The organism is Aeromonas sp. 603404, assembly GCF_049171775.1.
In the GTDB taxonomy this organism is placed as follows: Bacteria; Pseudomonadota; Gammaproteobacteria; order Enterobacterales; family Aeromonadaceae; genus Aeromonas; species Aeromonas veronii_A.
The window spans coordinates 1-55969 of the sequence record NZ_JAAKPE010000012.1 but is presented as its reverse complement, the minus strand read 5'-3'; the positions used below and the strand labels follow the sequence as shown (position 1 = coordinate 55969).

Here is a 55969-nt window from a genome sequence, read left to right as displayed (position 1 = left end):
GCTGGGTAAAGAGCGGGGCTTGTTCGACTTTGCCGATATCGTCGATACGGTGAGCGAAAAGCTTATTCGCCGTCACCCCCACGTTTTTTCCGATGCAGCTCTCTCCAACGAGCAGGCGGTAAAAGCGAACTGGGAGGCGGAAAAAGCCAAAGAGCGGGCGGCCCTCGACAAAGAGAGCGTGCTGGACGATATCCCGCAGGCGCTGCCGGCCCTGACCCGTGCCGCCAAGATCCAGAAACGCTGTGCCACCATCGGATTCGACTGGAAGACGTTGGGGCCTGTGGTGGACAAGATCCACGAAGAGATCGACGAGGTGATGGAAGAGGCATTGATGGCCGATGTGGACGAGGCGCGGGTGAGCGACGAGCTCGGCGACCTGTTGTTTGCCACCGTCAATCTGGTGCGTCATCTGGGCAAGGATCCGGAGCAGGTGCTGCGCGGTGCCAACGCCAAGTTCGAACGTCGTTTTCGTCAGGTTGAGCAGATAATCGCCGCAGAAGGCTTGAAAATGACCGATTGCACCCTCGAAAAGCTCGATGCCGCCTGGGATAAGGCGAAGGAAACCGAGCAAAGTTGATTTGGCGCAAGATGGGGGGGCGGTGAGCCTGATAGATTTTTGCTCATTGTTTGGGAGAGGGGTTTTTGGTATACTGTTTCCCCGTCCTGCTTCATCCCCGAAGCACCCCTTAAAATTCCCTAAACTTCTTTCAGGTTCAGCATGACGACCAAATATATTTTTGTTACTGGTGGCGTTGTTTCATCCCTCGGCAAAGGCATTGCCGCAGCTTCTCTGGCAGCCATTCTGGAAGCCCGTGGTCTGGATGTGACCATCATGAAACTGGACCCGTACATCAACGTGGATCCGGGCACCATGAGCCCGACCCAGCATGGTGAAGTGTTCGTAACCGAGGACGGGGCCGAAACCGATCTGGATTTGGGCCACTACGAGCGTTTCATCCGCACCAAGATGACCCGTCGCAACAACTTTACCACCGGCCGTATCTACGCCGACGTACTGCGTAAAGAGCGTCGTGGTGACTATCTGGGCGCCACCATTCAGGTTATCCCGCACATCACCAACGCCATCAAAGAGCGGGTGATTGCCGGTGCCGAAGGCCATCAGGTTGCCATCGTCGAAGTGGGCGGTACTGTGGGTGACATCGAGTCCCTGCCGTTCCTCGAAGCCATTCGTCAGCTGGCTGCCGAAGTGGGCCGCAACAATGCCATGTTCATGCACCTGACGCTGGTTCCTTACCTGGCTGCTGCCGGTGAAGTGAAGACCAAGCCGACCCAGCACTCCGTCAAAGAGCTGCTCTCCATCGGTATCCAGCCGGATGTGCTGATCTGCCGCTCCGACCGTGCCATTCCGGCCAACGAGCGCGCCAAAATTGCCCTGTTCTGCAACGTGCCCGAGCGCGCCGTCATCTCCATGAAAGACGTCGACTCCATCTACAAGATCCCGGCACTGCTCAAGTCCCAGAATCTGGACTCCTACTTCACCGAGCGTTTCGGTCTGGAGTGCAAAGAGGCTGATTTGTCCGAGTGGGAACAGGTTATCTACGAAGAGGCCAACCCGACTGGTGAAGTGACCATCGGTATGGTCGGCAAGTACGTCTCCCTGCCGGACGCTTACAAGTCCGTCAACGAGGCGCTCAAGCACGGTGGTCTCAAGACCCGTCACTCCGTCAACATCAAGTACATCGACTCTCAGGACATCGAGACCCGTGGCGCCGAGCTGCTGGAAGGTCTGGACGCGATCCTGGTGCCGGGTGGCTTCGGTGAGCGCGGTGTGGAAGGCAAAATTCTGGCTGCCCAGTATGCCCGCGAGAACAAGATCCCCTACCTGGGTATCTGCCTCGGCATGCAGGTTGCCATGATCGAATTCGCTCGCAACGTAGCGGGTATGGAAGGGGCTCACTCTTCCGAGTTCAAGAAAGATTGCGCGTACCCGGTCGTCGGCCTCATCACCGAGTGGGTGGATGAAGAGGGCAACGTCGAGACCCGTACCGAGAAGTCCGATTTGGGCGGTACCATGCGTCTGGGTTCCCAGCTCTGCCACCTGGTCGAAGATTCCAAGGTGCGTCAGATGTACGGCAGCCCGACCATTTACGAGCGTCACCGTCACCGTTACGAAGTAAACAACAAGCTGCTGCCGCAGATTGAAGCGGCAGGTCTGAAAGTGACCGGTCTCTCCGCCGACAAGAAGTTGGTGGAAATCATCGAGATCCCGGATCACCCCTGGTTCGTGGCTGCGCAGTTCCACCCGGAGTTCACCTCTACTCCTCGTGATGGCCACGCTCTGTTCGCCGGTTTTGTGAAGGCGGCAGGCGAGTATCAGAAGCGTAATTTGAAGTAATTGAAAATAAATGCGGTTGGGGCACTGTGCCACAGCCGCTTTTTTTGGCATATTTTTGTTGTTTTTTTACGAAACCTGAGGAAATACACATGTCCAAGATCGTTAAAGTGATCGGTCGTGAAATCATCGACTCCCGTGGTAACCCGACCGTTGAGGCCGAAGTTCACCTGGAAGGTGGTTTTGTTGGTATGGCAGCCGCTCCGTCTGGCGCGTCCACCGGTTCCCGCGAAGCGCTGGAACTGCGTGACGGCGACAAGAGCCGTTTCCTGGGTAAAGGCGTGCTGAAAGCCATCGAAGCCGTAAACGGCCCGATCGCTCAAGCTCTGCTGGGTAAAGATGCCAAGGACCAGGCCACCGTTGACCAGATCATGATCGACCTCGACGGTACCGAGAACAAATCCAAGTTCGGCGCCAACGCCATCCTGGCTGTTTCCCTGGCTAACGCCAAAGCTGCCGCTGCTGCCAAAGGCATGCCGCTGTACGCCCACATCGCCGAGCTGAACGGCACCCCGGGTGTTTACTCCATGCCACTGCCGATGATGAACATCATCAACGGTGGTGAGCACGCCGACAACAACGTCGACATCCAGGAGTTCATGATCCAGCCGGTTGGCGCCAAGACCCTGAAAGAAGCCGTTCGCATGGGCGCAGAAGTGTTCCACAACCTGGCCAAAGTGCTGAAGTCCAAGGGCTACAACACTGCAGTTGGTGACGAAGGTGGTTTCGCTCCGAACCTGAAATCCAACGCCGAAGCGCTGGAAGTTATCGCTGAAGCCGTTGCCGCTGCCGGTTACAAACTGGGCACCGACATCACCCTGGCTATGGACTGCGCTGCTTCCGAGTTCTACGACGCAGAGAAGAAAGAGTACAACCTGAAAGGCGAAGGCCGTGTCTTCACCTCCAACGGTTTCTCCGACTTCCTGGCTGACCTGACCACCAAGTTCCCGATCGTCTCCATCGAAGATGGCCTGGACGAATCTGACTGGGAAGGCTTTGCCTACCAGACTGCTGAACTGGGCAAGAAAATCCAGATCGTTGGTGACGACCTGTTCGTAACCAACACCAAGATCCTGAAGCGCGGTATCGACAACGGCATCGCCAACTCCATCCTGATCAAGTTCAACCAGATCGGTTCCCTGACCGAAACTCTGGCTGCCATCAAGATGGCCAAAGACGCTGGCTACACTGCCGTCATCTCCCACCGCTCTGGTGAGACCGAAGACGCGACCATCGCCGACCTGGCTGTTGGTACCGCTGCTGGCCAGATCAAGACCGGTTCCATGAGCCGTTCTGACCGTGTTGCCAAGTACAACCAGCTGATCCGTATCGAAGAAGCTCTGGGTGCCAAAGCTCCTTTCCGCGGTCTGAAAGAAGTTAAAAACCAGGCTTAATTTGCTGGTTTGCCAGCCTCGGCTGGAATGAAAAAAACCGGAACCCTTGGGTTCCGGTTTTTTTATGCCTGAGCCTTGCCACAATGGCCTGAGAGGCGAGGGCGTTGTGGCTCTGGTCTCGGGTCAGACAAAGGGGAGCGTGCGCTGATAGCGCCCTGCATGCGCCTTGAAGCCCAGCTTTTCAAACAGGGCGATAGAGCGGACGTTATCTGCATCGATATCTGCGGTGAGGCAGGTGACTCCCAGTTTGCTGGCATGGGCGAACAGCAATCCCAGCGCTTCCGACATAAACCCTCTGCGCCAATAGGCCACATTAAGCAGACAGCCCACTTCGCAGCAGCGGCCCGCCTCACTGAAACTGTGCAGGCCGCAGGTGCCGATCACCTTATTGCTCTTCCGCTCGACAATCGCCCACTCCAGCGACTCCCCCATTTGCTCCAGCCGAACTACGCTCGCCATCATCTGCGCCACCATGACGGGAGAGGTAAAGCAGGGATCAGAGGCAAACTCCATGGTCAGTGGATTGCCATAAATCTCGAACAGATCGGCAGCATCCTGCGGGCCAATGGTGCGCAGTACAATCCGAGTGCCGGTTAAGTCTGGCTTCATAAATCTCCTTGGGATGTGTTACGCCAGCAAAGATACAGGTAAAAAATGAGACAGCGTGAAAGTCGGTCTCTAAAGGCAATTGGTGCTATCACGACATATTGTGACCGCGAACGTCCGATTATGCTTCGCTAATCGAACCTACGGGATACGGACTATTTTGATGTCCCATGTCAGGTAATGACAATATCTGTGTAGATTATTACTAATCTGTTTTTACACCAAATTTTCTCACTCGCATTCTGTTAATTTTACTCTCTGATGCAATTTTTCGTAGTGCCTCGGAGGCTCTTCTAGAGATCTCTTTTTGTTGTTCACTCGCATTACCAAATTGGCCAAATCTCAAACAAGTTGTTACAAAGGATGATAAATTACGACCAGTCTCAGATTTAAATATATCGTAATATTCATCAGTCGATGTATTGGCTAATATAATTTCATCTTTTTGGCCCCAGCCATTTTTGTCTGCTATGTCATTTAATACTTCTCTTGCGGTTTTAGTAATGGTTTTTTGATTGTAAACGAAGTTGAATTTACTTATTAACTCCTGATCTTTAATATCGCCAAAGGTATTAATTTCCTCCATGTTGAATATTTCAAGGTCATCTCGTCTATTCTCTATATATAGATCAATTATTTCAGATGCCTTATCATTTTCACCTAATTCTCTAAATAGTGAGACAGTGCCGTGCAAGTTAACTGGAGTTATGTATTTACAGTTTTTCTTGAAACTTTCATATAAGCGATGAATTACTTTATCAGCATTGTCGTTAAATGAGTCATGATAGAGTCGCCAAGCATCAGAAAATGAGCTCTCAGCTTTGGATGCTATTAGTTGTTGGTTTTTATTTGATGCTTCCAATATAAATTCATCTTCAGTGAAATAACCTGTCTTGACGGCTTTGGCAACTAATAAATCAAGTTCATCAGTAAGTTGATAATTATATGATTGAAGTATGGTTTGCCATTTTTTTTGTTGTTCATTGACATCTTCATCACCTATGCCGAGTAATGCATAGCTTTTGCTAGTAATAAACTCTAAAGTTGGTATTTCCTGATTTGATTTTGAACAGAAATAGCACCATGAAAATAACACTAACGAGTGCATAACTTGATCGGCTATTTCTGGTTCGAAGTCTTCAGTAAGAGGAATTGATAGGGTAACTAATCGCTCAATTTTTTTCAGAATGCGAATGTTTTTAATGCCTAAACTAGCAGTTAATTCTCTTAATCTAGAATAGTTTGGCGTTTTTTCAGAAAAAGCAATAGATGCACATTCTTCTGGAATAGGATTAAATGAAAGCTCAATGTCTATTACCTTTTCTCGATATTTTTCATAATCTTCTAGACCTGTTTCTCCATCATTTAGAAGCAATACTATTTTGCATTTTTTTTGCTCTTTTAGTAGTGACATCAATCCTAAAACATCCTTTATATCCAAACCTTTTCCTTTTCTTTCTAGATCATCAATGCAAATTATAATGTTACTCAATGATAAGAAAGAAATAGCTTCAATCGCCGGAGTGAAAGACTTAATGATTGGTGCGCCTTTAAAGAAACTAAAAGAATTTCTACCTATCGATTCGATTAGGCTTGTCGTATTATTCTTAAATGTTTCAATGCTAGCATCAGTGCCGATAATCTCTCGTTTTATAACATTCTCAAAAATTGTATATTTAAAGGCATCCAATGAATTGATACCAAAGAGCGAAACATAGGAGTAGCGATCCAGCTTTATTATTCCTCCAGAATTGGCCTCTTCAAGGAATTTTTTCCAGCTAAAAGTTTTCCCAACCCCCCACTCGCCTTTGATAGCCATAACTTCGGGTTGTTCTGTGGATAAAAAGTGAAATATTTGTTCTTTAATTACTTCAATAGACATAAATGTTCCTTCAAAAATACATACACCTCGTTAAATGCATTTAGGGGATGCCCACAATCTTAAACAAGGCTTAGCGCTGCTGCAGCGCTATGAGAAGAGCATAAATTCACCTTCATTCTAAAACCAAATTTCCACCGATCCAGCACTACGCTTTGCCTCACCGTGATAAACCGCTTCGATATTATTTCCGTCCGGGTCGAGGACAAAAGCTGCGTAGTAGCCGGGGTGATAATTACGCTCACCGGGGGCGCCGTTATCTTTGCCGCCATTGGCCAGTGCTGCCTGATAAAAGCGATCCACCATGGCGCTGTCTTGCGCCTGAAAGGCGAGATGGTGGCGACCGGTCAACACTCCCAGTGCGGCGGGGCTGTCGACAGAGGTGACAAACAGTTCGTCTGCCCAGAAGTAGCCCTCACCTGTGCCGCCCAGCGGAATATCGAGGGTGGTGAGAATGGCCGTATAAAAGCGCTGGCTGGCGACCAAATCTTTGACCACCAGCTGGATATGGTCGATCAAGCGACCACGATGCAGGGTTTGTGTTTCCATACACCACCTTGATTGGCATGTTGTGGATGAGTCAGTGGCTTGCCGGTCAGTTTGTTTGGATCAAAAAGGGACCGAGCGAGATATGGCATGGCTACCGCCCCTGAATTTCAGCCTCCAGTCTGCTGCGTTTCACCAACGGGATGGGGTTGGCATGGCTCATGGGAGACTCCGACGAGGCAAGTGTTGCCAAATGGCAATATTAACCATGGCGCTGTGGAGAGAAAGCTCAATATTGAGAATTTCTGTGCAAGATCAACAAATTAATCAAATGTCACCCGCGATTGATGACGCGCCGAGATAGCGTGAACAACCATTCTTGAACTATCCCCATAGAATATTCATGGTCATATCTGGCTTGAAGCAGCATAAAACTCTTTGTTATTGTCCGCATCCCCCGCTGAAATAGCTTATTTATCTATAAATCAACAAGATAGCATTATGCGGTGGCGTTGCGGGGGGGCATCTGCTATCGGGAAGGAGAGTTATGAAGTCGCAGTTCAAAGTGGCGCTGGCCATGTTGGCCCTGTTCGTCGTCCAAGGCTGCACAGCCCCGGATTCATCCACCAAGCACAATGCTCCCGGCCCTGTGCTGACAGTGCATTACGAAAGTGCGCCCCTGATCCCCGTCACCATCGCTGGTGAGCAGTACCAGTTTTTGCTCGATACCGGGGCCAGTATCACCTTTATCGATCGTCGTTTGGCCAGCCGCTTCAAGGCGCTGACCTTAAGCGAATTGCCCAGGGCCTATCAGGCTGATTTTGCCACTGTGAGCAGCGTGTCGAGCCAACTGGGCAGCGAGCAGCTTGGCTTTGTTGAGCCGCAACCCTTCTCGGTGGGGTCGGTCACCATTGATGACAGCGATCTGTGGGCAACCGTTGATTTCGATCTTTTCTCCCAGTCTCTTGGCAGCCGTATCGATGGCATCCTCGGGATCGACACCATCCGCCGTTTCAACTGGGTGTTTGATCGTGACAGGCATCAGCTCACGGCTTCGCTGACGGCACCGTCGGCAGCCACGTTCGAGCGTTGCATCGGCTATGAAGACAGCTACAACCGCTCCCCGGCCGTGTATCTGACCCACGGTGAGAGCAGCGTGCGCATGTATCTGGATACCGGGGCCGATCAGAGCTATGCCGACCATGTCTTTATCGACTTTATGGTGAGTCAGAAGGCGATCTCTGGCGAAGATGCGATGCCACGCAAAGGGGTGGACGCCAGCGGTATGGTGGAGGGGCGTGAACATATCCTCACCGGCCTGCACTTTGATGAGCGCCAGCTCGGTGAGCTGCGCGTGTCGGAAAACAGCAATGAGCAGTATGGTCTGGGGCTGGATTTTGTTAACCGCTTCAATCGCTTTGCGATCATGCCCGGGCGGATGATGTTCTGCTACGACGCTGACAGCCTGGCGCGCAAAGTGCCCCCAATCCTGCGCAATATAGGGGTGCGTTTTGATGGCGAGCATCTGCAGGTCTACTACAGCGACGAACGGGATCTTGCCCCCTATGGTCTGGCCAACGGCGACATTCTGGAACAGATCAACGGGGTGGCTTATCGTCCCCTCGAGATCGACAAGGTGCGTGAGCTGCTCAGCACCGGCAAGCCGGGGTCGCTCAAGTTGCGGATTGTGCGGGAAGGAAAACCGCTGGATATCGCTATCTAGTCAAGGTGGGGGGCGGCAAGACGAGCCGCCCCTATGAGCCTCAGCCCTTGGTTGGATTTTCCATGCAGGTGAGGGTTGGCTGGCCGTAACGCTCCAGCGTGGCGTCGTCCCCCTTGGTGAAGAAGGTGAGATTTTGCCCTTCATAACGGGCGCCGCTGGCGCTGGGGGCTTCATAGGCGAGCACTTGTTGCTGCTTGTCGCCCTCGCTCAGGTTGATCACCGCGGCGGGCAGCTTGGCATCGTTATAGAAGTAGGTGGAGAGAGTGACGCTCTTGCCGCACTGGTAGTTGACCGGTGCCGGCACCATCAGCTGGCCGCCGCTGATCTGCAGTTCGGTGATCCGCAGCAGGTAGTTATCCTCCACACACTGGCGCAGATCCTGTCCCTTCCAGCAGTCGTTGCGACCCTTGATCCAGCCGCGCTGCATGGCGCGCTCGGTCTTGAGCTGTTCGGGAGAGAGTGCAGCAATCGCCTTGGGGTAGAGGGCCGCCAGTTCGTTATCAAGGGCGGCCAGTCCGGCATCCTTGCAGATCAGGGTTTCGACCGACCCGGAGGCTTTGGTGCAGTCAAAGGAAGGGGTTGCGGCACTGGCCAGCAGAGGGGCAAACAGCAGGGTGGCAAGCAAGGTCTTGTTCATCGATAGATTCCAGCAATGAGGAGGGTATATCTGCCTACTACAGCACACTCTACAGGGCAATGCAGCAGGGGAGCTGAGCCCACTTGCACAGCTGAATAGCTGCCAAGCGGAAAAACCCGACACTCCTCGCCGGAATGTCGGGTTTTTTGTGGCCGCGATAAAGGGGAGGCGGGTTGCCCAGTCGATCAGGCCAGCGCCAGTTGCTGACTGCGGGCGCGCCACAGCCGCTCGTGGAAGAAGAACACCACGGTGTTGATGGCCGGTTCGATCATCGCCATCACGCCGCCGGTGAGCAGCTCGCCGCTCAGCAGGAAGGCAACCCCGAAGGCCACCGAGAAATGGACCACCGCGAAGCTGCTGGTCTTGGCCTGCAGGCTGTGATTTGGCTTGAGCTTGTGCCAGCCAAGGTCATGAAAGTAGAAGGCGACCGTGTTGACGGCAGGCTCGATCAGGGCGATCAGGCTGGCGGTCAGCAGCTCACCGGTCAGCAGGTAGGCCACGGTAAAGGCGACACCGAAGTGCAGGATGGCAAAGCTGATGGTCTTTTTCATGATGGCGGCTCCCTCTGTTGGTGATGAGAGTATCCGCCGAAATGAGATTAAATGAAAACTATTCTCATCTATTGCCAGGATAGAAAGAACCTATCAACGGGCGAGTGGCCGGTGTGGTTCAGCGGTTGCCAATCGCAACCAAGGCGATAAAGTACAGGTTCTTCACACTTGCCCATGAAAAAGGATCTTTCATGAATATCAATGCCACCCTGCTTGGCCAGTTCATTGCGTTGCTGATGGTCATCGTCGGCGTCATCGCCTGGAGACTGGCGCGCCGCAAGAGCGAGCATCCGGCGCTGATCACCCTTATCTGCTCCCTGCTCTGTCTGTTTCCGCCTTTTGGCCTGCTGGCCTTGTTGCTGGTTGCGCTGAAACAGGATCTGCCCGCCCGCTCATAGGGCGCGCTGCGGTTGACGCACAGGTTCAGGCTGCCGCACACACCGGCCGCCCCAAAAGCAAAAGCCCCGTGATGGGACTTTTGCTTTTGAACTCGGTGAGCGCCGTAGGGGCGGGGGATTAATCCTCGGCCTTGTTCAGCCACTCGACCTTGTATTGGGCGCCGGCGCCCTGTACCAGCTTGGCACAGAGCGGTTTGAGGAAGGCTTCGATCTGCTCTTCCAGCATCCAGGGCGGGCTGATGATCAGCATGCCTGAGCCGTTCATGCCCCAGTCGGCTGTTTGACCGGCCACTTCCAGCTCGGCCACCAGGACGTTGCCGAAGTTCTCGCGCTTGATGGCGCGCAGCATGTCGCGGGATTTGTCCGCTTCCTGCCCGAGGATGGGATACCAGAGGGCGTAGATGCCGGTCGCCCAGCGTTTCTGCGCCTTTTTCAGGGTGTCGACCACGGCGAAGTAATCTTCTTTGAGCTCATAGGGCGGATCGATCAGCACCAGCCCGCGGCGCGGGGTCGGTGGCAGCAGGGCGATCAGCCCCTCGAAGCCGTCGCGGTGGTGCACGGCGACGCGGGGGTCATAGCCCATGTTGGCGCGCAGGTCTTCGACCTCGTTGTTGTGCAGCTCCATCAGCGCCAGCTTGTCCTGCTCGCGGGTGAGGCGACGCGACAGCTCCGGCGAGCCGGGGTAGTAGTGCAGCTCGCCGTTCTGGTTCATCTCTTCGATGACGCCGAGATAGGGGGCCATGGCAGACCACTGGGCCCGCTCGTCCCACAGGCGGCCGATGCCGTCGGCATACTCGGCCTTCTTCTGGGACCAGTCGCCGCGCAGGTCGTAGAGACCGCCACCGGCATGGGTGTCCAGCACGATGAAGGGTTTCTCCTTCTTCTTGAGGGACTCGATGATCAGGGCCTGAACGGCGTGTTTCAGCACGTCGGCATGGTTGCCGGCGTGAAAGGCGTGGCGGTAGCTCAGCATATTAGATCTCTGAGGGGGCCCTGCTGGGCACCCAGTAACGATAGATAGTTCAACAAATTGCGGCTGTTGCCGCGAAACAGGGAGAGGCTGCGCAGGGTCTGCAACAGGACGCCCTGTTGCAGCCGCTCCAGCTCCAGTTCGTGGGCCAGCATCGACTGATACTGCTGCTCGTCGAGCCGCGTCTTGGCGCTCTGGCGCAGGGCGCGCCACGGGGTCAGCACCGCCTCGGTCTGCACCAGCGCCGGTTGCAGATCGGTGAGATCGACCACGATGCCGAGTTGATCGAGCCGGTGCAGCAGCAGCGCCAGATTGACGTTGCCCCCCTGCTCCTGCACGGTGAGCCAATCCTGGCTGCGCTCACCATAGACCTTGCCGCTCCAGTGCCAGAAGCCGATCGGAGTCGGCAATTCGTGGACCGCGACCCGCTCGCTGGCCATCAGCTGTTCGTCACGCAAAGAAGGCTTGCTCCATGGTTTCCAGCTCTTCGGAGAGGCTCATCCACTCCAGCTCCACCTCTTCCAGCTGCTCCTTGAGGGGGCCCTGGGATTTGAGCAGTTCGGAGAGCTTGTTCTTGGCGCTCTCTTCGTAGATGGCGGGGTCGGCCAGTTGGCTCTCGATGTCGCCAAGCTTGCCTTGCAGCTTCTCCATGCTCGTTTCGAGCTTTTCCAGCTTCTGGCGCAGGGGACGGGTTTGCTGGCGGAACTCCGCCTCGCGCCGCTTCTGATCCTTGCGCGCCACTGCCGAGTTGGCAGAGACGGGGCCATCGGCCGGTTTGGCGTTGGCCTCTTTCTCCTGCTCGCCGAGCCACTTGTGGTAGTCGTCCAGATCGCCGTCGAACGGCTCGACCCGGCCACCGTGCACCAGATAGAAGTCATCTGTGGTGGTGCGCAGCAGGTGACGGTCGTGGGAGACCACTACCATGGCCCCTTCGAAGCCTTGCAGCGCCATGGTGAGGGCGTGGCGCATCTCCAGATCAAGGTGGTTGGTCGGTTCATCCAGCAGCAGCAGGTTGGGCTTTTGCCAAGTGATCAGCGCCAGCACCAGCCGCGCTTTTTCACCACCGGAGAAGGGGGCTACCTTGTCGAGCGCCTTGTCACCGTGGAAGCCGAAGCTGCCCAGATAGTTGCGCAGCTCCTGCTCGGTCTTGTCCGGCGCGAGGCGGGCCAGATGATCGAGCGGGGAATCGTCGAGACGCAGGGTCTCCAGCTGATGCTGGGCGAAGTAGCCGATGCTCACCCCGGCACTCACTTCGAGCTTGCCGGAGAGCGGCGGGTTGGAGCCCGACAGCATCTTGATAAAGGTGGACTTGCCGGCGCCGTTGCGGCCGAGCAGACCGATGCGCGAACCCGGTACCAGATTGAGTTTGATCTTCTCCAGGATCACCTTGTCGCCGTAACCGGCACTGAGGTTCTCCATGGCGATGAGCGGGGTCGGCAGGGCTGAGGGCTCGCGAAACTCGAAGCTGAATTCCGAGTCGGCGTGGGCGGGCAGGATCTTCTCCATCCGCTCCATCGCTTTCAGGCGGCTCTGGGCCTGACGGGCTTTGGAGGCCTTGTAGCGGAAGCGATCCACATACGCCTGCATGTGGGACATCTCCCGCTGCTGTTTCTCGTACATCGACTGCTGCTGGGCCAGCTGTTCGGCGCGCTGCAGTTCGAAGTCGGAGTAGCCGCCGGTGTATTCGTTGAGCTTGCCGTTCTCGATATGGATGATGCGGCTGATGACCGAATCAAGGAAATCGCGGTCGTGAGAGATCAGCACCAGCGTGCCCTGATAGCCCTTGAGCCACTTCTCCAGCCAGATCACCGCATCGAGATCCAGGTGGTTGGTCGGTTCATCGAGCAGCAGCAGATCGGAGCGGCAGAGCAGCGCCTGGGCGAGGTTCAGGCGCATGCGCCAGCCACCGGAGAAGCTGCGCACCGGCGAGCCGAGTTGCTCATCGCTGAAACCGAGGCCGTGCAGCAGTTCGGCGGCGCGGGCGCGAATGCTGTAGGCGCCTATGGTATCGAGGCGACCGTGCAGCTCAGCCACCAGCAGACCATTGTCATCCTGCTCGGCCTGTACCAGCTGTGCTTCCAGCGAGCGGAACTCCTTGTCGCCGTCGATCACATACTCGAGCGCGGAGCAGTCGAGCGCCGGGGTCTCCTGCGCCACGCCGGCAATCTGCCAGCCAGCGGGCAGGCTGAAGGTGCCGCTGTCGATGGCCAGCTCGCCCCGTACCAGTGCAAAAAAGGTGGACTTGCCACAGCCGTTTTTGCCCACCAGACCCACCTTGTGGCCGGGGTGAATGGTGGCGGAGGCGTTGTCCAGCAGCTTGCGGCCGCCGCGGATCAGTTCGATTTGACTGGCAACTATCATGGGTGGGATCTGCTTGCTCAAAATGGAGGAGAAAAACTGGCGCGGATCTTACGTGAAATGACGCTGATTTGCACTGTAGCGAAGGGCTGGCCACTGGCTGGCGCTGCAAAAACATGCCATAACAGAGAAACCAGTTTGGTTACGGGAGGTTAGCATGCATATCAGGGATATTATGACGACCCGGGTCGCCACCGTTTCAATGGATGATCGACTCCGAGTCATCAGGGATATCTTCGAGCAGGCACACTTTCGCCACCTGCTGGTGCTGGAAGAGGAGGAGCTGGTAGGGGTCATCTCGGATCGGGATCTGTTCCGCGCCATCAGCCCCTATCTCGACTCCGAAGCCGAGATGAGCCGCGATACCGAAACCCTCAACAAGCGGGCGCACCAGATCATGAGTCGTCAGCTCGTCACCATCGCTCCCCATCTCACCGTGCGCGACGGCGTCAAGCTGATGTTGGAGAAGGGGGTCTCCTGCCTGCCGGTACTGGAGAATGGCGCCCTGGTCGGCATTATCAGCTGGAAAGATTTTCTCAAGGCGGCGCTGGAGAGTGATGCACTGGGCTGAGCCCGGGTACATAACAGTCATCTGTCACCGTAGCTGCTTGTGCCCGTCCTTGAGGCCCATAAGGGTACACGAAATGAATAGAGGGGAGCCAAGGCTCCCCTCTCTCTATGTGGTGGCTGGTGGCGCAGGTAAGTGCACCCCCTGCTGCTTCATCATGACTCCGGGGGCCCCTTGGCCAGGCTGGATGGGCCACTGCCGGAGAGGTGCGGCTGCAAGTGGGTGCGGATCTCCTGCAGAGTACGCTGGTACTGCTGGGCATGTTGATCCAGAAACGCAGGGCTGTGCTTGAGGCGCCGCTCCAGGGTATCGACCAGCAGCGCTACCTTAGGGGCAGCCATGCCCGTCGGCCAGCTGTGTTGCAGCAGTTCCAGCAATTGCCAGGCATCGCCGGGCAGGGCAGGGAACTCCTCCAGCAACTGCAAGCCGGCCTGCAGAGCCAGTTGATAATCACCTTTTTGTATCCCCTGATGGCGGGTCTGGCGCAAGCTGGTCAGGCGCTGCTCCCGCGTCGTCAACCGTTGGCCCAGTTCCGTTAGCAGATGGTGAAACAGTTTACGGGTCAGTGGGTGGGGCGCGACACGGTCACGGTAGTGTGCCAGTTGGGCGAGATAACGCTGGGCATGATGGGGCAGGCCACAAAACTGACAGACGGCAAAGCCCAACAACAGGGTGAGATGGTTCTCGCTCGCCTGGTTGGGTTGATGGTGGGCGATCAGGATCAACGCCTCGTCGAAGCAGTAATCCAGTCCCTGCATCAGTGCTTGCAGCAGCTCGTACTCCTGGGGAGGCAGGTTCACTGTTCGCTGCAGGTGGGTCCACTCCTGTTTCAGGGAGCGGATCCGGTTGCTGGACGGTGCATGCCACAGTACCGCCAGCATGGCATTGATCATGAAGTGGTCGATGGCCAACCGGACGCGCAGCTCACTGAAATAGTGAAGATTCAGGGTGCTGGCTTGTTCCAGTACCTTCCTCTCGTCTTGCTGTAACAGTCCCAGAATCATGGCCAGCTGATGCCAGCGTGGTTGATGAGGGCGGACTTGCTGCAGCTGCACCATGGTCTCCCAGGCTGCCTGCCACTGATGTTGGTGCAGCTGGCTGGCGAGTTGCAGCTCCAGTCGGGTGGCGGTCGGCAATATGGCCTGATGACGCTGCAAGTCAGTTTCGGCACTCTGCAGTTTGCCCAATCCCAACATGGCGTAAAACAGTCCGACCCTTGGCCAGCTTGCCCGATACTCGTTGGCGCAGAGGGCATAATGCTGAGCGGCAGTGAGCTGTTCGCTGGATTGCAGCAGCAGGTAGCCCTTGAACCGATCCAGCCAGGGGGCAAGGGGGCGGTTGTCCCGTTGATAGAGCAGGTCTTCACAGAGTGCGGTCGCCAGTTTCCACTCCCGCAGCAGGGCCGGAGGGGCGAGGGTGTGGGTCATTTTGCTCAGTTGTGCCAACTGCTTGAGCACAGTCGTGAGCTCTCCTGCCATGAAGGGGAGTGGCAGATGGAGGGAGAAGTAGAGGTCCGAGGGGAGAAAATCCTGCTCGTTCTGGTCCGCATCCAGCAACAACAGGACGCAGGCGGGTTGCAGCAGGCCGAGGTAGTGTGCCTCATGCAGCAGGCGGGCGCCGTCATGGCCCAGTTTTCTATTTTGCTGGCAGACAATGGCATCGAATGGCTGTTGTTGCAGCAGGGTGAGCAGACCGCTGCGTTCCTGACCCGGGTGGCTGTGGTGGTGGATCCGTTCAGCAGGGATACCCTGTTCGGTCAGTTCCCGGGTGATGGCGCTACGGAGCAGTGGATCCTCTTCGAGCAGCAGTATCGTCATGCACGCGTCCTTTCAATACTCCACGAGTAGATCAGATTAGACCCAAGAGGAACATGGCGACAACTCTGCGGGGGAGGAAAAGTGACAGTAGTCGGCGCGAGACGAGGAAGGGCATTATAGGCGGTTACCGGGATTTATGTGCTTCGGTGAGAAAGACACACTCTGTTTGACGGATCTGGTGTGAGCCACTCCCCTGTTCCCCCTGCCAGCTTAATTCCAGCTTGCCGAGGCGGCCTAGATGGCGCAGTTCAAATTCGTAGCGCTGGCAGAGGTTGTCCTGAGGTAGGCTCGCCATCCCCGCTGGCAGTCGGTATTGATAGCGCAGGAGTGGCCCATCTTCCAGCTTGCTGGCCACCGGCACCAGCCCCTCTGGGGTGGGCTGCGGCGCCCCGAGTGCGCGGCGCAAACTGAGCGGCGCATCGATCGCCTTTTGATAGTGCAGGCCGTTCATCGCCGCCAGCTCCTCTTCCAGCTGTTGCAACTCCCCTTCCAGTCCATTGAGCGCGGCCCCCAGCTGCTGGTGGGTCGTTGACGAGGCACAGCCACCCAGCAACAGGGTGGCAAGCAGCAGGGCGGCTCTGATGGGGGGCACGGCATCTCCTTGGCTATGACGATGAAGCGTGAAGGTCAGGTCGGTTGGCCCTGACTATAGCAGGGGATTGCTGGGGGGCGTCCCCTGCAGCAGTTGGGCCAGACGGGCCAGCCCCTCGCCGACCCGGGCGTCGGTGGCGGGTTGGCTCAGGCTCAGGCGCACCCCCTGCGGAGCGGCAAACTGACCGGCGGCGAAGTGTTCCCCGCTCGCCACGCCAACGTCAAGGGCATCGGCGGCAGCGGCAAACTGCTGGCTGCGCCAGGGCTCCGGCAGCGGCAGCCAGGCGTGCATGCTGCCCGGCTGCCAGCGGGCGGCAGGCAGCAGGTGGCGCAGCAGTTCGCCGCGGCGTTTGAGGATCTCCCGCTGCTGCTCGACCAGCGGCATGATCTGGCGCTGACTGACCATTTTGCAGGCGAGCTCGATCAGCAGCGGGCTCACCATCCAGCTCGACAGCCGCATGGTCTGGGCGAAGGCGCTGCGCAGGGCAGGGGGCGTCAGCACGAAGCCGACCCGCAGGCCGCCGCAGGCGATCTTGGCCAGACTGCCCAGATAGATGACCCGCTCCGGCGCCAGATTGACCAGAGGGATCACAGGTTGCTGGGGCAGCAGGCCGTTGACGTCATCCTCGATGATCAGCAGATCGTGGCGACGGGCGATGGCGACGATGGCCTCCCGCCGCGCCAGACTCATAATGGCGGTGGTGGGGTTTTGCAGGGTTGGCGTGAGGTAGAGCAGCTTGGCCCGGCGGGTGCGGCAGGCGGCGTCCAGCGCTTCGGGCAGCAGCCCCTCCTCGTCCATCGCGAGCCCCACCACCTGATTCTTCAGCTGGCGGGCGTTGCCCAGCATACCGGGGTAGCTCAGCCCCTCGCACAGGATGGTCTCCCCCACGCACTGGGTAGCCAGCAGCGCCAGCATGATGCCGTGCTGGGCGCCGTGGCTGAACAGCAGGCGATCCTCACTGCAGGCTACCCCTTGCTCCGCCAGCCAGTTGACGAACTGCTGGCGCTGATCCGGTCGTCCCGCCTCCTTGTCGTAGCCGAGCAGGGCGTTGAGATCCCCGTCCGCCACTTCCCCCAGCATGGGGCGAATGATGGCCGCCCGATCCAGCTGCACCGGCAGGTTCTGCCACAGCTCGATGCGGTGCCCCTCCTCCTGGCGGATCACCCACTCATTGGCGGGATCTGTGTTCGCTCCCTTGACCCAGGTGCCGTGGCCCACCCGGGCGGCCAGCAGGCCGCGCCGCTCCGCCTCGCTGTAGGCGCGGGTGACGGTGCCGACGGTGACGCCTAGGCGATCCGCCAGGGATCTGTGGGTAGGCAATCGGGTCTGCGGTGGCAGCTCGCCATTCGCGATCCCCTGTTCGATCGCTTTGACCAGCTTGAGGTAGAGGGGGCCATCGAAGGCCGCAAGGTCGGGTGTCCAGATTGTCATGGTGACAATAAATCCATTGATCAAAATTTGTTGTCAATATAGCGTGAATTTCAACCTGATAACAACCAAATAGCACACATTGTATCGATACAATGTGGCAAGTAAGGAGTCACAATATGACGATGGAGTGGTATGTCACCCTGTTCGGTTTTGCCGTACTCACCTGCGGTACGCCGGGGCCCAACAACCTGATGCTGACGGCCTCCGGCGCCAACTTCGGGGTGCGCCGCACCCTGCCACATCTGCTCGGGGTGGGGTTGGGGCAGCCGGTGCTGCAACTGGTGCTGGCGCTGGGGCTCTATCCGCTGTTCGAGCGCTGGCCCTTGTTGCGCCTCGGTTTGCAGATCTTCGGCAGCCTCTATCTGCTCTGGCTGGCGTGGCGTATCGCGGTGGCCGGGGCGCCGGGGGATCCGGCCCGGTGCGCCCGTCCGCTAACCATGCTGGAGGGGCTGGGCTTTCAGTTCCTCAATCCCAAGGCGTGGATGATGGGGATCTCCGCCATCAGTCTGTTCAGCCTGCCCGGCGCCAGTTACTGGTCGAGTCAGCTGGCAGTGATGGTTATGTTTGTGCTGGTGGCCCTGCCGGTCTGCTTTGTCTGGGTACTGTTCGGCCATCAGCTGAGCAACTGGATCAGCTCGGATCGGGGCTGGCGGCGACTCAACGGTTCTCTCGGTCTGCTGACGGCGCTCTGCGTGGTGATGCTCTGGTATTGAGTCGTGTTGCGCTGATGGGGGAGGTGGCCGAGAAAGAGGCATTTCTGACTTGTCGCCAAGGGGTTGGCTCTGCATATTAGAAGGCTTTCCCCATAACGGGGGCGTTGCATCGACAAGAGGTTGAGATGGATCTGAACTGGTTACTGCCCCTGGCGGGGTTTGCCCTGGTTACCTGCGGCACGCCTGGGCCCAACAATATGTTGCTCACCAGCGCCGGGGCGGCGCAGGGTTTTCGTCGCACGATTCCCCTGCTGGTGGGGGTGGTGGGGGGGATCAATCTGATGATCCTCGCTACCGCGCTGGGGCTTGGCGTGGTGTTCGAGAAGGTGCCGCTGCTGCACGATGGCCTCAAGATTATCGGCTCGGCGTATCTGCTCTGGCTGGCGTGGAAGGTGGCGACCGCCAGCGGCCCGGCCGAGGGCAACCGGCCGCTCATTCCCGCCCATCAGGGGGCCATGCTGCAACTGCTCAACCCCAAGGCATGGATGATGGCGCTCTCCGCCATCAGCGGTTTCACTCTGGCGGGGGAGGCTTACTGGCCCTCCGCGCTCTGGGTGTTGGTGATCTTCTTTATTACCGGCCTCTACACCGGGGCGTTCTGGGTGTTGTTTGGTGCCCAGGTGCGGCAAATCATTCGCACTGCCCGGGGTTGGCGGCGTTTCAATCTCGGCATGGGGCTGGCGACGGCCGCCTGTGTCGGGATGATCTGGATTTAGCCCGGGGTTGACCCGGGCCTTTACCGGCTGTCTTGTTGGCCCTGCGGGGCCTTTTTTATCTCGCCTGCGTGACCTTGCCTGCAAGGTGGCGTGGTTCTGCCCTCCCTTGGAATGAAGGAGTTCCTATGAAATGTATCGGTCTGTTGGGTGGCATGAGCTGGGAGTCCACCGTCAGTTACTATCAGGCGCTCAACCGTGGGGTGCGGGCACAGCTAGGCGGTTTGCACTCGGCGCGGGTGCTGCTCAACAGCGTCGATTTTGCCGGTATCGAGCGGTTGCAGCATGCCGGTGACTGGCCCGCTACCGCTCGTTTGCTGGCGGCGGAGGCGCGCAAGTTGCAGGATGGCGGCGCCGATTTCTTGCTGATCGGCACCAACACCATGCACAAGGTCGCCCCCGAGATTGAGGCCGCCATCGATATCCCGTTGCTCCATATCGCCGATGCCACCGCGGCCAAATTGCGGGCTGACGGGATCACCCGAGTCGGCCTGCTCGGCACCCGCTTCACCATGGAGCAGGATTTTTACAAAGGGCGCTTGCAGGATCGCTTCGGGTTGGCGGTGCTGGTGCCTGCCGAAGCTGAGCGGGAGCGGGTACACAGGATCATCTATGACGAGCTCTGTCTGGGGGAGATCCGCGAATCGTCGCGGGCCGAGTATCTGGCCATTATCGAGGCGCTGGTGGATGCTGGTGCCGAGGCGGTGATCCTCGGTTGCACCGAGATTGCCCTGCTGGTGGGCGATGCCCGGGCGGCGGTGCCGCTCTACGACACCACTGCCATCCATGCCGAAGCGGCGGTCGCGCTGGCACTGGCAGCTGATTAATAAACTGGTCAGATCTCACTATTCATGCTTGTCTCATACCCCTTGCCATAAAAGCGTGTAAAATTGCGCCCTGAATTTTCCCCGGCCAACGCGGGTTGGCTGCGGTTTCCTAGCATGCAAGGCTGACATTGTGACTGAAGTAGATAGATTCGCGGATATTCGCCCCTACCGCGATGAAGAAGTGCCGGCAGCCATCGAACGGCTGATCCAGGATGATGAATTTATCGGCGCCATCGCCAAGTATCGTTTCGGTTCCCTGATGAGCTGGCTGGGTTGGGCCATCCGCCCGATGATCCGCCTGTTCCTGCGCCGCAAATGGTCAAAAGTGACCACAGTGCATCAGGTCCAGATGGGGGTTACCCGGTATATGTCCCGCATGATCGCCACCTCCACCAAGGGGGTGACCTTCTCCGGGATCGAGCATCTTAAGAAAGAGCAGGGCTATCTGTTTGTCTCCAACCACAGAGACATCGCCATGGACCCGGCGTTCGTCAACTGGGGGCTACACACCCACGGTTTCGATACCGTGCGCATCGCCATCGGTGACAACCTGCTGCGCAAACCCTGCGCTACCGAGCTGATGAAGCTCAACAAGAGCTTTATCGTCAAACGCTCCGCCAAGGGGCCGCGGGAGATGATGAAGGCGCTCGGCGAGCTGTCTGCCTATATTGGCAACTCGGTTCACGAAGGTCACTCCATCTGGATTGCCCAAAAGGAAGGGCGCGCCAAGAATGGCGATGACAAGACAGATCCGGCCATCCTCAAGATGTTCTACGTCGACGGCAAGAAGCAGAAGATCGACTTCGTCGACTACATGCGCAGCCTCAATATCGTGCCGGTCAGCATCAGCTACGAGCTGGATCCGACCGACAAGGCGAAGGCGCGCGAGCTCTACGAGAAGTCGGTCAACGGCAGCTATGAGAAGGGCGAGTTCGAGGATATCGAGAGTATCGTCGCCGGTATCGTCGGCATGAAGGGGCGGGTACACGTCTCCTTCGGCGCGCCGATTACCGAGGGCTTCAGCGATCCGGACGAACTGGCCGCGCTGATCGACAAGGCGATCTGGAGCAGTTACCACCTCTTCCCCAGCAACTATCTGGCGGCAGATGTCTCCGGCAAGGCCAATACCATCGAGCAGGCGGCCTTCCTGACCCGTCAGTCAGAGGTGCCGGAAGAGCACAAGGCGATCTGGCGTGCCATGTACGCCAAACCGGTGGAAAATGCCCAAAAGGCTTGAATGAAACCGGTTGTTAAACGGTTTTGCGAAAAAAACGGGCGCTGATGCGCCCGTTTTTGCGTCTGGTCAAAGTCGAGGGGGAAAGGGTGGTGAATAATATGGTTTCAGCTGGTACGATCACTATGAAAATGGGATTATGTCTCTTGGCAAGGTGCTGACGAGTGTGTAACAGTGCCCATATAGCTGAACATGAGCAAAAGCTCTAAACCGGTTTGCACGGATTGCAGACGGCATTATTGAAGGACCTGTCACAGGTCCTTTTTCATTGGCTGGCAAAGATGCCGCCCAGATATACCTAACAGGAAACAGACGCCATGATCACCGGTAGCCTGAACACCCTGCAGCGGACGCCGCTGCCCGCCCCGCTGGCCCGCATCATGGCCGAGGTGGTGAAGAGCGTGGCTCACTGGGGTGACGCTCCGCTCGGCAAGAGCGAGATCGATGGCCTCAACCTGTTCTGTCTGGTGAGCGAAGATCTGACCGAGCCAGCCGCGGATCGCCGTGGCGAATTCCATCAGCAGTATCTCGATATCCAGTTGCTGCTGCGCGGTGAAGAGTGGATAGGTGTGGGCCCCCACGACTATGTGAGCGACGGCGCCGACCATCCCCATCCTGACCTCTGGTTTGTCGAGGACGAGCAGACCAGCTATCTGGCGCTGCAACCGGGCGATTTTGCCATCTTCTGGCCGGGCGAGCTGCACCGCCCGCTCTGTACCTTCAACCAGCCCGCCAAGGTGAAGAAGCTGGTGGTCAAGGTACACAAGGATCTGCTGGCTATCGCCTGAGCATTCCCATTGAGGCGAGCCCTGCGCAGCTGATGCGTTGAGACTCGCAAGCATTGAAACCAGTGATACGCACCACAAGTTGCGATCACTCTTTCAAGAGCAAGAATTGAAACCAGTGATACGCACCACAGGTTGCGATGACTCTTTCAAGAGCAAGAATTGAAAAATTGGACGCACCCTCCTGCGACCATAAGCCCCCGGCAGGGGAATCCCATCCTCTTTTGGATGACACGACACTGTCGGCATAAAGCCGAAGCACAGGAAGATGTAGAAAATGAGCAAGTTGGTATTGATCCTTAACTGCGGTAGCTCTTCCCTGAAATTTGCCGTAATGGACGCCGAAACAGGTGAGGACATGCTGTCCGGCCTGGCCGAATGCTTCAATCTGGATGATGCACGTATCAAATGGAAACTCCACGGGGTCAAGGGCGAAGCCATGCTGGGAGCGGGTGCCGCTCACCAGGAGGCCCTCGACCATATCGTGGGTCACATCCTGCCGCAGGATCCGACTCTTGCCGAGCAACTGGTGGCCATCGGTCACCGAATCGTACACGGTGGCGAGCAGTTCTCCCGCTCCGTGCGCATTGATGACGGCGTGATCGCCGGTATCGAAGCCGCCATTCCGTTCGCCCCGCTGCACAACCCGGCCCACCTCATCGGTATTCGCGCCGCGCTGAAAGTGTTCCCGCAGCTGTCCGAGAAGAACGTGGCCGTGTTCGACACCGCTTTCCACCAGACTCTGCCGCAAGAGGCCTACCTCTATGCGCTGCCGCACAAGCTCTACCGCGAACACGGTATTCGTCGTTACGGTGCCCACGGTACTTCTCACCGCTACATTGCGGAAGAAGCCGCAAAAGAGCTGGGCAAGCCGTTGAATGAACTGAACATCATCAACTGCCACCTGGGTAACGGTGCCTCTGTCTGCGCCATCAAGAACGGCGAATCCGTAGACACCTCCATGGGTCTGACTCCGCTGGAAGGTCTGGCGATGGGTACCCGCTCCGGTGATATCGATCCGGCCGTGGTCTTCTTCATGCACGACCAGCTCGGTTACAGCGTGGAGCAGATCAACCACACCCTGACCCGTGAGTCCGGTCTGCTGGGGATGACCGAAGCGAGCAGCGACTGCCGTTACGTCACCACCAACTACGCCACCGACGCCGGTGCCAAGCGCGCGCTGGATGTCTTCACCTACCGTGTGGCCAAGTATGTCGGTGCCTATGCCGCTGCGATGGACGGTCGTCTGGACGCCGTGGTCTTTACCGGTGGTATCGGTGAGAACGCCGCCATGGTGCGCGAGATGGTGCTGAACCGTCTGGCCCTGTTCGGCTTCAAGGTGGACAAAGAGGCCAACAACGCCGCGGTACTGGGTGGCGAAGGTCGCATCACCACCGCCGACAGCCGTTGCGCTATGGTGATCCCGACCAACGAAGAGCTGGTCATCGCCCGCGATGCCCTGAGCCTGGTCTGCTAAGTCAGCCTCGCTTTGAAACAACGCCCGGCCTGTGCCGGGCGTTGTCATTTATGGCGTACGCCGATTTGACATGGGGGAGGGGAGCGGTACCCTGACCACCACTGTTTTTGCAGCCAGCGGGCTGCCCGGTTCGGGAGAGAGCAATGAAAGAGGCGTTTTTTAACTGGTTGTCGGGCCTTGGGGTGGAAGTGACCAGCATGATGGCGCTGGTGATCGCGCTGGGCTTTATCGTCATCACCTCGTTGCTGCTGCACATGGCGCTGCACCGGGTGCTGCTGGTCCGGCTGGTGGGGATCCTCGGCAAGGCCAAGCAGGTGTGGCTGCCGCCCCAGCTGCAACAGCGCCTCTTCAACCGGCTCGCTTTCGTGTTGCAGGGGGCCGTGCTGCTCGGTCAGGCGGAGATCTGGCTGCCCCGCCAATCGGATAGCCTCAAGCTTATCGAGATGGTGGCCCAGCTCTGGATTTTGCTGTTCCTGCTGCTGGCCTTCTTCGCCCTGCTCGACTGCCTGTTGTCGGTGAGCCGTTACACCCGCCTTGGTCGGGATTTGCCCCTGCGCGGCATCTTCCAGGGGGCCAAGCTGGTAGGCAGCATTCTGGTGGGCATCCTGATGATCGCCCTGCTGCTCGGCAAGTCGCCGCTGTTCCTGTTCAGCGGTCTGGGTGCCATGACCGCAGTGCTGATGCTGGTGTTCAAGGACCCCATCCTCGGGCTGGTGGCGGGGATCCAGCTCTCCGCCAACCGGATGCTGAGCGTCGGTGACTGGCTGCAGATGGACAAGTACGGCGCCGATGGCGAGGTGACCGACATCGGCCTCACCACGGTCAAGGTGTCGAACTGGGACAAGACCATCACCACCATTCCCACCTATGCCCTGATCTCCGACTCTTTCAAGAACTGGCAGGGGATGACCGAGTCGGGCGGCCGTCGCATCAAGCGCAGCGTCAATATCGACATGACCAGCGTACGCTTTCTGACAGCCGAGGAGCAGTTGCAGCTCAAGCAGGCGCAGCTGCTGGCACCCTATCTGAGTCGCAAGGAGCAGGAGCTGAGTGTCTACAACCAGCAGCTGAGCGATGCCCTGAGCTGCCCCATCAACGGCCGTCACCTCACCAACCTCGGCACCCTGCGCGCCTATCTGGATGCCTACCTGCGTGCCCACCCCGGCATTCGCAAAGACATGACCCTGATGGTGCGTCAGCTGGCGCCCACGTCAGACGGTTTGCCGCTGGAAATTTACTGCTTTACCGCGACTACCGCATGGGCCGATTACGAAGGGATCCAGGCCGATATTTTCGACCATATCTTCGCCATCATTGAGCAATTTCATCTGCGGTTGCATCAATCTCCCACAGGTTACGATATGCGTGCCTGGCAACGGGGATAAACAGGGAAACCGGGCGGGTCGGGGACGCGGAAAAAACCGCATATTAATCATCGACCCGTCGCCACTTGTCAGTTGAAATTTGCCGTGCAGAGGAGAAAAATGGCGGCCTTCTCTTCGCGCCCCTGATCCCCTCTTGATCAGCTGCCAGCCCAGAGACGTCACTTCAAGTCATCATCATGGGAAAGTTATGAAGCTCCTTCGCAATAGTGTGGCAACACTCTGCTACAGCCTGCTGCTGACCGCTGCGCCGGTTTTCGCTGTTGAATATGCTCTGCCTGCGGCCAACAGCCGTCTGGTAGGGGAGAATCTGGAATATGTGGTTCCGGCCGAAGAGAACGGCCAGCCGCTGGAGGCCATTGCGGCCAAGTTCCAGCTGGGGCTCACCAACATGACCGAAGCCAACCCCGATGCGGATCCCCTGCTGGTACAGACCGGCGAGAAGCTGGTGATCCCCCAGCAACTGATCCTGCCGGATGCACCCCGTGAAGGGATCGTGCTGAACGTGGCCGAGATGCGCCTCTACTACTACCCCAAGGGTAAAAAAGTGGTGGAAGTGCTGCCCATCGGTATCGGCCAGCTCGGCACCGACACCCCGGAAAACTGGGTGACCAGCGTGCAGCGCAAGAAAGCGGGCCCGACCTGGACCCCGACCGCCAAGATGCATGCCGAATATGCCGCCCGTGGCGAGAGCCTGCCTGCGGTATGGCCGGCCGGTCCGGACAACCCCATGGGTCTGTTTGCCCTCTACATCGGCAAGATGTACGCCATCCACGGTACCAACGCCAACTTCGGCATCGGCCTGCGGGTGAGCCATGGCTGTGTGCGTCTGCGCAACGACGACATCGCCTATCTGTTCAAGCAGGTACCGGTCGGTACTCGCGTCCAGTTCGTCAACCAGCCGATCAAGGCATCTCTCGAGCCCAACGGTGTCCGCTATCTGGAAGTGCATCAGCCGCTGTCGCGCAGCGAAGAGGAGTTCAACTCCAAGCTGCCGGCACCGCTGCCGATGACTCCGGCGGTGACCCGCTTCATTGCCCACGCCGACAGCGACTCCCAGCTGGTGAAGCAGGCGCTGGAGCAGCGCAACGGCATGCCGATGGCGATCAACCGCTAAGGGCAAATCCCCGTCATGACAAAGGGCGAACAGCATGCTGTTCGCCCTTTTTGTTTCTGCTGCACTGACTCAGCTTCGCAGCAGATTTGTCTGCAGCTCGCTGCCGAGCTGATCGAGCAGCTGATAACGCGCCTTGTAGCTGGCCCGCTTGCGGGAGGGGATCTCCTCCAGCGTCTTGCGGGGCACCTCCAGCGGCAGGCTCATCCAGAGTTCATCCTGCACGCAGCCCTGATGCTCCTGCCATAAGCCATCGAGGTCGAACTTGACCCGATCGGCAGTGCGCTTGCTGCTCTGATAGACGTGGCTTTGGGTGCGGATCCCGAGCAGGCTCTTGCACGCCAGCCCCCGGGCCAGCTCGGCGGCCATATAGACCAGCAGGGACATGGGGCGCAGCCCGCCGCACGCCTTGGTGACCAGCTTGATCTCCTCGCTCTGCCCCTTGCCGCCCTGCAGCGAACAGATCTCGAGGGTCGGGTTTGGCGCGGGACGCAGATTGAGGGCCATGTAATAGAGCGCAGCGTCACCCAGCTTGAGGGTCAGGCTCATCTCCCCCTCTTTGCCCATGTGGGTTTGGTAATCCAGTTTCAGGGTGAGGGGGGCCGTCAGCTTGTCGCTCTGCCACTGGGCCAGCAGCAGGCCGCGACCGCTGTAGATTGCCAGTTGTTGCGCCTTGGGCAGCTGACGTGCCAATTGCTGGTAGTGGCCGCTGATAAGCCCGGCTCGCAGGCGCTTGCGGAGCCCCTTGTGGCGATAGGGGTGGATCGGCTTTTCCAGAATATCGGGGAAGCGGCTGATCGCCTGCGCCAGCAGCGGTTGCTCCTGCTGCTGGCGATAGAGGGCGCGGGCGCCGGGATTGAGCCAGAGACGCCCCACATACTTGGCCCGTCGGATGAGATGACCCGACTCCTCCACCGGATGAAGGCGGCGGGCGAGGGTTCGCAGGTGTGACAGATGAGATGACATGGTGCCGACCTCTGACTGGTGTGATGAGACAGGGCGGGGAGTGTAGGAGCGGGGCGCTGGCTTGTAAAAAAATGGATAGTAACAAAATGTGAAAACATAACGCTCAGTAGCGGCTGGCGCTGCGAGATGACCATCACGGCAACGGCAGGAAATCTGGCGCCATCCTCTTGATGCGGCAGATGATTTGATGCGCAAAGGTTTTTATTGTGTTTTGTGTTTGTTAAAAGTGGTTGAGCTGGCGCGAACGGCTGATTAAGCTAGGCCGGTTTTTTAGGGATGAGCCCGTCACCAGAGCGGGCAGAAAATGACACAAAACGGAGTTTTGCATGACAGCTAGCACACCCATGTTAATCACCTTCCTGGTGTATATCCTCGGAATGGTGTTGATCGGCTTCGTCGCCTATCGCGCCACCCGCAACTTTGATGACTACATTCTGGGCGGTCGCCGAATGGGAAGCTGGGTTACCGCTCTCTCTGCCGGCGCCTCCGACATGAGCGGCTGGCTGCTGATGGGCCTGCCCGGCGCCGTCTTCGTCAGCGGCATCTCCGAGAGCTGGATCGCCATTGGTCTGGTGATCGGTGCCTACCTCAACTGGCGCTGGGTAGCGGGTCGCCTGCGGGTACATACCGAGAAGAACCGCAACGCCCTGACCCTGCCGGACTACTTCACCTATCGCTTTGAAGATCACAGCAAGGTGCTGCGCATCCTCTCGGCGCTGGTGATCCTGCTCTTCTTCACCATCTATTGCGCCTCGGGCGTGGTGGCCGGTGCCCGCCTGTTCGAGAGCACCTTCGGCATGGATTACAACACCGCCCTCTGGGTCGGTGCCGCTGCCACCATCACCTACACCTTCTTCGGCGGCTTCCTCGCGGTGAGCTGGACCGATACGGTACAGGCGACCCTGATGATCTTCGCCCTGATCCTGACCCCGGTGTTCGTCATCATCGCCGTGGGCGGGGTGGATAGCGCCATGATCGAAGTGGCCGCCAAGAGCGCCACCAACCTCGATATGTTCAAGAATCTGGATGTGATCGCCATTGTCTCGCTGATGGCCTGGGGCCTTGGCTACTTCGGTCAGCCCCATATTCTGGCCCGCTTCATGGCGGCAGACTCCCACCACTCCATGGCCAATGCCCGTCGCATCAGCATGACCTGGATGGTGTTCTGCCTCGCTGGCGCGGTGGCCATCGGCTTCTTCGGGCTGGCCTATTTTGCCCGCTTCCCGGAAGTGGCGGCTGGGGTGACCGGCAACCCGGAACGGGTCTTTATTGAGCTCTCCAAGATCCTGTTCAACCCCTGGATCGCCGGTGTGCTGCTCTCGGCTATTCTGGCGGCGGTAATGAGCACTCTAAGTTGTCAATTACTGGTCTGCTCCAGCGCCATCACAGAGGATCTCTACAAGCCCTTCCTGCGCAAGAACGCCTCCCAGCGTGAGCTGGTGTGGGTGGGTCGCCTGATGGTGCTGCTGATCGCCGTGATCGCCATCGCCGTTGCCATGAATCCGGAGAACCGGGTGCTGGGGCTGGTGAGCTACGCCTGGGCCGGTTTCGGTGCCGCCTTCGGCCCCGTAGTGCTGCTCTCGGTGCTGTGGCCGCGAATGACCCGCAACGGCGCGCTGGCGGGTATGCTGGTCGGTGCCATCACCGTCATCGTCTGGAAGCAGTTCGGCTGGCTGGGGCTGTATGAGATCATCCCGGGCTTCCTGTTCGCACTGCTGGCTATCGTGGTGGGCAGTCTGCTGGGTGAAGCGCCCTCAAAAGCGATGCTGGAGCGTTTCCGCGATGCCGAGGAGGAGTACAACACTCCGGCCGAGAGCGCGGGAGAGCCGCTCGTGGTGAACTGATCCCCCTTACCGCTTTCTGCTTGAGAGCCCCGCCCCCGGACAAGGAGCGCCCTGGTTGGCCATCCTTGCACCGGTTTGGCGGGGCTTTGTGCTATCTGATTCACTCTTGGGCACTTTTTTATGTTCGGCCGGTGGCTCCCGGGTGCTCGCTTTCTTTTGTCTTGGCACCGAATATGGGACACTAGGCCGCCTGAAGGAGACCTAGTGCATGCGGCTATTCACCCTGATCCTGATCCTCCTGCTGGGGGGACTGCAATATGACCTCTGGCTGGGGAAGAACGGGCTATCCGATTATCAGAACCTGTCGGAGGCCATCTCGCAGCAACAGCGGGACAACCAGACTCTCAAGGATCGTAACGACCTCATTTACCGCGAGATAGATGATCTCACCTCTGGCCTCGAGGCCATCGAGGAGTTGTCGCGCAACGATCTGGGTTACATCAAGCAGGGGGAGACCTTCTACCGGATCATCCCCAAAGAGAAAGACAAAGAGACAGCGCCGGACGATGAGCCCTACGATGACTGATGCCAGCCGGGTATCCGGCCTGACGGCGATCGTCCCTGCCGCCGGTATCGGCAGCCGGATGGGGGCCGATTGCCCCAAGCAGTACCTGCAACTGGCGGGTAAAACCATTCTCGAACATACCCTGGAGCGGCTGCTCTCCCACCCGGCCATCGCCCAGGTGATCGTGGCGCTGGCGCCCCATGATCGCTGGTTCGAGGCCCTGCCCGTGGCGGCCGACCCGCGAATTGTGCGGGTAGAGGGAGGCGCCGAGCGCGCCTTTTCCGTCCTCAATGGCCTCCATGTGGCGCAAGGGGAGTGGGTGCTGGTGCACGATGCGGCCCGCCCCTGCCTGACTCACGGCGATCTCGATGCGCTGATTGCCGCAGCCATGAACTGCGGCGGTGCCATTCTCGGCAGTCGGGTGCGCGATACCATGAAGCGCTCCGATGGGGAGGGCAATATCATCGCCACCGTCGAGCGCGAGCAGCTCTGGCATGCCCTGACGCCGCAGATGTTCCCGACCCGTGCCCTGAAGCGGGCGCTCGAAGAGGGGCTGCTGCTGGGCGCCACCATCACCGACGAGGCCTCCGCCATGGAGCGGGCCGGATTCACTGTGCGGATGGTGGAGGGGCGCGCCGACAATATCAAAGTGACCCGGCCGGAAGACTTGTCGCTGGCGGGGCTGTTTTTAAGCCAGCAGGCATAAGCCCCTCAGTCAGAACAGACCGTTCAGAGCAGAGTGTCTCGAACAAACAGGCCTGAACAAGGAGTTAGCATGATCCGGATTGGACATGGTGTGGACGTACACAAAATTGATGGGGTTGGTTTCAGCATGTTGGGAGGTTGCCGCTGATGATGCGCATTGGTCATGGTTTTGATGTTCATAAATTTGGTGGTGTTGGCCCCTGCATGCTGGGTGGCGTGCCGGTTCCCTACGAGCTGGGGCTGATTGCCCACTCTGACGGCGATGTGGTGCTGCACGCGGTGAGCGATGCCCTGCTGGGGGCCATCGGTGCCGGTGACATCGGTCGACACTTCCCCGATACCGCTGCCGAGTTCAAGGGGATCGACAGTCGCATTCTGCTGCGTGATGTCTTTGCCCGGGTACAGCAGGCGGGTTATGCCATCGGCAACCTGGATGTGACCATCATCGCCCAAGCCCCCAAAATGGCGCCCCATATCGACGCCATGTGCGCCGTGCTGGCCGCCGATCTGCAATGTGATTTGAACCGGGTGAACGTCAAGGCGACCACCACCGAACAGCTTGGGTTTACGGGGCGCAAGGAAGGGATCGCCACCGAAGCCGTCGTCCTACTGGTGAAACAATAATGCTGGAACAACTTGCCTATCTGCACGGGGTGCCCACCGCCCGCGGTATCCTCAAGGCCGAGGCCGCCGACTTCGTGGTCAATGAAGATCTCGGCTTCGAGCCTTGCGGTGAAGGGGAGCATATCTTCGTCCGGGTGCGCAAAACCGGCGAGAACACCGCCTGGGTAGCGGGTCTGCTGGCCGATGCGGCCGGTGTCAACCGCAATACGGTGACCTGGGCGGGCCTGAAGGATCGCCACGCGGTGACCGAGCAGTGGTTCGGCATTCACCTGCCGGGCAAGGCCGAGCCGGACTTGTCGGTTATCGAGAGCGACAGCATCCAGATCCTGCAAGCCAGGCGTCATAACCGCAAATTGCGGGTCGGCTACCTCAAGGGCAACCACTTCACCCTGCGTCTCACCGGTCTGGAACAGGCCGATGGGCTGGAGGCGCGCCTGCAGGCCATCGCCACTCAGGGCGTACCCAATTACTATGGTGAGCAGCGTTTTGGCCGCGATGGCAACAACCTGGAAGCGGCCAAGGCGATGTTTGCCGGCAAGCGGATCAAGGATCGCAACAAGCGCTCCCTCTACCTCTCTGCCGCCCGCAGCATGCTGTTCAACGCCATTGTCAGCGCCCGTATCGAGCAGGGGCTGGCTCATCAGCTGCTGGCCGGTGATTGCGTGATGCTCAAGGGCAGCCACTCCATCTTCAGCGAAGAGAGCGTGACCCCCGAGCTGGAAGCGCGTCTTGCCTCCGGCGACGTGCAACTTACCGCGCCCCAGTGGGGCCGTGGCCGCCTGGCCAGTCAGGGCGCCGCTGCCGAGTTCGAACAGGGCGTGCTGGCTCCTTACAGCGATTGGTGTGACGGGCTGGAGAAGGCCGGGCTGGATCAGGACCGCCGCCCGCTGCTGCTCAAGCCGGAGCAGATGAGCTGGCAGCTGGACGGCGAGGCGCTGACCCTCTCCTTCTTCCTGCCGGCGGGCGCGTTTGCCACCAGCGTGGTGCGCGAGTTATTGCAGGCCGAAGAGGCCGATCACGGTTTCAGGAATCAGACCGATGCGAATTCTGGTCAGTAATGATGATGGTGTGCATGCCGAGGGCATTCGTGCCCTCAGCGAGGCGCTGCGCGCCTGCGGCGAGGTCATTGTGGTGGCGCCGGATCGCAACCGCAGCGGCGCGAGTCACTCCCTGACGCTGGAAGTACCGCTGCGGGTTACCCGCATTGCAGAAAACGGCTTTAATGGGTGCGAGAGCTATGCGGTGAAGGGGACGCCGACCGACTGCGTGCATCTGGCGGTCAACGAGCTGGTGCGCCCTGAACCCGACATGGTGGTGGCCGGTATCAACCACGGCGCCAACCTGGGGGATGATGTCATCTATTCGGGCACGGTCGCCGCGGCCACCGAGGGGCGCCATCTTGGCTATCCCTCCATCGCCATCTCGCTGGTGGGCAAGACCCACTTCGCCACGGCGGCCCACTATGCGGCCCTGCTGGTGAAGGGGCTGATGAAACACCCCCTGCCTGCCGATCAGATCCTCAACGTCAACGTGCCGGACTTGCCCCTCGAGCAGATCAAGGGGATCAAGACCACCCGCCTTGGCAATCGCCACCGGGCGGAGTCGGTGATCTGCACCGAGGATCCCCGTGGCCAGCCCATCTACTGGATCGGCCCCCCCGGTAGCCAGCAGGATGCCGGTGAAGGCACCGATTTTGCTGCCATCGAGCAGGGCTATGTCTCGATTACCCCCCTGACCATCGATATGACTGCCTATGACAGTCTCGCCGGTCTGGGGGCCTGGTTAGATCTGCAGGGATGAGGGTGGTGTGATAGTACAGCGCCTGTTAAATCAGCTCATTGCGCAGGATATTCGCGATTTTCGTGTGCTGGCGACCATCGCGAAAGTGCCGCGCCAGTTGTTCGTGGACGAGGCCATGGCGCACAAGGCGTGGGACAACACCGCCCTGCCCATTGGCCACGGCCAGACCATTTCGCAGCCCTATATGGTGGCGCGAATGACCGAGTTGCTGATGCAAAACAATCCGGCCCATGTGCTGGAGATTGGCACTGGCTCGGGCTACCAGACGGCGATCCTCGCCCATCTGGTGGAGCATGTTTATACCGTGGAGCGGATCAAGTCGCTGCAGTTTCAGGCCAGACGCCGACTGCGCCAGCTCGATCTGCACAATGTCTCGGCCAAGCACGGCAACGGCTGGCTGGGGTGGCCCAACAAGGGGCCTTATGACGCCATTCTGGTGACGGCCGCGGCGAGCGAGATCCCGACGGCACTGACCGATCAGCTGGCCGAAGGGGGCCGACTGGTGTTGCCCGTGGGTGACAGCCAGCAGACCCTGCAGCTGATCGAACGATCCGGATCCCAGCTGACCAGCCGTATTCTGGAGCCGGTACGTTTTGTTCCCCTGATTGACGGAGATGTTGAGTGAAGTTGTTTTCCCGTTTGTACGTACTGGTGATGCAGTGGGCTCGCCACAAGCATGCCCCCCGGTATCTCTCCATCACTGCTTTCATCGAGTCGGTGTTCTGGCCGATCCCGGTGGATGTGATGCTGGCGCCGATGGCGCTCGCCAAGCCCCACAAGGCGTGGCACTACGCCACACTGGCTACCCTCTTCTCTGTGCTGGGCGCCCTGTTTGGCTATGCCCTTGGCTATGCCCTGTGGGATCCGGTCGTGCTGCCACTGGTGGAGTCTGTGGGCTATCAGGACAAGATCGAGATTGCTCGCAACTGGTTTGAGCAGTGGGGGATCTGGGTCATTTTCATTGCCAGCTTCACCCCTATCCCCTACAAGGTGTTTACCGTGACGGCAGGGTTGTTGCAAATGGCTCTGCTGCCCTTCATCATCACCTCCCTCATCGGTCGTGGCATGCGCTTTTTCCTGGTGGCGGGCCTGATGCGCTGGGGTGGCGAGAAGATGGAACGCAAACTGATGCACTATGTAGATGTGCTCGGTTGGCTCTGTATTGGTCTGGCCGTGGTGGCCTATTTCTGGTTTAGTCGTTAAGGATCCATTATGCGTTCGCGTATTTGGCAAGGAAGCAGTGTCGTGGTGTTGTCATGGCTGCTGCTTGCCTGCTCCTCCAGTAAAAATGCAGCTCCGGTAGATGGTGTTGATGAGGGGCAGTTTGTCTCGACCATTCCGGCTCGCCAGAGCGGTGCCCAGGTCAGCGCCCCCATTCAGGGCGGCAGCTATGTGGTGAAGCGGGGCGATACCCTCTACTCCATCGCCTTCAACTCCGGCAACGACGTGCCGTCGCTGGCCAGCCTCAACAACATCAGCCCGCCCTACAACATCTATCCGGGGCAGCGACTGCGACTCGATGGTTCCAGCGCCAGTGTTGGCAGCAGCCGCAGTGCCGGTACCTATGAGGTGCGCCGCGGCGATACCCTGAGCAGCATCGGCCGCCAGTTCGGCATGACGCCGCAGGCGCTGGCCCAGAGCAACAACCTGAGCGCCCCCTATGCGCTGCAACCGGGTCAGGTGCTCAATGTCCAGACCGCAGGCGGCGGTTCGACCCAGATGGTGGCTGCGGCTCGTCCGGCAACCGTGACGCCGGTGGCCGTGAGCCGTCCGAGCAGCGGTCCGCGTCCGTTGGCCGAGCCGAGTGGATCTGGTCAGACCACGCCGTTCATCTCTCAGAAATCCGTTGCTCCGGCAGCACCGAAGGAATACGCTCAGGTCAAAGAACAAAAAACAAACAACTCCCAGTCGAGACTTGCTTGGCACTGGCCCGCAAAGGGCCGGATTGTCGAGGGGTTCTCTGTTGCAGAACAGGGTAACAAGGGGATCGACATAGCCGGCCAGAAGGGGCAACCCGTCTACGCCGCCAGCAGCGGTAAAGTGGTATACGCTGGCAGTGCTTTAAGGGGGTACGGCAAGCTGATTATCCTCAAGCATGATGATGACTATCTCTCCGCTTACGCACACAACGACGAGTTGCGGGTGAAGGAAGGGGACAGCGTCAAGGGGGGCTCGGTCATTGCCAACATGGGTAGCACGGACGCGCCGGATGTGCGATTGCATTTCGAGATCCGGTACAGAGGCAAGTCGATCAATCCGATGAGCTATTTGCCAAAGCGTTAACCCCAGAGAGACCGTCTTACTCTGGTAACGTCAGGGAGACACACCATGAGCCAAGAACAACTGGTAATGCAGGATGCAGAGTTAGAGTTTGACGCTGAACCCGAATCTCATGAAGTAGAAGAGTTGCAGGAGGTAGCCGCCGAGGCGGACGAGACTATCTCCGATGAGTTGCTGGCACCGGAACTGAACAAGGTGATGGATGCCACGCAACTCTATCTGGGGGAGATAGGTTTCTCCCCGCTGCTCACTGCCGAAGAGGAAGTCTACTACGCCCGTCGTGCCTTGCGAGGTGATAAAGCCGCCCGCAAGCGCATGATCGAGTCCAACCTGCGACTGGTGGTGAAAATCGCCCGCCGTTACAACAACCGTGGCCTGGTGCTGCTGGATCTTATCGAAGAGGGCAACCTCGGTCTTATCCGCGCGGTCGAGAAGTTTGACCCCGAGCGCGGCTTCCGTTTCTCTACCTATGCTACCTGGTGGATCCGCCAGACCATAGAGCGGGCCATCATGAACCAGACCCGTACCATCCGTCTGCCCATTCATGTGGTCAAAGAGTTAAACGTTTACCTGCGCACCGCGCGCGAACTCTCTCACCGTCTCGATCATGAACCGACCGCCGAGGATATCGCCTTCGCGCTGGATCGTTCGGTGGATGATGTGAACCGCATGCTCAAGCTCAACGAGAAGATCACCTCGGTGGACACCCCCATTGGTGGCGATCGCGACAAAGCGCTGCTGGATGTGCTCTCCGACGAGCGCGGCATGGGGCCGGAGCTGGAGTCACAGGAAGATGATATGCGCAGCAGCATTGTCCACTGGCTTGAGGAGCTCAACCCCAAGCAGCGGGAAGTGCTGGCCCGTCGTTTCGGTCTGCTGGGCTACGAGCCCGCTACCCTCGAGGATGTGGGGGCCGAGATTGGCCTGACCCGCGAGCGGGTACGCCAGATCCAGGTGGAGGGGCTGCGCCGTCTGCGGGAGATCCTGCTGAGCCAGGGACTCTCCATTGAGGCTCTCTTCCGCACCAATTAAGTCCGCAGCAACGGAATACGGCATCAGCCAGATAGCACGAGGGGAGCAACTGCTCCCCTCGTTTTTTATTGCCTGTCGTCTGGCGATGGCTTCGTGGTTATACCAGCTCAGCCAGCATGGTGTCGGCGTAGGGCACCAGTGCTTCGCCATTTTTCACTTTGGCGAGATAGTCCGGGTTGGCGATAAGCGGACGACCGATAGCCACCAGATCGAAGCGGTTGGCCTCAATGGCCGCAGCGGCGCGCTCGGCGTCGTAGTTGCCCACCCCGACCAGATTTCCTTTGTAGTGGGCGCGCAGATAGTCGGAGGCGCGGCCACCCAGATAATCGAAGGTGAGGTTGTCATCGAAGATGCCGAGGTGGATATAGGCCAGCGGGCGATCGTTGAGCTTGCCCAGCAGGTAGTCGAACACGGCGCGATCTTCCGGGCTGCCCGCCAGATGGACATAGGCACCCGGGGAGAGGCGAATACCAACCCGATCACCGCCGATGCGGGTGCTGATGGCATCGACCACTTCCAGCGCGAAGCGGCTCATCTTTTCCGGGCTGCCACCGTAGTTGTCGGTGCGCAGGTTGGTGGAGTGATGCAGGAACTGGTCGATCAGGTAGCCATTGGCACCGTGGATCTCCACCCCGTCAAAGCCCGCCTCGATGGCGTTGGCAGCGGCTTGGGCGTAATCCAGCACCAGCTGGGCGATTTCCGCCTCGGTCAGGGCGCGCGGCACCTGATAGGTGAGCTCGCGCATGCGGGGCACAGTGCCCTCGTGCGCCACGGCTGAGGGGGCCAACACTTCAGCCTGATGGAAGAAGGGGTGGGAGAGGCGACCTACGTGCCACAGCTGGGCGAAGATCTTGCCGCCCTTGGCGTGCACGGCGCTGGTCACTTTCTTCCAGCCATCGATCTGCGCCTGGGTGAAGAGGCCCGGGGTATTGGGGTAACCCTGCGCGTCGGGGCGGATGATGACGGCCTCGGAAACAATCAGGCCGATGTCGGCGCGGCGGCCGTAATAGGCAGCCATCTGCTCGGTCGGCACCAGACCTGGGCCTGCCATGCAGCGGGTGAGCGGGGCCATCATGAAACGGTTGGCCAGGGTCAGAGTGTCATTGAGTCGATACGGCTGAAACAGGGTATTCATGATAGGTTGTCCTGAACGGGTTATTCTTGAACGTGCATTCAAGACGTTTTTTGCGTCGGGCGCAAGCTTTTTTTGAATGCGCGTTCAAGAAGGTTGGCCCGAGCGGGCGGCTGGGGTAAACTTGCCGCCCTTTCCAGTCACTCTTTATCGGCGGGCCCTGTTGCTCCTTGCCGGTGAACCATTTCCCACGGGAGGAACCATGCGCATAGCCGAGTTTGATCGGGACGAGGTACTGCGAAATGCCATGGAAGCGTTTCGCGCCAAGGGATATGCCAAGACCACCATGCAGGAGCTGGTGGCTGCCACCGGTCTGCACCCGGGCAGCATTTACGGCGCCTTTGGCAACAAGCGCGGCCTGCTGCTGGCGGCGGTGGATCATTATGTCGAGGGCAAACGCACCCTGCGCCGCTCCCTGCTCGACAACCCGAGCCCGTTGGCGGGTCTTGCTGCCTATCTCGACCGGATTGTGGGGGAGGCGCTCTGCGGCTCCTGTCTGGTGACTCGCACCATGATGGAGCTGAGCGAGCAGGATGAGGAGCTGACCCTGCGGGTCAAGGGGATCTATGGCGAGCTGGAGCAGGATCTGGCCGAGTTGCTGACACAGGCGCAGGCCAAGGGTGAACTGGCCCCGGATAGCAATATCCACACCCTCACCGCACTGCTGCTGATCAACCTGCAAGGGCTGGTCACTTTCGCCCAGTGCCGCCCCGATCGCCCCCTGCTCGACGACGTAGTCGCCCAGCTGATGCGGGCCCTGCGGGCGTAAGTTAGGTTTCCCCTTCTCCGTTTTTGCTTTTTGAATTGAGGGGAAGGGGTCAATCGGATTGACGTAATGAGAACAGGATAAAATCCAGCACGGAGTTGAGCCTGCCCAGTACATCGTTATTCCACACTCGTATCACCCGAAATCCCTGCTGATTGAGATAGGCTGTCCGAGCCTCATCATGCATCTGGTTCGCTAGTGTTCCATGTTGCGAACCATCCACTTCGATGATCAATCCCTGTTCAAGGCTGATGAAATCCACCACATAGGGGCCGATGGGCATTTGGCGGCGAAATTTCACTCCCGCCAGACGGCGATTGCGCAAGTGTTGCCACAGTTTCTGCTCTGCCAGCGTGGCATCACGTCTCAGTCGTTTGGCAAAGCGGTTGCTTTCCATAAAGGGCTCCAGTTCTGTTTGGCCCTATAGATATAGCCAGCTTCCTTTGTGTTTACCGGTTGGATATTGCGTCCCCTCACCCTAGCCCTCTCCCAAAGGGAGAGGGAACAGATCTAGGTGCTGTCAGGATTTGTTGACCCCAACCGAGCTATCGTTGTGTTTGGTAATGATGAGCTGATGAGCTGATGAGCTGATGAGCTGATGAGTGGATGGGCATTGCCCTGCTAGTTGGTTACCCGTGATGTTGCCGATTGTACTGGATCAGCTCCCTTCTCCCCTTGCGGGAGAAGGGCTGGGGATGAGGGGATGGAGCAGGAGCAGCCCTCACCCTAACCCTCTCCCGGAGGGAGAGGGAATTGATCGAGGTTCGGTTTGGGCATCATGGTCGGTCAACAAGCTCCTTCATCAAATCCTTGAGCCACACCTGCGCCGGTTGTTGCGTATGCGCCGATGGGGTATGCCAGACGCTGCGGCCTCACCTCGGCCCCACCAGCTCCTTCATCAAATCTTTCAGCCATACCAGTGCGGGTTGCTGGGCATGAACGGGGTGCCAGACGCAGTTTAGGTGGTAATCCGGCACGTCTGCGGGCAGCGGCAGGCTTTTCAGCGGCCAGTGGGTGGCAAGCAGCTCGGCCACCATGCTGGGCAGCACCAGCAGGTGATCGCTCTGGCTGACAATGGCTGCGGCGGACATATAACTCTGGCTGTTGACCGAGATGGTGCGGCTAAAGCCCTGACTTTTCAGATAGCGGTCGAGGCTCGCCTCCGAGGTGCCAAGGGGCGAGTGGAACACATGGGGCATGGCGATGAGCTGCTGCAGGGTGATGCGCTCCTGCCACTGGGAGGGGTCATCCTCGGCGCCGGCGGGGGCCGATTTGGCAATGGGCAGATCGGCGCGTACCAGCCCGGCCAGCGGCTCGGTGAGCCAGGTCTCTTTGCCGAGATACCCCGGCACCTGCATGTATTCGTCAAACCCCAGCACCAGATCGATCTCCCCGCTTGCCAGTTCGGCTTCGGGCAGGGTGTCGCGCAGGATGCGGATCTCGATGGTGACCCCCGGCGCCAGCCGTCTGAGCCGCTGAATAAGCGGCGGGATCAGCACGCACTCCACGTAATCTGTGGTGCAGAGCACGAAGCGCCGCTTCGACTGGCTCGGCTCGAACTCCTCCTCCTCGGTGAGCTGCTGCTCCAGCAGCCGCAGCGCCTGCTGTACCCCGAGGTGCAGCCGCTGGGCGCGCGGGGTCGGCAGCATCCCCTGCGGGGTGCGCACCAAAAGCGGGTCGCCGAGAAAGGTGCGCAGCCGGTTAAGCGAATGGCTCATGGCGGGCTGGCTGATAAAGAGCGCTTCGGCGGCGCGGGTGACGCTGCCCTGCGTCATCAGGGCGTCAAACGCGAGCAGCAGATTGAGGTCGAGCTGGTGCAGTTTCATGGGGGGATTATTCGCCGTGTTTATGGGACAATCCATCCTATTCATTTGATGGATGGGGGCGCAACGTCTTAATCTGCGACCCACTCTTATTTTTCCGGGTTCCCGCGCCGCATCGGGCGTAAACGGGGGCCTCAATCCATGCAAGGAGCCTTGCGATGAGCATCAAGACCATTAACTCCACGCCGGCCGCCGACGGCTTCACCATGCCCGCCGAGTGGGCGCACCAGCAGGCCGTCTGGATGATCTGGCCGTTTCGCCCGGACAACTGGCGCGTAGCCGGTCGCTTCGCGCAAGAGACCTTCGCCAAGGTGGCCGATGCCATCGGTGGCGCCACCCCGGTCTTTATGGGGGTTCCGGCCCAGTTTATGGAGCAGGCCCGCGCCATCATGCCCGCCCACGTCACTCTGGTCGAAATGGACAGCGATGACTGCTGGGCTCGCGATACCGGTCCCACCATCGTTACCAACGCTGCCGGCGAGTGCCGTGGGGTGGATTGGGGCTTCAACGCCTGGGGCGGTCACAAGGGTGGTCTCTACTACCCGTGGAATCAGGATGAAGAGGTCGCTGCCCAGATGCTGGCCCAGCACGGCATGGCTCGTTACGACGCGCCGCTGATTCTGGAAGGTGGCTCCATCCATGTCGATGGCGAAGGCACCTGCCTGACCACCGCCGAGTGCCTGCTCAACGAAAACCGCAACCCGCATCTGACCAAAGAGCAGATCGAAGCCTACCTGCGCGACTATCTGGGCGTCACCAGCTTTATCTGGCTGGACGAAGGCGTCTACATGGATGAAACCGACGGCCACATCGACAACATGTGCTGCTTCGTGCGTCCGGGTGAAGTGGCCCTGCACTGGACTGATGACCAGAACGATCCCCAGTACGCCCGCTCCGTGGCCGCCCTCAAGGTGCTGGAAGCGGCGGTCGATGCCAAGGGTCGCAAGCTGAAAGTGTGGAAGCTGCCCCAGCCGGGCCCGCTGTTCTGCACCGAAGAGGAGTCTGCCGGTGTCGAGAGCGGAACCGGTGTACCGCGCGAGGCCGAAGGCCGTCTGGCCGGTTCCTATGTGAACTTCCTCATCACCAACGATCGCATCGTCTATCCGCTGCTGGATGCCGCCACCGATGGCGAAGCCCAGCGCATTCTGGAAGAGATCTTCCCGGACCACACCGTAGTCGGCGTGCCGGCCCGCGAGATCCTGCTGGGCGGTGGCAATATCCACTGCATTACCCAGCAGATCCCTTCAGGTCAGTAAGCTGGTCGAAGAGTGTAGACATTCAAAACCCTACACCGTGGGGTTTTATCTCTTGATGGTGTGATGGTCGCAGGCGCAGATGCGGCGATCATCATGACAAACAGTCACCCTTTTACAGGAGATCCCCATGATCGAAGTGACCGAGGTTTCCATTGCCGAGCTGCGTGCCGCGCTCGAATCAGGCCGCACCACAGCGGTCGAACTGGTCAAGGCCTATCTGGCCCGGATCGAGGCTTACAACGGCCCCGAGACACAAACCCGCCTCAACGCCGTGGTGGTTGCCAATCCCGATGCGCTGAAAGAAGCCGAGGCTTCCGATGCCCGCCGCGCCCGTGGCGAGACCCTGAGCCCGCTCGACGGCATCCCCTACACCGCCAAAGACAGCTATCTGGTCAAGGGGCTGACCGCCGCCTCCGGCAGCCCGGCCTTCAAGGATCTGGTGGCCCAGCGCGATGCCTTTACCGTTGAGCGCCTGCGCGCCGCCGGTGCCATCTGCCTTGGCAAAACCAATATGCCGCCGATGGCCAATGGCGGCATGCAGCGCGGCGTCTATGGCCGTGCCGAGAGCCCCTACAACGCCGACTACCTGACCGCGCCGTTTGCCTCCGGCTCCTCCAACGGTGCCGGTACTGCCACCGCCGCCAGCTTCTCTGCCTTTGGTCTCGCCGAAGAGACCTGGTCGAGCGGCCGTGGCCCTGCCTCCAACAACGGCCTGTGCGCCTACACCCCGTCCCGTGGCGTCATCTCGGTGCGCGGCAACTGGCCGCTGACTCCGACCATGGATGTGGTGGTGCCCTATGCCCGCACCATGAATGACCTGCTGGAAGTGCTCGACGTAGTGGTCGCCGACGATGCCGATACCCGTGGCGATCTGTGGCGCATGCAGCCCTGGGTGCAACTGCCCAAGGCGTCCGAGGTGCGTCCGGCTTCCTATCTGGAACTGGCTGCCAAGGCCGATGCCCTCAAGGGGAAGCGCCTCGGCGTGCCGCGCATGTTTATCAACAAGGATGAACTGGCTGGCACCAGCGAAAACCCCGGCATCGGCGGCCCGACCGGTCAGCGCATCCATACCCGCGACTCCGTGATTGCCCTCTGGGAAGATGCGCGCAAGGCGCTGGAAGCCGCTGGCGCGGAAGTCATCGAAGTGGACTTCCCGCTGGTCTCCAACTGCGAAGGGGACCGACCCGGCGCGCCGACCGTGTTCAATCGCGGCATCGTGAGCCCGGAGTTTCTCAACGACGAGCTGTGGGAGCTCTCCGGCTGGGCGTTCGACGACTTCCTGCGCGCCAATGGCGATCCCAAGCTCAACAAGCTGGCCGATGTCGATGGGCCGAAGATCTTCCCCCACGATCCGGGCACCCTGCCAAACCGCGAGGGTGATCTGGCGGCGGGCATGGACGAGTACGTCAATATGGCCAAGCGCGGCCTGAAATCCTGGGACGAGATCGCCACAGTGCCGGACGGCCTGCGCGGTCTGGAGAAGACCCGCAAGCTGGATCTGGAGGACTGGATGGACGGGCTCAAGCTCGACGCCGTGCTGTTCCCGACCGTCGCCGACGTCGCCCCGGCTGATGCGGACGTGAATCCGGCCTCTGCCGATATCGCCTGGAGCAACGGCATCTGGGTGGCCAACGGCAACCTCGCCATTCGCCACCTCGGCGTGCCGACCGTCACCGTCCCCATGGGGGTGATGGCCGATATCGGTATGCCGGTGGGTCTGACCTTCGCCGGTCGCGCCTATGACGACAACAACCTGCTGCGTTTCGCCTCGGCCTTCGAGTCCACCGGCAGCAAGCGTATGGTGCCGCCGCGGACGCCGCCGTTGGGGTGATTGTTGGTGTGAGTTAAATCTCTCGGGTTCATTCTGAGATAATGAAAAAACCACCCGTTATGCGGGTGGTTTTTTATTTTTAGTGCAGGGAGAATTAAAAGCTGACAGTGATTGACTAATTGGCTCAATTTCGGGATGGTTAACGTCCGACAATATTCATATAAATAACGATGAAATACGAATTTCATCCAGCTTTTAAGATAATTGAGCTCTCGATGTTTGTATGGTGTTTCACTTTCTATTATAAATGCGAAAATCTTTATACGAAAGCCAAGGTGTAGAGTTAGAATAACTGATTTGCTCAAATTGAATCCCCTCTTTATATGTGGCCTGGAATACTGAACGTTGATCTTCCTCAGTGGTATCAGTGCCAAAAACGATGCCACTCAAAGCGTTACCAAATTTAAGGAATTGGTTTTCTGTAGAGTCAATATACATTAAGTAGCGGAATTCATTTTCATCTCGCCAATCCAAAGATTTTTCAAAAATCAGTTCGTTGTTGTATTCGTCAATGTGTTGACGAACATACTCTGTTATTCCAATCTCTTTTAGAAGTGGATAGTTCAAAGTGTAAGGGCTCTTAAATATATCCCCTTTCAATAAAGTGTTTTTGTATTTAATGTCACTTGCATATAAATCTGCTATAGAGCTATATTGTTCTTTTAACAGAGTTTCAATGCGTTGCCTATCAAATATTAGACAGACCCCCTTATGATTATCCCCATATTGAGCCCACATTCTTGGTTTTGCAAAGCCTCTAAGGTATATATCATTCAGGAAATCTTTTCCTAAATGTGGCATGTCTTTTGTAAAGCAAAGAACCTTACATTTTGTTTTTATCTCGTTTGATATTTCTTGCCATAACTCTATTGATTCATCATGAGAAGGCGAGATGTTTTCTAAAATATGGAAATCAAATTTCCAATTTTTTGACTCCTTGGGATCATTGGTTCCTCGTAGGGAGTTAAACATTAGTGTTTTATTTTTCAGAATGTAATTTATAGCTGTGTGAGTGCTAGTGTAGTGATACAAGTACTTATTATGCTCTCTCAAATGTTGAAACATATACAGCCTTTCGAGTTACAAATATTGTTTAATGAAGGGGATTATAATGCAGGAATGATGCAGGGCAGTAGATTAGAGATGCGGATTCTGACGATCGCGAACAGGTCGTGGCCGAGAGGCTGCTGATATCTGGAATTTATTAGCGGTCTTGCCATGACTCGGTGCGTGGCGGTATGCGGACGATTACGCTGCGCTAATCGACCCTACATGATGTGGCTTATTGTTACCTCCCCCTCATCCCCAGCCCTTCTCCCGCAAGGGGAGAAGGGAGCAAATAGGCTCCGCTGATTGTGCTTTACGTACGAGGTTCGGGTGGGGATGAGAGTTTGGAATTGGCACGGGCCTAACCCTCTCCCTCGGGAGAGGGTTAGGGTGAGGGGCCGCTATCTGTGTTACAGGTTCGAATGGCGCAGCGTATTCGGACGTTCGCGAATAGTGGGTCGCTGCAGATTGATCCTGACTTCACTCAGACTTCACACAACCTCATTTTCCCCTCACAAATCCCCCGTATCTTCTGCTCACTGCTTAAAAGGCCCGGCTTGCCACAGGGGTGGCGAGGGGGCGATTGGTTCGAGGGAGCAAGATGATGAAAGGTTGGATGAAATGCGGGTTGGCCGGAGCCGTGGTGCTGATGGCGAGTTTCTGGGGTGGCAGCGTGCGGGCGGCGGGGATCTCCCTCAAGCAGGTGAGCGGCCCGGTGTATGTGGTGGAGGACAACTACTACGTAAAGGAAAACTCCATGGTCTATTTCGGGGCCAAGGGGGTGACGGTGGTGGGGGCGACCTGGACGCCGGATACCGCCCGCGAGCTGCACAAGCTGATCAAACGGGTCAGCAGCAAGCCGGTGCTGGAGGTGATCAACACCAACTACCACACCGACCGGGCGGGCGGTAACGCCTATTGGAAGTCCATCGGGGCCAAGGTGGTGGCGACCCGTCAGACCCGGGATCTGATGAAGAGCGACTGGGCCGAGATTGTTGCCTTTACCCGCAAGGGGCTGCCGGAGTACCCGGATCTGCCGCTGGTGTTGCCCAACGTGGTGCACGATGGCGACTTCACGCTGCAAGAGGGCAAGGTGCGCGCCTTCTACGCGGGCCCGGCCCATACGCCGGACGGCATCTTTGTCTACTTCCCCGACGAGCAGGTGCTCTATGGCAACTGCATCCTCAAGGAGAAGCTGGGCAACCTGAGCTTTGCCAATGTGAAGGCCTATCCGCAGACCATCGAGCGGCTCAAGGCGATGAAGCTGCCGATCAAGACGGTGATCGGCGGTCACGACTCACCGTTGCACGGCCCCGAGCTGATTGATCACTATGAAGAACTGATCAAGGCGGCGCCCCAGAGCTGACCCGCGCTGTTTTTAACAATGCCGCAGCGTGTGGCAAGCGCTGCGCCGGTATAGAACGCTGCGCAGCCATGCAAAAGGGCCCGTTACGGGCCCTTTTGCTATCAGATCAGCCACTGCCACCAGGTGAGGCCGATGCTCATCACCACGGCAAAGCCCACGATGGCGATCACCAGACCGATGCGCATCCACTCCGCGCTGGTGTGATAGCCCATCCCCATCAGCAGCGGGATGCGGGCGTGGGAGTAGGTGGCGAGGTTGCAACCCACGTTGGTGATGGCGGCGATGCTGAAGATGGCCAGCTCGGCAGGTACGCCGACCGCCAGCAGGGCCCCGGCAATGACCGGCGCCAGCGCCACCACCTTGGCGGTGGCCGAGGCGAAGGCGTAGGAGGTAAAGAGGTAGAGCCCCATCACCACCAGCAGCATGGTAATGGTGCCGAGCCCGCCGAGGGTGCTGTGCATAAAGCCGGAGAGTTCATCCCCCAGCCAGCCGGTAAAGCCGACCCGTTTCAGGTTGTCAGCCATCCCCATCAGCACGCTGAACCAGATCAGGGTATCGAAGGCGGCGCTGTTGCCCTTCACATCGTTCCAGTTCAGCACCCCGAGCAGCAGCAGGGCGGCCAGACCGAGAAAGGCAACCGTGGTGGCATCCAGCCCCAGATTGCTGCCGCCAACCCAGAGCACCACCAGACCGACAAAGACCCCGAGCAGGCTCTTCTCATGGCGGGAGAGGGGGCCCATTTTGGCCAGCTCCTCGCGGGCGAAGCGGGGTGCATCCGGTGTGTCGCGGGTCTCGGGGCGGATCACCAGATAGAGCACCAGCGGCATGATCAGCAGCAGACCGATGGCGGGCGGCAGCAGGTAGAGCGCCCATTCGCGAAAGCCGATCGTCAGCCCGGCGACGCTGGCGGCAATGCCGACCAGCGCCAGATTGCCGGCAAAGCCGGTGCTGAAGGCGACCGCCGAGGCGTCGTTCATGGCGCTGACGCTGGAGAGCAGGAACTGCCCCAGCTTGCGGTCATCCTTGTTGATGGTCTTGGCCAGCGAGTCGGCAATGGGGGCGACGATGGCGGCGCGGGCCGTGTTGCTCGGAGTAGCGGGGGCCAGAATAAAGTCGGCAACCGCCAGACAGTAGGCGGAGCGCAGGGTGGACTGGCCAAAGCGGCTGAGCAGCAGCAGGGCGATCCGCTTGCCAAGACCGGTCTTGGCAAAGGCGCTGGCAATCATGAAGGCGATGACGATAAGCCAGATCAGCGGGTGGTTGAAGTCGACCAGCGCCCCTTCGATGGCCGCCTTGGGGGTCGCTTCGCCACCGGCATGGAGCACGGCGTAGAGCCCGAGGGAGAGGATGGCGATATAGCCGGTCGGCGCTATGTTGGTGACGATGACCAGTATGGTGGCGATAAACAGAATGGCGGTGTGGTAGGCCGCAGGTGCCAGTCCGGCCGGTGCTGGCAGCTGCCAGCAGACGATAGCCAGCAGCACGGTCACGAGTGCGGCGAGCTGGGCGAGAGTGAGTTTTTTCATAAGATTCCTGTCCGGAATGAGTGGGGGGGGGCGATTGAGGCCGCTTCAGCCCCCCTACTATAAAAGGGGTATTGATGGATGCCAAATCCATCAATTGCATCAAATTGAGCTTTCGATTAATTGCAGCTGGTTATTTGGGCTGCTCTGGCCTTGTGGAGATGGGGTGGTGCAGGGCAACTGGCGGGTCATCAAAAGTGATGAACAACAAAACGCCCGGGATCGGGCCTTTTGCCCTTGGTTGCTGTGAGTGTGCGGGATTAAGGCTGTTCAAGGCGGGTGGGCTTTCATAAGATGGCGTTTAGTCATTCCCCGGAAAACCATAAATTTTCGTTATGCAATACGCCTCTCTCGCGCGCCTCAAGCAGGCCTTTATCACCGGGATGTGGGCCTCACTGGTCAGCATCGTTATCGGCTTCGCCTTCAAGGTGTGGCTGGCGCAGTGGGTCGCCAAGGGGGAGCTGGCGCTGTTCAACAGCGTGGTGGATTTGATCTCCCTCTCCTTTATCCTGATGACAGGTTTTCGCTCCTCCATGGTGGTGAGCTACTCCCAGACCAAGAACGATCGGGACATCATCAATATCTTCCGCTACTTCCTCATCGGCATCGTGCTGCTCACCTGGGGGGCGGTGATCCCCTATATCAAGCACGGGCTCCATATCCGGGTGGAGTATCTGCAACTGGTGGGGGTCATCTTCGGGCTGGGGCTCAAGGTCTACTTCACCAATCTGGTGGCCATGTACCGGATGTATGCGCTCTCCAACCGGGTCACCTGGCTGGAGCCGCTGGCCAACGGTCTGCTGTTTATGGCCTGTTACTTCGGGCTGGGGATGGATGCGCTTGCCTCGCTCTTCTACGGGCTGACCTTCTCCTCGCTCGCCATCGCCGGTTATATGTATGTTTCGCGCCGTCGGGCCATCGCCACCAGGCCGCTGGCCAAGGTAGCGCTCGGCCCCGAGATGGTGAGCTATGTGAAGAAGAGCTTTACCGCCTCGCTGGAGGCGGGGGCCAGTATCCTGATGATTTACATCACTGTGCTGCTCACCATCCGCCACTTCAGCATCGACGAGCTGGGGGATTTTCAGGTGGTGGTGCGTCCCATCTTCACCTATATGACCACCCTGTTTGTCTTCCCCATCTACCGCTTTGTGCTGCCTGAGCTGGCGGTCAATCTGCGCAACGGCGATCACCGCCAGATAAGGCTTATTCGCCGCTGGATCTTCCGCCTCTCCGCCATCGTCAGTCTGGCGTTCTTTGGTTTGATGCTGCTGGCGGGCAAACCGCTGGTGCTGTTGTTCTTCCCCGCCGACTACGTGGGGGCGGTGCCTGTGCTGTTCCACTTCTCCATCTTCTTTATCTTTATGATGCTTAACGGCTATCAGCTCGCCTATATCAAGGCTCACGGTCACTTTACCCAGAGTTTGCTGATCCGGCTGGCGGGCATAGTGGCACTGGTCGCCGCCTACTATCTGGTGGCCGAGTTCACCGCCAACGTGGTGGCGATTATCGTGGCGCTGGGGCTCGGTTATATGGTGATGTTTATTCTCTCGACCCTGGCGGAGCGGCAGATCTTGCGATCCCTGCCACTGGTGCTGGCGACCCGCTAGGGTGCTACTCGCCAAGAGCTGGCTCCTGTCAGATAACAAAAAACGCCCGTGCGGGCGTTTTTTTATTGGCGGCGCAGGGGAGGTTTAACGCTTGCCCTTGCCACCCTTGTTGCCAGCGAGGGCCTGCTTTCTGGCGCGCTGCTTCTGAGCCGCCTTGCTGTTGCGACGCGGCTCGGGCTCGAAGCGGGTGAGATCTGGCTCAAAGCCCGGAAACCACTGCTGGGGCAAACGGGTGTCGAGCACAGCTTCCACCTTCTCCAACAGGGGGGCATCTTCCGGACTGAACAGGGTGATGGCGAGCCCCTTGTTGCCGGCACGGCCTGTGCGACCGATACGGTGGACGTAATCCTCGGCCACAAACGGGAACTCGAGGTTAATCACATAGTTGAGATCCGTGATATCGAGGCCGCGGGCCGCCACGTCGGTGGCGACCAGCGCCTGCAAGGTGCCGGTGCGAAACTCCAGCAGCACCTTCTCCCGCGCGCTTTGCGACAGATCGCCGTGGAAGGCCAGCGCATTGATGCCCGTCTTGCCAAGCTGCTGGGCCAGTTTGTCCGCCCCCTGACGGGTGCGGCTGAAGATAAGCGCCGGTGCCCACCTTTTCACTTTCAGCATGTGTTCGACCAGCGCCAGCTTGCGATCGCTGTCCACAGTGTAGACCCGCTGCTCCACCTCGGCCGCCGTGGTGTTGCGCGGTGCAACTTCAATCAACTCGGGGTCGCGCAGCAGCACCTTGCAGAGGGCAAACAGGTTGTCGTCGCAGGTGGCGGAGAAGAGCAGGGTTTGGCGATCCACCGGGATCTGTTTGAGCAGCGCCTTGATCTCGTCCATAAAGCCCATGTCGAGCATGCGGTCCGCCTCGTCAAATACCAGATGACGCAGCGCCGCCAGACTCAAGGCCCCCTGCCGCAGATGATCGAGCAGGCGGCCCGGGGTGGCGATCAGGATATCCACTCCGGCTTGAAGCGCCGCTACCTGCGCCGCAATACTCACCCCGCCGTAGACCAGTGTGCTGGTGAGACCGGTACCCTGGCCGTAGCGCGCGACACTCTCGGCAACCTGCACCGCCAGCTCGCGGGTCGGCACCAGCACCAGCGCGCGGATCGGGCGGGGCTCTGCTTGTGGCTGCGCCAGCAACTGCTCCAGCAGCGGCAGCACAAAGGCGGCGGTCTTGCCGGTGCCGGTCTGTGCCCCCGCCATCAGATCCCGCCCTGCCAGAATGACCGGGATGGCGCGAGCCTGAATGGGGGTCGGTGCGGCATAGCCAAGCTCGGTCAGGGTCTGCTGCAAGCGGGGGGAGAGGGCCAGTTCGGCAAAGGAGGCTGTGGACATAGGGGCACCAGTCGGGGTTATCGCGGCCTGCGGCCACGATGCAATGAGTGATCGTGGCCGCGATGGTAACAGAAGCAGGGGGAGCGGCAGAAGGCGGCTATGCCTCTGTGTCGTCCGGCAACGGGCGGATCAGCCGGATCTTTTTGCCCTCGTAGCAGGCGATGTTGTGCTTGCCGTGCTGTTTGACGTGGTAGAGCAGCTCGTCGGCGAGATGCACCGCCTCGGTGACGGTGAGATAGTCGCGAATGCGGATCACCCCGGCGGAGAAGGTGATGGGGGTGGGCAGCTCGGGGATCCCCAATGGTCGATCCAGCAGGCGGCCAGCGGAGTGGATCATTATCTCGTCATCCTCCATCCCCTTGAACAGCACAATAAACTCCTCGCCGCCCCAACGGATGGCGCTGTCCACCTTGCGGATATTGCTTCTGAGATGGCGGGCAAAGGCGACCAGTGCCAGATCCCCGACGCCATGGCCATAGGTGTCGTTGATCGACTTGAAGTTGTCGATATCCAGGATCATCAGGTAGTCGTGCTCATGGAGCAGACTCTGGCAGAGCACATCCCTGCGTGGCAGCCGGGTCAGGTGGTCGGTGTGCGCCAGGGTGCGCAGGCGCAGGTAGATCTGCTTCCAGGCCACCATGCCCAGCAACAGCACGATGAGATAGACCTTGAATGCTGCGCCATGCAGGGCCAGCTTGACGAAATCGAACCAGCTGTAGGACCACTTCAGATAGAGATCATCCCCCGCCTTGGTGCGCATAAAGGGTTTGCTCAGGCAGAGATGCCTCGGGCTGCAGGGCTCGGCGGCTTCAAACGATATGTTGGTGCGGGTCGGGTTGATGGTGTCGAAGGGGCGCAACACATCGTTAAATGCTTCATCGACGGCGATATCGATACCGAGCAGCCCGTATTTGTAACCGCCGCGCCCCGACTGATGAATGAAGGGGAAGTACATCACTATGGTGTTGCGCATGCTGAAGCTGTCGATCTCGATATCGGAGACAAAGGCTTCATCGGTGCTGCACAAAGGGCGGCCGGGGGCAAAGCTGGCGCAACCGAAGTAGTGATACCAGGCGGGCAGTGTCATCAGATCCACCTTGATCGGCGCCAGTCTGGTGGGCAGCACATTGTTGTCGGCCACCATGCCGATCAGCCGGTAGTCATTCCAGATGGTGTAGATATTGATCACCTCCGGATAGGAGAGGGCATAGCGGAAGGTGTTGAGGATATTGGCGGCCGGGTATTGCAGCGGAATATCGGCAAAGCGGTATTTGCTTTTGAGGTCATACCCATAGAGATAGTCGCTGCCGACGCTATTCGGGGGCGGTGGCTGATCGAGCAGATGGTGTTGTGCCAGATAGCTGGTGATGTTCTCCACCTTGAGGATCTTGGCTCGCTGGTAGAAGACCTCGAACACGTTCTTCTGTCTGGCGGTGATGAGATCCATGTCGTGCTGGATAGTGAGATAGGTGTAGTAGAAGACAGTGCCCAATCCGGTCAGGGCGAGCAGGGCCAATCCGGCCACTTTGACGATGAACTGGCGAGCAAACGCCGGGGGCCAGCGCAAGGCTGGGGGGTTACCTGAAAATAAGGTCATAGGTGTCTGGTTAGAGTACCGATAGGGGCGTGGGCGCCATACGGGCAAAGTATACGCGAATGAAATCCCGACAGGATCCACCGACAAACCTTGCCAGAAGCTGAAGACCTCACCACTTATTTATCCCTACTCGACGATCAGCACGCTCTCGCTGGCCAGATGGTGCAGCCACTCCCTGACGATCAGCAGCACGGCGGCAAAGTGCTCGTCGCGCGGCAGCAAGCTGGCGGCGAGGGGATCCCCTTCCGCCATGGCGGCCAGCTGGCCAAAGGCTTGTTCCACCAGATCCCGGTCGAGCTGGTTGTCCCCCAGCACTTCGGCCAGCGACGGCTGGCTGCGCAGGGTCAGCTGCAAGCCGGGCGGGATCTGCGGGGCAATGCGCATCAACTCATCTTCCACCACCATGATGGCCCGCTCCAGTTCGAGCGGGGTGGGTGGCGCGTGGCGAAATGGCCCGGGCTGGATGGCGCGGGTGCCGAAGGCCAGCGGGTAGTGTGACGGGGCCGCATCTGGCTGGCTCAGCCAGAGCTGACTGCTCTGTTCACCAACCTCCAGCAGCAGGGTCATCATCTCCGGTTCGGGTTGTGTCATGGTGCTGAGCTCCTGTATTGTAAACGTTTTCCCATTCCGCCTTTGATACCCCTGCTGTCGCCGTTTGGCGAGCACAATTTCTGCGAGTCGTCCCTCACTTTGTGGCAAACCCCTTGCAAAAAAATTCATTGGTGGCAGTCTGGATGTCTAAATGGCTTTCGCCGTTTCGTTATCCTCAGATGATTCAGGAGTTCAGATATGGATATTCGCACCGCTCCCCGTGCCATCGCGCTCGCTCTCATGCTGGCAAGCGGCATCGCCGCCGCCAACGAAGCGCTGGTGATCCAGACCGATTTCGGCCTCAAAGATGGCGCCGTGTCGGCCATGAAGGGGGTTGCCTTCGGGGTGGACCGCACTCTGCCGCTCTATGACCTGACCCACGAGATCCCGGCTTACAACATCTGGGAAGCCTCCTACCGCCTCTACCAGACCCTGCAGTATTGGCCCAAGGGGACTGTGTTTGTCAGCGTGGTTGATCCCGGTGTCGGCACCGAGCGCAAGTCAGTAGTGCTCAAGACCAGGAGCGGCCACTACATCGTGACCCCGGACAATGGCACTTTGACCCTGGTGGCCGAGCACTTCGGCATCGAGGCGGTGCGCCAGATCGATGAGAAGCTCAACCGCCTCAAGGGCTCCGAGAAGTCCTACACCTTCCATGGCCGCGATGTGTACGCCTATACGGGCGCACGGCTCGCCTCTGGCGCCATCAGCTATGAGCAGGTTGGCCCGCTGCTGCCTGCCGAAGTGGTGAAGATCCCCTATCAGCCTGCGGTCGCCGAGAAAGATGGCACCCTCAAGGGCACCATCCCGATCCTCGATGTGCAGTACGGCAACGTCTGGACCAATATCGATGATGTCCTGCTGACCAAGGCGGGGATCAACAAGGGGGATAACGCCTGCATCAAGATCCGCGAAGGGGATGTGGTCAAATATGACGGCAAGGCCCCTTACGTCAGCAGCTTCGGTGACGTGCCGGAAGGTCAGCCGCTGGTCTACCTCAACAGCCTGCTGCAGGTGTCGGTGGCGCTGAACATGGACAGCTTCGCCGCCAAGCATCAGGTGCAATCCGGTGCCAACTGGCATATCAGCCTGAAGAAGTGCTCCTGACCCGCACATATATAAGTAGAGATAGAAACAGCAACGGGCGCTTCGGCGCCCGTTTTGTTCTCTGTTAATAAAGAAAGGGATCAGAACTCGTTGGAGAGCGCCTTGTACCCTTTGACCAGATCGATATTGGTGTGGGCCACGTCCTCGGAGAACTCGGCGGCATCCACCGAGACCCGTGGGATATGGGTCAGATCGCTCTGCTGGTTGATACGGGTGGTGGAGGGGACGTAGAACTCCGGCGGCAGATCGCAGCCATCAATCACCGAGTTGTGACGCACCACGGCACCGTCACCGATATGGCAGTTGAACAGCACGCTGTTGAAGCCGATAAAGACCCGGTTTCCCACTTCGCACGGTCCGTGGACGATGGAGCGGTGGGCGATGGAGGTGTACTCGCCGATGGTGACGGCGGCGCCGGATTTGGAGTGGATTACCACGCCATCCTGGATATTGGAGTTGGCGCCGATGACGATGGGTTCCATATCTCCACTCTCATCCACCTCGTCGGCACGGATCACCGCATAGGGGCCGACAAAGACATTCTCTTTGATGATCACCTTGCCGCAGATGATGGCGGTCTTGTCGATATAGGCGGATTCGTCGATGACAGGCAGATGGCCGGAGGGATTCTTGCGGATCATGTTACATCCTGTGGTTGCCAAGAGGGATTATCTGGTGGTGGACGAGGAGCCTACCGGTCGGTCAGCTTACCCCTGCTCGCCCTCTGGTGAAACCCCTGACTGGTCTGACCCTTGTCGCGCGGCGTCTCAGCATGGCTGTTTCCCGCCGCCAGAATATGGGAGCATGGCTGTCATCCCGAGTCGCGTAAGGTGGACATATAAAGATGAAGAAGATGATTGCCCTGTTGGCGGGTAGTTTGTTGCTCTCCTCGGCCGTGCTGGCTAAAGGGGAGGCGGGGGAGTTTGACTATTACGCTATGGCGCTCTCCTGGTCGCCCGAGCATTGCGCCGTCAAACCGGCGGATCGGGACCAGTGTTCCCGCAAGCTGGGCTTTGTGCTGCATGGTCTTTGGCCCCAGTACGATCGCGGTTACCCCAGCAACTGCACCCGCGAACGGCTCAATCCCGATATGGAGAGCGAGTTTGCCGACCTCTACCCCAGCCGTTTCCTCTATCGCCATGAGTGGGAGAAGCACGGCACCTGCTCCGGCTTGAGCCAGCAGGCCTTCCATCAGCTGGCGAGCGATTTGCGCCAGAAGGTGAAGATCCCGGCGGCTTATCAATCCCCGGAAGAGCCGCTGCGCAAAACCAGTTTCCAGCTCAAGGCCGATCTGGCGAGCGCCAACCAGTGGCTGGCTCCCGACAACATCACGGTGGCTTGCGCCGATGGTGGCCGCTTCCTGCGGGAGATCTACATCTGCGTCAATAAAGAGGGGACAGATGCGGTCACCTGCTCCGCCGAGATGCAAAAGCGTGAGCGTCGCTCCTGTGGTCAGCCGGACTTCCTGCTGCGCAGCGTGCGTTAAGTCTTCACTCATCATCGGGCCCCTTGCGGGCCTGATGTGTAACCACAGCTATCGGAAAGGAGTCTGAAAGATGGATGGCAACAACCGGTTTGGCCCGCAAGAGCGGGCAATGCTGCTCGGGGTGAAAGGAGTGGGGCCGACGGTTATCGAGCGGATCGAACAGCTTGGCTACCATACCCTGGCCGGATTGGCCGAGGCCGACACCACCCATATTGTCCAGCGGGTAGCCAGCATGCTGGGCTCGACCTGTTGGCAGAACAGCCCGCAGGCTCGCAGTGCCATCGACGGCGCCATTGCGCTGGCCCGTGCACATCTGGTCGCCGATACGACAAGTGGGATGAATGGATGAGCCTCTTTAGCGAACTGGGGATGCGTTATCCCATTATTCAGGCGCCGATGGCCGGTGTGCAGGGTAGCGAGCTGGCGCTGGCCGTGACCCGTGCGGGCGGCTTGGGCTCCTTGCCTGCCGCCATGCTCACGCCAGCGGAGCTGCGCAGCGAACTGGAGCGACTTGCCCACAGCGGCCTTGGGCCATTTAACATCAACTTCTTCTGCCATCGGCAACGGGAACCGGATCCCGTTGCTCTGGCCCGCTGGCAGCAGTGCCTTGTTCCCTACTACATCGAGTTCGGCATACTTCCCCCAGCGGTCACGATGGTGCCAAGTCGTGCACCTTTCAATGAGGAGCATGCCGCCATGGTGGCTGAGTTCAGACCGGCGGTGGTCAGCTTTCACTTCGGCCTGCCCGCGCCCGAGCTGCTTGCCCAAGTGAAGGATGCGGGGGCCAAGGTATTTGCCAGCGCCACTACGGTCGCGGAGGGCGTATGGCTCGCTCAACACGGCGCCGATGCCATCATCGCTCAGGGATTGGAGGCGGGAGGTCATCGCGGTCATTTCCTCTCTGAGGATCTCGCGCTGCAGCAGAGCACCCTGACCCTGTTGGCGCAGATCCTCGCGGCAACCGACCTGCCGGTGATTGCCGCTGGTGGTATCGTCGATGGCAAGGGGATAGCCAACGCGCTGCAAATGGGGGCGAGCGCTGTGCAGATGGGCACTGCCTTTCTCTGTTGCCATGAAGCGACCACCTCGGCGCTGCATCGCGCAATCCTTCACTCACCCCAAGGCCAGCAGACGGCGCTGACCAATCTGTTCAGTGGCCGCCCGGCGCGGGGTATCGTCAACCGTCTTATGAAGGAGCTGGGCCCGCTCTCGGAGTTTGTCCCTCACTTCCCCTATGCCAGTGGTGCACTGGTACCGCTGCGGGCCACTGCCGAAAAGAGGGGTGACAGCGGCTTCTCTCCGCTCTGGGCTGGCCAGAATGTATCGGGCTGCCGGGATCTTTCCGCTGGCGAGCTGATGGCGTGCTGGGTCAAAGAGGCTCGATTGGGATAAGCGCTTCTATATATGCCTCATACGCCTTCTTATATAGAAGATGTCGAGGGCGCTGCGCGTTAGACGCGACAGTGCGGCAATGGTGGATGAATGCCAAGCCAGTACCCTTGTAAGGCATTTATCCGGTGTAAAACGTCCTCACTTTACCCTTGGTTGTGGATAAGTCTGTATAAAGGCTGTGTGTTGATATGAATAACCAAAAAATTGCACTTTTTTGCAATTTTATTGCGGTAAAGCCTTGCCAATGTGAGCTGGATCTCTATAATGCGCCACATCGACAGGGCAAGCGGCAACGCAAACAACCTCGTCGGTAACCTCGAAAAGCCTTTGAAAATAAGGCTTGACTCGA

At 58.9% G+C, this 55969-nt stretch carries 55 protein-coding genes (1 of these 55 cut by a window edge); 33 read left to right on the top strand and 22 right to left on the bottom strand.

The genetic code is table 11. The features are described 5' to 3' along the window. From mazG to eno, 3 genes are all read left to right on the top strand, one after another. Positions 1-577 carry the 3' portion of a nucleoside triphosphate pyrophosphohydrolase gene (mazG, locus tag G5306_RS15455; protein ID WP_421252541.1) on the top strand. The gene continues 221 nt to the left of window position 1, outside the view, so 577 of the gene's 798 nt are visible here — the last part of the coding sequence; its start codon lies beyond the left edge, outside the window; it ends in the stop codon at positions 575-577. A gap of 141 nt (positions 578-718) precedes the next feature. Then, positions 719-2356 carry a glutamine hydrolyzing CTP synthase gene (gene pyrG, locus G5306_RS15450; protein ID WP_005335584.1) on the top strand — a complete coding sequence of 546 codons (1638 nt, stop codon included), beginning with the start codon at positions 719-721 and terminating at the stop codon, positions 2354-2356. Positions 2357-2445: 89 nt separating this feature from the next. Beyond that, the gene (gene eno, locus G5306_RS15445; protein WP_005335583.1) at positions 2446-3747 is read left to right on the top strand and encodes a phosphopyruvate hydratase; all 1302 of its coding nucleotides are present in this window, start codon (positions 2446-2448) and stop codon (positions 3745-3747) included. A 123-nt stretch (positions 3748-3870) separates the two neighbouring features. Here the strand turns inward: eno and G5306_RS15440 are convergent, their stop codons facing one another. The 3 genes from G5306_RS15440 to G5306_RS15430 form a co-directional block, all read right to left on the bottom strand. Then, the gene (locus tag G5306_RS15440) at positions 3871-4356 is read right to left on the bottom strand and encodes a GNAT family N-acetyltransferase (protein ID WP_421313108.1); all 486 of its coding nucleotides are present in this window, start codon (positions 4354-4356) and stop codon (positions 3871-3873) included. 202 nt (positions 4357-4558) lie between these two features. Next, on the bottom strand, positions 4559-6235 hold the full coding sequence (locus G5306_RS15435; RefSeq protein WP_148611513.1) for a hypothetical protein: 1677 nt from the start codon (positions 6233-6235) through the stop codon (positions 4559-4561). A gap of 117 nt (positions 6236-6352) precedes the next feature. Further along, the gene (locus G5306_RS15430; protein ID WP_421313107.1) at positions 6353-6781 is read right to left on the bottom strand and encodes a VOC family protein; all 429 of its coding nucleotides are present in this window, start codon (positions 6779-6781) and stop codon (positions 6353-6355) included. Positions 6782-7265: 484 nt separating this feature from the next. Between G5306_RS15430 and G5306_RS15425 the strand changes: the two genes are divergently transcribed. Then, positions 7266-8441 carry an aspartyl protease family protein gene (locus tag G5306_RS15425; RefSeq protein ID WP_421313106.1) on the top strand — a complete coding sequence of 392 codons (1176 nt, stop codon included), beginning with the start codon at positions 7266-7268 and terminating at the stop codon, positions 8439-8441. Positions 8442-8481: 40 nt separating this feature from the next. Here G5306_RS15425 and G5306_RS15420 read toward each other — a convergent pair whose 3' ends face one another. Both G5306_RS15420 and G5306_RS15415 read right to left on the bottom strand, forming a co-directional pair. Next, a complete protein-coding gene (locus G5306_RS15420) occupies positions 8482-9078 on the bottom strand; it encodes an MliC family protein (RefSeq protein WP_047439463.1) in 597 nt (198 codons plus the stop codon). A gap of 185 nt (positions 9079-9263) precedes the next feature. Then, entirely contained in the window at positions 9264-9629 is a 366-nt protein-coding gene (locus G5306_RS15415; protein WP_042084552.1) for a DUF2061 domain-containing protein, read from the bottom strand. A gap of 191 nt (positions 9630-9820) precedes the next feature. On the opposite strand from G5306_RS15415, the gene G5306_RS15410 reads away from it, so the two are divergent. Continuing rightward, on the top strand, positions 9821-10027 hold the full coding sequence (locus G5306_RS15410) for a hypothetical protein (protein ID WP_005354562.1): 207 nt from the start codon (positions 9821-9823) through the stop codon (positions 10025-10027). A 118-nt stretch (positions 10028-10145) separates the two neighbouring features. Here the strand turns inward: G5306_RS15410 and G5306_RS15405 are convergent, their stop codons facing one another. Genes G5306_RS15405 through G5306_RS15395 form a run of 3 tightly spaced genes read right to left on the bottom strand, consistent with a single transcriptional unit; the run spans position 10146 to position 13358 of the window. After that, the gene (locus tag G5306_RS15405) at positions 10146-11000 is read right to left on the bottom strand and encodes a 23S rRNA (adenine(2030)-N(6))-methyltransferase RlmJ (RefSeq protein ID WP_421313105.1); all 855 of its coding nucleotides are present in this window, start codon (positions 10998-11000) and stop codon (positions 10146-10148) included. After that, a complete protein-coding gene (locus G5306_RS15400) occupies positions 10994-11455 on the bottom strand; it encodes a DUF2390 domain-containing protein (RefSeq protein WP_005343337.1) in 462 nt (153 codons plus the stop codon). Before G5306_RS15400 ends, G5306_RS15405 begins: the two co-directional genes overlap by 7 nt. Continuing rightward, entirely contained in the window at positions 11448-13358 is a 1911-nt protein-coding gene (locus G5306_RS15395) for an ABC transporter ATP-binding protein (protein WP_421313104.1), read from the bottom strand. Before G5306_RS15395 ends, G5306_RS15400 begins: the two co-directional genes overlap by 8 nt. A 154-nt stretch (positions 13359-13512) precedes the next feature. Here G5306_RS15395 and G5306_RS15390 point away from each other — a divergent pair, with 154 nt between their 5' ends. Beyond that, entirely contained in the window at positions 13513-13926 is a 414-nt protein-coding gene (locus tag G5306_RS15390) for a CBS domain-containing protein (protein ID WP_227341361.1), read from the top strand. Positions 13927-14078: 152 nt separating this feature from the next. Here the strand turns inward: G5306_RS15390 and G5306_RS15385 are convergent, their stop codons facing one another. The 3 genes from G5306_RS15385 to G5306_RS15375 all read right to left on the bottom strand — a co-directional run bounded on the left by G5306_RS15385 (position 14079) and on the right by G5306_RS15375 (position 17763). Continuing rightward, complete coding sequence (locus G5306_RS15385) at positions 14079-15740, bottom strand: hypothetical protein (RefSeq protein ID WP_216952011.1); 1662 nt, start codon at positions 15738-15740, stop codon at positions 14079-14081. A 124-nt stretch (positions 15741-15864) separates the two neighbouring features. Beyond that, complete coding sequence (locus G5306_RS15380; protein ID WP_421313103.1) at positions 15865-16332, bottom strand: hypothetical protein; 468 nt, start codon at positions 16330-16332, stop codon at positions 15865-15867. A 54-nt stretch (positions 16333-16386) separates the two neighbouring features. Further along, on the bottom strand, positions 16387-17763 hold the full coding sequence (locus G5306_RS15375) for a PLP-dependent aminotransferase family protein (protein ID WP_216952009.1): 1377 nt from the start codon (positions 17761-17763) through the stop codon (positions 16387-16389). 116 nt (positions 17764-17879) lie between these two features. Between G5306_RS15375 and G5306_RS15370 the strand changes: the two genes are divergently transcribed. From G5306_RS15370 to G5306_RS15335, 8 genes are all read left to right on the top strand, one after another. Then, entirely contained in the window at positions 17880-18476 is a 597-nt protein-coding gene (locus G5306_RS15370; RefSeq protein WP_216952008.1) for a LysE family translocator, read from the top strand. 125 nt (positions 18477-18601) lie between these two features. Beyond that, positions 18602-19192 carry a LysE family translocator gene (locus G5306_RS15365; protein WP_040068358.1) on the top strand — a complete coding sequence of 197 codons (591 nt, stop codon included), beginning with the start codon at positions 18602-18604 and terminating at the stop codon, positions 19190-19192. Between the two features lie 125 nt (positions 19193-19317). Further along, positions 19318-20016 carry an aspartate/glutamate racemase family protein gene (locus tag G5306_RS15360; RefSeq protein ID WP_421313102.1) on the top strand — a complete coding sequence of 233 codons (699 nt, stop codon included), beginning with the start codon at positions 19318-19320 and terminating at the stop codon, positions 20014-20016. Positions 20017-20146: 130 nt separating this feature from the next. Further along, positions 20147-21253, top strand: coding sequence for a 1-acyl-sn-glycerol-3-phosphate acyltransferase (locus G5306_RS15355; RefSeq protein WP_042084524.1), 1107 nt, complete (start codon positions 20147-20149; stop codon positions 21251-21253). A gap of 314 nt (positions 21254-21567) precedes the next feature. After that, positions 21568-22038, top strand: a complete 471-nt coding sequence (locus G5306_RS15350) for a YhcH/YjgK/YiaL family protein (RefSeq protein WP_421206962.1) — start codon at positions 21568-21570, stop codon at positions 22036-22038. Between the two features lie 274 nt (positions 22039-22312). Then, on the top strand, positions 22313-23512 hold the full coding sequence (locus tag G5306_RS15345) for an acetate kinase (protein ID WP_005354534.1): 1200 nt from the start codon (positions 22313-22315) through the stop codon (positions 23510-23512). Between the two features lie 143 nt (positions 23513-23655). After that, the gene (locus G5306_RS15340) at positions 23656-24897 is read left to right on the top strand and encodes a mechanosensitive ion channel family protein (RefSeq protein ID WP_421313101.1); all 1242 of its coding nucleotides are present in this window, start codon (positions 23656-23658) and stop codon (positions 24895-24897) included. A gap of 187 nt (positions 24898-25084) precedes the next feature. Then, positions 25085-26011: a L,D-transpeptidase family protein gene (locus tag G5306_RS15335; RefSeq protein ID WP_005354531.1), complete on the top strand. Its 927-nt coding sequence runs from the start codon at positions 25085-25087 to the stop codon at positions 26009-26011. 69 nt (positions 26012-26080) lie between these two features. Here the strand turns inward: G5306_RS15335 and G5306_RS15330 are convergent, their stop codons facing one another. Further along, a complete protein-coding gene (locus G5306_RS15330) occupies positions 26081-26974 on the bottom strand; it encodes a VirK/YbjX family protein (protein WP_128834090.1) in 894 nt (297 codons plus the stop codon). Positions 26975-27300: 326 nt separating this feature from the next. On the opposite strand from G5306_RS15330, the gene putP reads away from it, so the two are divergent. From putP to rpoS, 10 genes are all read left to right on the top strand, one after another. Beyond that, positions 27301-28818: a sodium/proline symporter PutP gene (gene putP / locus G5306_RS15325; protein ID WP_421313100.1), complete on the top strand. Its 1518-nt coding sequence runs from the start codon at positions 27301-27303 to the stop codon at positions 28816-28818. A gap of 208 nt (positions 28819-29026) precedes the next feature. After that, the gene (ftsB, locus tag G5306_RS15320) at positions 29027-29344 is read left to right on the top strand and encodes a cell division protein FtsB (RefSeq protein WP_005335520.1); all 318 of its coding nucleotides are present in this window, start codon (positions 29027-29029) and stop codon (positions 29342-29344) included. Continuing rightward, the gene (gene ispD, locus G5306_RS15315) at positions 29337-30029 is read left to right on the top strand and encodes a 2-C-methyl-D-erythritol 4-phosphate cytidylyltransferase (protein ID WP_021229511.1); all 693 of its coding nucleotides are present in this window, start codon (positions 29337-29339) and stop codon (positions 30027-30029) included. The genes ftsB and ispD overlap by 8 nt, the downstream gene beginning before the upstream one ends. 146 nt (positions 30030-30175) lie before the next feature. Next, complete coding sequence (ispF, locus tag G5306_RS15310) at positions 30176-30652, top strand: 2-C-methyl-D-erythritol 2,4-cyclodiphosphate synthase (protein ID WP_421313099.1); 477 nt, start codon at positions 30176-30178, stop codon at positions 30650-30652. Beyond that, the gene (gene truD, locus G5306_RS15305) at positions 30652-31710 is read left to right on the top strand and encodes a tRNA pseudouridine(13) synthase TruD (protein WP_319919627.1); all 1059 of its coding nucleotides are present in this window, start codon (positions 30652-30654) and stop codon (positions 31708-31710) included. The genes ispF and truD overlap by 1 nt, the downstream gene beginning before the upstream one ends. Then, the gene (gene surE, locus G5306_RS15300; RefSeq protein WP_005335515.1) at positions 31691-32452 is read left to right on the top strand and encodes a 5'/3'-nucleotidase SurE; all 762 of its coding nucleotides are present in this window, start codon (positions 31691-31693) and stop codon (positions 32450-32452) included. The genes truD and surE overlap by 20 nt, the downstream gene beginning before the upstream one ends. Before the next feature lie 7 nt (positions 32453-32459). Continuing rightward, on the top strand, positions 32460-33077 hold the full coding sequence (locus G5306_RS15295) for a protein-L-isoaspartate(D-aspartate) O-methyltransferase (RefSeq protein WP_005335507.1): 618 nt from the start codon (positions 32460-32462) through the stop codon (positions 33075-33077). Further along, positions 33074-33655, top strand: coding sequence for a YqaA family protein (locus G5306_RS15290; RefSeq protein ID WP_263719204.1), 582 nt, complete (start codon positions 33074-33076; stop codon positions 33653-33655). The genes G5306_RS15295 and G5306_RS15290 overlap by 4 nt, the downstream gene beginning before the upstream one ends. 9 nt (positions 33656-33664) lie before the next feature. Further along, positions 33665-34735, top strand: a complete 1071-nt coding sequence (locus tag G5306_RS15285; protein WP_319919626.1) for a LysM peptidoglycan-binding domain-containing protein — start codon at positions 33665-33667, stop codon at positions 34733-34735. A gap of 45 nt (positions 34736-34780) precedes the next feature. After that, entirely contained in the window at positions 34781-35764 is a 984-nt protein-coding gene (gene rpoS, locus G5306_RS15280; protein ID WP_005335504.1) for an RNA polymerase sigma factor RpoS, read from the top strand. A 97-nt stretch (positions 35765-35861) separates the two neighbouring features. Here rpoS and G5306_RS15275 read toward each other — a convergent pair whose 3' ends face one another. After that, on the bottom strand, positions 35862-36899 hold the full coding sequence (locus G5306_RS15275) for an alkene reductase (protein WP_270905575.1): 1038 nt from the start codon (positions 36897-36899) through the stop codon (positions 35862-35864). A gap of 199 nt (positions 36900-37098) precedes the next feature. On the opposite strand from G5306_RS15275, the gene G5306_RS15270 reads away from it, so the two are divergent. Continuing rightward, entirely contained in the window at positions 37099-37665 is a 567-nt protein-coding gene (locus G5306_RS15270; RefSeq protein WP_216949235.1) for a TetR/AcrR family transcriptional regulator, read from the top strand. A gap of 49 nt (positions 37666-37714) precedes the next feature. Here G5306_RS15270 and G5306_RS15265 read toward each other — a convergent pair whose 3' ends face one another. Both G5306_RS15265 and G5306_RS15260 read right to left on the bottom strand, forming a co-directional pair. Further along, a complete protein-coding gene (locus tag G5306_RS15265; RefSeq protein ID WP_139406923.1) occupies positions 37715-38059 on the bottom strand; it encodes an endonuclease domain-containing protein in 345 nt (114 codons plus the stop codon). A gap of 475 nt (positions 38060-38534) precedes the next feature. Next, complete coding sequence (locus G5306_RS15260) at positions 38535-39488, bottom strand: LysR family transcriptional regulator (RefSeq protein ID WP_069528920.1); 954 nt, start codon at positions 39486-39488, stop codon at positions 38535-38537. 155 nt (positions 39489-39643) lie between these two features. On the opposite strand from G5306_RS15260, the gene aguA reads away from it, so the two are divergent. Together aguA and G5306_RS15250 are read left to right on the top strand one after the other, a co-directional pair. After that, positions 39644-40741 carry an agmatine deiminase gene (gene aguA, locus G5306_RS15255; protein WP_421313098.1) on the top strand — a complete coding sequence of 366 codons (1098 nt, stop codon included), beginning with the start codon at positions 39644-39646 and terminating at the stop codon, positions 40739-40741. 127 nt (positions 40742-40868) lie between these two features. Next, complete coding sequence (locus G5306_RS15250; protein WP_421313097.1) at positions 40869-42572, top strand: amidase; 1704 nt, start codon at positions 40869-40871, stop codon at positions 42570-42572. A gap of 231 nt (positions 42573-42803) precedes the next feature. Here G5306_RS15250 and G5306_RS15245 read toward each other — a convergent pair whose 3' ends face one another. Next, a complete protein-coding gene (locus tag G5306_RS15245) occupies positions 42804-43544 on the bottom strand; it encodes a DUF2971 domain-containing protein (RefSeq protein WP_201907653.1) in 741 nt (246 codons plus the stop codon). A 676-nt stretch (positions 43545-44220) separates the two neighbouring features. Here G5306_RS15245 and G5306_RS15240 point away from each other — a divergent pair. Continuing rightward, positions 44221-44985 (top strand): CphA family subclass B2 metallo-beta-lactamase, encoded by a 765-nt coding sequence (locus G5306_RS15240; protein ID WP_164536143.1) that lies wholly within the window; start codon positions 44221-44223, stop codon positions 44983-44985. Positions 44986-45086: 101 nt separating this feature from the next. Here the strand turns inward: G5306_RS15240 and G5306_RS15235 are convergent, their stop codons facing one another. Beyond that, positions 45087-46511, bottom strand: coding sequence for a DASS family sodium-coupled anion symporter (locus G5306_RS15235; RefSeq protein ID WP_421313096.1), 1425 nt, complete (start codon positions 46509-46511; stop codon positions 45087-45089). 332 nt (positions 46512-46843) lie between these two features. Between G5306_RS15235 and G5306_RS15230 the strand changes: the two genes are divergently transcribed. Next, entirely contained in the window at positions 46844-48115 is a 1272-nt protein-coding gene (locus tag G5306_RS15230) for a hypothetical protein (RefSeq protein WP_421254545.1), read from the top strand. Between the two features lie 84 nt (positions 48116-48199). Here the strand turns inward: G5306_RS15230 and G5306_RS15225 are convergent, their stop codons facing one another. The 3 genes from G5306_RS15225 to G5306_RS15215 all read right to left on the bottom strand — a co-directional run bounded on the left by G5306_RS15225 (position 48200) and on the right by G5306_RS15215 (position 51635). Then, positions 48200-49447 carry a DEAD/DEAH box helicase gene (locus G5306_RS15225; RefSeq protein WP_421313095.1) on the bottom strand — a complete coding sequence of 416 codons (1248 nt, stop codon included), beginning with the start codon at positions 49445-49447 and terminating at the stop codon, positions 48200-48202. A 97-nt stretch (positions 49448-49544) separates the two neighbouring features. Then, positions 49545-51014 (bottom strand): GGDEF domain-containing protein, encoded by a 1470-nt coding sequence (locus G5306_RS15220; protein ID WP_421274483.1) that lies wholly within the window; start codon positions 51012-51014, stop codon positions 49545-49547. A 156-nt stretch (positions 51015-51170) separates the two neighbouring features. Continuing rightward, positions 51171-51635, bottom strand: coding sequence for a hypothetical protein (locus G5306_RS15215; protein WP_421313094.1), 465 nt, complete (start codon positions 51633-51635; stop codon positions 51171-51173). 198 nt (positions 51636-51833) lie between these two features. Here G5306_RS15215 and G5306_RS15210 point away from each other — a divergent pair, with 198 nt between their 5' ends. Continuing rightward, positions 51834-52742, top strand: coding sequence for an SAM hydrolase/SAM-dependent halogenase family protein (locus G5306_RS15210; protein ID WP_021229492.1), 909 nt, complete (start codon positions 51834-51836; stop codon positions 52740-52742). Positions 52743-52822: 80 nt separating this feature from the next. Here G5306_RS15210 and G5306_RS15205 read toward each other — a convergent pair whose 3' ends face one another. Next, positions 52823-53383, bottom strand: coding sequence for a carbonate dehydratase (locus tag G5306_RS15205; protein ID WP_005335471.1), 561 nt, complete (start codon positions 53381-53383; stop codon positions 52823-52825). 203 nt (positions 53384-53586) lie between these two features. Here G5306_RS15205 and G5306_RS15200 point away from each other — a divergent pair, with 203 nt between their 5' ends. The 3 genes from G5306_RS15200 to G5306_RS15190 all read left to right on the top strand — a co-directional run bounded on the left by G5306_RS15200 (position 53587) and on the right by G5306_RS15190 (position 55620). Further along, on the top strand, positions 53587-54228 hold the full coding sequence (locus G5306_RS15200) for a ribonuclease T2 family protein (protein ID WP_128815759.1): 642 nt from the start codon (positions 53587-53589) through the stop codon (positions 54226-54228). 70 nt (positions 54229-54298) lie between these two features. After that, positions 54299-54577, top strand: coding sequence for a helix-hairpin-helix domain-containing protein (locus G5306_RS15195; RefSeq protein ID WP_158112850.1), 279 nt, complete (start codon positions 54299-54301; stop codon positions 54575-54577). After that, entirely contained in the window at positions 54574-55620 is a 1047-nt protein-coding gene (locus G5306_RS15190; RefSeq protein WP_158112851.1) for an NAD(P)H-dependent flavin oxidoreductase, read from the top strand. The genes G5306_RS15195 and G5306_RS15190 overlap by 4 nt, the downstream gene beginning before the upstream one ends. A gap of 143 nt (positions 55621-55763) precedes the next feature. On the opposite strand, the gene G5306_RS15185 is transcribed toward G5306_RS15190, so the two are convergent. Then, on the bottom strand, positions 55764-55969 hold a 206-nt coding region (locus tag G5306_RS15185), incomplete at its 5' end, for a hypothetical protein (protein ID WP_421313093.1).

Excerpts from the sequence above, each read along its gene's own strand:
- pyrG (WP_005335584.1), top strand. The coding sequence starts at position 719 with ATGACGACCAAATATATTTTTGTTACTGGTGGCGTTGTTTCATCCCTC.
- eno (WP_005335583.1), top strand. The coding sequence starts at position 2,446 with ATGTCCAAGATCGTTAAAGTGATCGGTCGTGAAATCATCGACTCCCGT.
- G5306_RS15440 (WP_421313108.1), bottom strand. The coding sequence starts at position 4,356 with ATGAAGCCAGACTTAACCGGCACTCGGATTGTACTGCGCACCATTGGC.
- G5306_RS15435 (WP_148611513.1), bottom strand. The coding sequence starts at position 6,235 with ATGTCTATTGAAGTAATTAAAGAACAAATATTTCACTTTTTATCCACA.
- G5306_RS15430 (WP_421313107.1), bottom strand. The coding sequence starts at position 6,781 with ATGGAAACACAAACCCTGCATCGTGGTCGCTTGATCGACCATATCCAG.
- G5306_RS15425 (WP_421313106.1), top strand. The coding sequence starts at position 7,266 with ATGAAGTCGCAGTTCAAAGTGGCGCTGGCCATGTTGGCCCTGTTCGTC.
- G5306_RS15420 (WP_047439463.1), bottom strand. The coding sequence starts at position 9,078 with ATGAACAAGACCTTGCTTGCCACCCTGCTGTTTGCCCCTCTGCTGGCC.
- G5306_RS15415 (WP_042084552.1), bottom strand. The coding sequence starts at position 9,629 with ATGAAAAAGACCATCAGCTTTGCCATCCTGCACTTCGGTGTCGCCTTT.
- G5306_RS15410 (WP_005354562.1), top strand. The coding sequence starts at position 9,821 with ATGAATATCAATGCCACCCTGCTTGGCCAGTTCATTGCGTTGCTGATG.
- G5306_RS15405 (WP_421313105.1), bottom strand. The coding sequence starts at position 11,000 with ATGCTGAGCTACCGCCACGCCTTTCACGCCGGCAACCATGCCGACGTG.
- G5306_RS15395 (WP_421313104.1), bottom strand. The coding sequence starts at position 13,358 with ATGATAGTTGCCAGTCAAATCGAACTGATCCGCGGCGGCCGCAAGCTG.
- G5306_RS15390 (WP_227341361.1), top strand. The coding sequence starts at position 13,513 with ATGCATATCAGGGATATTATGACGACCCGGGTCGCCACCGTTTCAATG.
- G5306_RS15385 (WP_216952011.1), bottom strand. The coding sequence starts at position 15,740 with ATGACGATACTGCTGCTCGAAGAGGATCCACTGCTCCGTAGCGCCATC.
- G5306_RS15375 (WP_216952009.1), bottom strand. The coding sequence starts at position 17,763 with ATGACAATCTGGACACCCGACCTTGCGGCCTTCGATGGCCCCCTCTAC.
- G5306_RS15370 (WP_216952008.1), top strand. The coding sequence starts at position 17,880 with ATGACGATGGAGTGGTATGTCACCCTGTTCGGTTTTGCCGTACTCACC.
- G5306_RS15365 (WP_040068358.1), top strand. The coding sequence starts at position 18,602 with ATGGATCTGAACTGGTTACTGCCCCTGGCGGGGTTTGCCCTGGTTACC.
- G5306_RS15360 (WP_421313102.1), top strand. The coding sequence starts at position 19,318 with ATGAAATGTATCGGTCTGTTGGGTGGCATGAGCTGGGAGTCCACCGTC.
- G5306_RS15350 (WP_421206962.1), top strand. The coding sequence starts at position 21,568 with ATGATCACCGGTAGCCTGAACACCCTGCAGCGGACGCCGCTGCCCGCC.
- G5306_RS15345 (WP_005354534.1), top strand. The coding sequence starts at position 22,313 with ATGAGCAAGTTGGTATTGATCCTTAACTGCGGTAGCTCTTCCCTGAAA.
- G5306_RS15340 (WP_421313101.1), top strand. The coding sequence starts at position 23,656 with ATGAAAGAGGCGTTTTTTAACTGGTTGTCGGGCCTTGGGGTGGAAGTG.
- G5306_RS15335 (WP_005354531.1), top strand. The coding sequence starts at position 25,085 with ATGAAGCTCCTTCGCAATAGTGTGGCAACACTCTGCTACAGCCTGCTG.
- G5306_RS15330 (WP_128834090.1), bottom strand. The coding sequence starts at position 26,974 with ATGTCATCTCATCTGTCACACCTGCGAACCCTCGCCCGCCGCCTTCAT.
- putP (WP_421313100.1), top strand. The coding sequence starts at position 27,301 with ATGACAGCTAGCACACCCATGTTAATCACCTTCCTGGTGTATATCCTC.
- ftsB (WP_005335520.1), top strand. The coding sequence starts at position 29,027 with ATGCGGCTATTCACCCTGATCCTGATCCTCCTGCTGGGGGGACTGCAA.
- ispD (WP_021229511.1), top strand. The coding sequence starts at position 29,337 with ATGACTGATGCCAGCCGGGTATCCGGCCTGACGGCGATCGTCCCTGCC.
- ispF (WP_421313099.1), top strand. The coding sequence starts at position 30,176 with ATGATGCGCATTGGTCATGGTTTTGATGTTCATAAATTTGGTGGTGTT.
- truD (WP_319919627.1), top strand. The coding sequence starts at position 30,652 with ATGCTGGAACAACTTGCCTATCTGCACGGGGTGCCCACCGCCCGCGGT.
- surE (WP_005335515.1), top strand. The coding sequence starts at position 31,691 with ATGCGAATTCTGGTCAGTAATGATGATGGTGTGCATGCCGAGGGCATT.
- G5306_RS15285 (WP_319919626.1), top strand. The coding sequence starts at position 33,665 with ATGCGTTCGCGTATTTGGCAAGGAAGCAGTGTCGTGGTGTTGTCATGG.
- rpoS (WP_005335504.1), top strand. The coding sequence starts at position 34,781 with ATGAGCCAAGAACAACTGGTAATGCAGGATGCAGAGTTAGAGTTTGAC.
- G5306_RS15275 (WP_270905575.1), bottom strand. The coding sequence starts at position 36,899 with ATGAATACCCTGTTTCAGCCGTATCGACTCAATGACACTCTGACCCTG.
- G5306_RS15270 (WP_216949235.1), top strand. The coding sequence starts at position 37,099 with ATGCGCATAGCCGAGTTTGATCGGGACGAGGTACTGCGAAATGCCATG.
- G5306_RS15265 (WP_139406923.1), bottom strand. The coding sequence starts at position 38,059 with ATGGAAAGCAACCGCTTTGCCAAACGACTGAGACGTGATGCCACGCTG.
- G5306_RS15260 (WP_069528920.1), bottom strand. The coding sequence starts at position 39,488 with ATGAAACTGCACCAGCTCGACCTCAATCTGCTGCTCGCGTTTGACGCC.
- aguA (WP_421313098.1), top strand. The coding sequence starts at position 39,644 with ATGAGCATCAAGACCATTAACTCCACGCCGGCCGCCGACGGCTTCACC.
- G5306_RS15250 (WP_421313097.1), top strand. The coding sequence starts at position 40,869 with ATGATCGAAGTGACCGAGGTTTCCATTGCCGAGCTGCGTGCCGCGCTC.
- G5306_RS15245 (WP_201907653.1), bottom strand. The coding sequence starts at position 43,544 with ATGTTTAACTCCCTACGAGGAACCAATGATCCCAAGGAGTCAAAAAAT.
- G5306_RS15240 (WP_164536143.1), top strand. The coding sequence starts at position 44,221 with ATGATGAAAGGTTGGATGAAATGCGGGTTGGCCGGAGCCGTGGTGCTG.
- G5306_RS15235 (WP_421313096.1), bottom strand. The coding sequence starts at position 46,511 with ATGAAAAAACTCACTCTCGCCCAGCTCGCCGCACTCGTGACCGTGCTG.
- G5306_RS15230 (WP_421254545.1), top strand. The coding sequence starts at position 46,844 with ATGCAATACGCCTCTCTCGCGCGCCTCAAGCAGGCCTTTATCACCGGG.
- G5306_RS15225 (WP_421313095.1), bottom strand. The coding sequence starts at position 49,447 with ATGTCCACAGCCTCCTTTGCCGAACTGGCCCTCTCCCCCCGCTTGCAG.
- G5306_RS15215 (WP_421313094.1), bottom strand. The coding sequence starts at position 51,635 with ATGACACAACCCGAACCGGAGATGATGACCCTGCTGCTGGAGGTTGGT.
- G5306_RS15210 (WP_021229492.1), top strand. The coding sequence starts at position 51,834 with ATGGATATTCGCACCGCTCCCCGTGCCATCGCGCTCGCTCTCATGCTG.
- G5306_RS15205 (WP_005335471.1), bottom strand. The coding sequence starts at position 53,383 with ATGATCCGCAAGAATCCCTCCGGCCATCTGCCTGTCATCGACGAATCC.
- G5306_RS15200 (WP_128815759.1), top strand. The coding sequence starts at position 53,587 with ATGAAGAAGATGATTGCCCTGTTGGCGGGTAGTTTGTTGCTCTCCTCG.
- G5306_RS15195 (WP_158112850.1), top strand. The coding sequence starts at position 54,299 with ATGGATGGCAACAACCGGTTTGGCCCGCAAGAGCGGGCAATGCTGCTC.
- G5306_RS15190 (WP_158112851.1), top strand. The coding sequence starts at position 54,574 with ATGAGCCTCTTTAGCGAACTGGGGATGCGTTATCCCATTATTCAGGCG.